At 64.4% G+C, this 41266-nt stretch carries 36 protein-coding genes; 15 read left to right on the forward strand and 21 right to left on the reverse strand.

Annotation, left to right across the window (positions count from 1 at the left end):
- Positions 1-186 precede the first annotated feature (186 nt).
- The 3 genes from EOA23_RS05340 (at position 187) to EOA23_RS05350 (ending at position 3428) form a co-directional block, all read left to right on the forward strand.
- Complete coding sequence (locus EOA23_RS05340; protein WP_189341508.1) at positions 187-1092, forward strand: ABC transporter permease; 906 nt, start codon at positions 187-189, stop codon at positions 1090-1092.
- Positions 1082-1897, forward strand: a complete 816-nt coding sequence (locus tag EOA23_RS05345; RefSeq protein WP_042645777.1) for an ABC transporter permease — start codon at positions 1082-1084, stop codon at positions 1895-1897. The genes EOA23_RS05340 and EOA23_RS05345 overlap by 11 nt, the downstream gene beginning before the upstream one ends.
- A 103-nt stretch (positions 1898-2000) precedes the next feature.
- Positions 2001-3428 carry a gamma-aminobutyraldehyde dehydrogenase gene (locus tag EOA23_RS05350; protein WP_127303139.1) on the forward strand — a complete coding sequence of 476 codons (1428 nt, stop codon included), beginning with the start codon at positions 2001-2003 and terminating at the stop codon, positions 3426-3428.
- 90 nt (positions 3429-3518) lie between these two features.
- Here the strand turns inward: EOA23_RS05350 and EOA23_RS05355 are convergent, their stop codons facing one another.
- The 10 genes from EOA23_RS05355 to EOA23_RS05400 form a co-directional block, all read right to left on the reverse strand.
- Entirely contained in the window at positions 3519-4928 is a 1410-nt protein-coding gene (locus EOA23_RS05355) for an FAD-binding oxidoreductase (RefSeq protein ID WP_127303140.1), read from the reverse strand.
- A gap of 328 nt (positions 4929-5256) precedes the next feature.
- Complete coding sequence (locus EOA23_RS05360) at positions 5257-5571, reverse strand: hypothetical protein (RefSeq protein ID WP_127303141.1); 315 nt, start codon at positions 5569-5571, stop codon at positions 5257-5259.
- Between the two features lie 43 nt (positions 5572-5614).
- On the reverse strand, positions 5615-5977 hold the full coding sequence (locus tag EOA23_RS05365) for a nuclear transport factor 2 family protein (protein WP_042645780.1): 363 nt from the start codon (positions 5975-5977) through the stop codon (positions 5615-5617).
- A gap of 103 nt (positions 5978-6080) precedes the next feature.
- Entirely contained in the window at positions 6081-7634 is a 1554-nt protein-coding gene (locus EOA23_RS05370) for an alpha/beta fold hydrolase (RefSeq protein WP_127303142.1), read from the reverse strand.
- Between the two features lie 114 nt (positions 7635-7748).
- On the reverse strand, positions 7749-8060 hold the full coding sequence (locus EOA23_RS05375; RefSeq protein ID WP_126062949.1) for a formate dehydrogenase subunit delta: 312 nt from the start codon (positions 8058-8060) through the stop codon (positions 7749-7751).
- Positions 8050-8880, reverse strand: coding sequence for a formate dehydrogenase accessory sulfurtransferase FdhD (gene fdhD, locus EOA23_RS05380; RefSeq protein WP_127303143.1), 831 nt, complete (start codon positions 8878-8880; stop codon positions 8050-8052). The genes EOA23_RS05375 and fdhD overlap by 11 nt, the downstream gene beginning before the upstream one ends.
- 3 nt (positions 8881-8883) lie before the next feature.
- Positions 8884-11796 (reverse strand): formate dehydrogenase subunit alpha, encoded by a 2913-nt coding sequence (fdhF, locus tag EOA23_RS05385; RefSeq protein WP_127303144.1) that lies wholly within the window; start codon positions 11794-11796, stop codon positions 8884-8886.
- Between the two features lie 10 nt (positions 11797-11806).
- Entirely contained in the window at positions 11807-13363 is a 1557-nt protein-coding gene (locus EOA23_RS05390) for an NADH-quinone oxidoreductase subunit NuoF (RefSeq protein WP_127303145.1), read from the reverse strand.
- On the reverse strand, positions 13360-13839 hold the full coding sequence (locus EOA23_RS05395) for a formate dehydrogenase subunit gamma (RefSeq protein ID WP_127303146.1): 480 nt from the start codon (positions 13837-13839) through the stop codon (positions 13360-13362). Before EOA23_RS05395 ends, EOA23_RS05390 begins: the two co-directional genes overlap by 4 nt.
- 193 nt (positions 13840-14032) lie before the next feature.
- Positions 14033-14932, reverse strand: a complete 900-nt coding sequence (locus tag EOA23_RS05400; RefSeq protein ID WP_042645767.1) for a LysR family transcriptional regulator — start codon at positions 14930-14932, stop codon at positions 14033-14035.
- A 159-nt stretch (positions 14933-15091) separates the two neighbouring features.
- On the opposite strand from EOA23_RS05400, the gene EOA23_RS05405 reads away from it, so the two are divergent.
- On the forward strand, positions 15092-15733 hold the full coding sequence (locus EOA23_RS05405) for a DUF47 domain-containing protein (RefSeq protein ID WP_127303163.1): 642 nt from the start codon (positions 15092-15094) through the stop codon (positions 15731-15733).
- A 3-nt stretch (positions 15734-15736) separates the two neighbouring features.
- A complete protein-coding gene (locus EOA23_RS05410) occupies positions 15737-16741 on the forward strand; it encodes an inorganic phosphate transporter (protein WP_127303147.1) in 1005 nt (334 codons plus the stop codon).
- A gap of 24 nt (positions 16742-16765) precedes the next feature.
- Here EOA23_RS05410 and EOA23_RS05415 read toward each other — a convergent pair whose 3' ends face one another.
- Complete coding sequence (locus tag EOA23_RS05415; protein ID WP_127303148.1) at positions 16766-17143, reverse strand: VOC family protein; 378 nt, start codon at positions 17141-17143, stop codon at positions 16766-16768.
- Positions 17144-17396: 253 nt separating this feature from the next.
- Between EOA23_RS05415 and EOA23_RS05420 the strand changes: the two genes are divergently transcribed.
- The gene (locus EOA23_RS05420) at positions 17397-18566 is read left to right on the forward strand and encodes an Mrp/NBP35 family ATP-binding protein (protein WP_127303149.1); all 1170 of its coding nucleotides are present in this window, start codon (positions 17397-17399) and stop codon (positions 18564-18566) included.
- Positions 18567-18581: 15 nt separating this feature from the next.
- Here the strand turns inward: EOA23_RS05420 and EOA23_RS05425 are convergent, their stop codons facing one another.
- The gene (locus EOA23_RS05425) at positions 18582-19031 is read right to left on the reverse strand and encodes a carbon monoxide dehydrogenase subunit G (RefSeq protein WP_042647051.1); all 450 of its coding nucleotides are present in this window, start codon (positions 19029-19031) and stop codon (positions 18582-18584) included.
- 150 nt (positions 19032-19181) lie between these two features.
- On the opposite strand from EOA23_RS05425, the gene EOA23_RS05430 reads away from it, so the two are divergent.
- Both EOA23_RS05430 and EOA23_RS05435 read left to right on the forward strand, forming a co-directional pair.
- On the forward strand, positions 19182-20987 hold the full coding sequence (locus EOA23_RS05430) for an IlvD/Edd family dehydratase (protein WP_127303150.1): 1806 nt from the start codon (positions 19182-19184) through the stop codon (positions 20985-20987).
- A 131-nt stretch (positions 20988-21118) separates the two neighbouring features.
- Positions 21119-21517, forward strand: coding sequence for a hypothetical protein (locus EOA23_RS05435; RefSeq protein ID WP_127303151.1), 399 nt, complete (start codon positions 21119-21121; stop codon positions 21515-21517).
- Positions 21518-21657: 140 nt separating this feature from the next.
- Here EOA23_RS05435 and EOA23_RS05440 read toward each other — a convergent pair whose 3' ends face one another.
- The gene (locus EOA23_RS05440; protein ID WP_127303152.1) at positions 21658-23247 is read right to left on the reverse strand and encodes a trimethylamine methyltransferase family protein; all 1590 of its coding nucleotides are present in this window, start codon (positions 23245-23247) and stop codon (positions 21658-21660) included.
- Between the two features lie 323 nt (positions 23248-23570).
- Positions 23571-25064 carry a PLP-dependent aminotransferase family protein gene (locus tag EOA23_RS05445; protein WP_040986066.1) on the reverse strand — a complete coding sequence of 498 codons (1494 nt, stop codon included), beginning with the start codon at positions 25062-25064 and terminating at the stop codon, positions 23571-23573.
- Positions 25065-25420: 356 nt separating this feature from the next.
- On the opposite strand from EOA23_RS05445, the gene pgi reads away from it, so the two are divergent.
- The gene (gene pgi, locus EOA23_RS05450) at positions 25421-27028 is read left to right on the forward strand and encodes a glucose-6-phosphate isomerase (RefSeq protein ID WP_245474000.1); all 1608 of its coding nucleotides are present in this window, start codon (positions 25421-25423) and stop codon (positions 27026-27028) included.
- A 5-nt stretch (positions 27029-27033) separates the two neighbouring features.
- Positions 27034-27759, forward strand: a complete 726-nt coding sequence (locus EOA23_RS05455) for an HAD family hydrolase (protein ID WP_127303154.1) — start codon at positions 27034-27036, stop codon at positions 27757-27759.
- Here the strand turns inward: EOA23_RS05455 and EOA23_RS05460 are convergent.
- Together EOA23_RS05460 and EOA23_RS05465 are read right to left on the reverse strand one after the other, a co-directional pair.
- Positions 27756-28388: a 50S ribosomal protein L11 methyltransferase gene (locus tag EOA23_RS05460; RefSeq protein ID WP_127303164.1), complete on the reverse strand. Its 633-nt coding sequence runs from the start codon at positions 28386-28388 to the stop codon at positions 27756-27758. The genes EOA23_RS05455 and EOA23_RS05460 overlap by 4 nt on opposite strands.
- 71 nt (positions 28389-28459) lie before the next feature.
- Positions 28460-30406, reverse strand: coding sequence for a long-chain fatty acid--CoA ligase (locus EOA23_RS05465; protein ID WP_127303155.1), 1947 nt, complete (start codon positions 30404-30406; stop codon positions 28460-28462).
- A 460-nt stretch (positions 30407-30866) separates the two neighbouring features.
- Between EOA23_RS05465 and EOA23_RS05470 the strand changes: the two genes are divergently transcribed.
- The 5 genes from EOA23_RS05470 to EOA23_RS05490 are packed head-to-tail and all read left to right on the forward strand — an operon-like array spanning position 30867 to position 36105.
- The gene (locus tag EOA23_RS05470) at positions 30867-32465 is read left to right on the forward strand and encodes an ABC transporter substrate-binding protein (protein ID WP_127303156.1); all 1599 of its coding nucleotides are present in this window, start codon (positions 30867-30869) and stop codon (positions 32463-32465) included.
- Between the two features lie 51 nt (positions 32466-32516).
- On the forward strand, positions 32517-33524 hold the full coding sequence (locus tag EOA23_RS05475) for an ABC transporter permease subunit (RefSeq protein ID WP_127303157.1): 1008 nt from the start codon (positions 32517-32519) through the stop codon (positions 33522-33524).
- The gene (locus EOA23_RS05480; RefSeq protein WP_108703060.1) at positions 33525-34433 is read left to right on the forward strand and encodes an ABC transporter permease subunit; all 909 of its coding nucleotides are present in this window, start codon (positions 33525-33527) and stop codon (positions 34431-34433) included.
- Entirely contained in the window at positions 34433-35284 is an 852-nt protein-coding gene (locus EOA23_RS05485) for an ABC transporter ATP-binding protein (RefSeq protein ID WP_126062930.1), read from the forward strand. The genes EOA23_RS05480 and EOA23_RS05485 overlap by 1 nt, the downstream gene beginning before the upstream one ends.
- Complete coding sequence (locus tag EOA23_RS05490; protein WP_127303158.1) at positions 35281-36105, forward strand: dipeptide ABC transporter ATP-binding protein; 825 nt, start codon at positions 35281-35283, stop codon at positions 36103-36105. The genes EOA23_RS05485 and EOA23_RS05490 overlap by 4 nt, the downstream gene beginning before the upstream one ends.
- A gap of 236 nt (positions 36106-36341) precedes the next feature.
- Here the strand turns inward: EOA23_RS05490 and EOA23_RS05495 are convergent, their stop codons facing one another.
- The 5 genes from EOA23_RS05495 to EOA23_RS05515 form a co-directional block, all read right to left on the reverse strand.
- Complete coding sequence (locus EOA23_RS05495) at positions 36342-37628, reverse strand: cysteine desulfurase-like protein (RefSeq protein ID WP_127303159.1); 1287 nt, start codon at positions 37626-37628, stop codon at positions 36342-36344.
- Between the two features lie 49 nt (positions 37629-37677).
- A complete protein-coding gene (locus EOA23_RS05500) occupies positions 37678-38352 on the reverse strand; it encodes an amino acid ABC transporter permease (RefSeq protein WP_127303160.1) in 675 nt (224 codons plus the stop codon).
- Between the two features lie 159 nt (positions 38353-38511).
- Complete coding sequence (locus tag EOA23_RS05505; RefSeq protein ID WP_042647023.1) at positions 38512-39309, reverse strand: ABC transporter substrate-binding protein; 798 nt, start codon at positions 39307-39309, stop codon at positions 38512-38514.
- A gap of 88 nt (positions 39310-39397) precedes the next feature.
- Positions 39398-40588, reverse strand: a complete 1191-nt coding sequence (locus EOA23_RS05510; RefSeq protein ID WP_245474002.1) for a pyridoxal phosphate-dependent aminotransferase — start codon at positions 40586-40588, stop codon at positions 39398-39400.
- Between the two features lie 177 nt (positions 40589-40765).
- The coding region (locus tag EOA23_RS05515; protein WP_127303162.1) for an aldolase/citrate lyase family protein at positions 40766-41266 on the reverse strand (501 nt) is incomplete at its 5' end.

The raw sequence follows: 41266 nt of genomic DNA on the forward strand, positions 1-41266 counted from the left end.
CTCTACGGCGCCCCCCTCTGTCCTGCCGGACATCTCCCCCCCAAGGGGGGAGATGTCCGGCAGGACAGAGGGGGGCGCGAAGGAACGCGGCGTTTCAGGTAATCCCCGCGAACCCGCGGTGGCGCCATGACCATCGCCGCTGTTCAATCCAACCCCACCCCCGCCATCCTGCCCGGAAGCGGCGGCATGCGCGGCGCGCTCTCGGACCTGTTTTGGCGGCGGCCGAAATTCCTGCTCACGCTGATGCTCGCCCCGCCGCTCCTGTGGCTCGGCATCGTCTATATCGGCTCGCTCTTCGCGCTGCTGGCGCAGAGCTTCTTCTCGATCGACGAATTCTCCGGCCTCATCAACCGCGAGTTCACGCTGAAGACCTATGGCGATCTGCTGCAGGCCGCCAATCTCGACATCATCCTGCGCACGGTGATGATGGCGGCGCTCGTCACGCTTGCCTCGGCGATCATCGCCTTCCCCATCGCCTATTACGCGGCGCGATACGCACGCGGCCGCTGGAAGGCGCTGTTCTATCTCGGCGTCATGCTGCCGCTGTGGTCGAGCTATCTGGTCAAGATCTACGCCTGGAAGCTGATCCTCGCCAAGGAAGGCATCCTCACCTGGCTGCTCGCCAAGCTGAACCTTTTGTGGCTGCTCGACGGCTGGCTGTCGCTGCCGATCGTCGGCGGCAACTCGCTGTCGGTCTCCTTCACCGGCACCTTCATCGTCTTCGTCTATGTCTGGCTGCCTTTCATGATCCTGCCCGTCCAGGCGGCGCTCGAGCGCGTGCCCGGCAACCTCGTCGAGGCTTCGTCCGATCTCGGCGCCTCGCCTTGGCAGACCTTCCGCAACGTGCTGTTCCCGCTGGCGCTGCCCGGCATCGTCGCCGGCTCGATCTTCACCTTCTCGCTGACCTTGGGCGACTACATCATCCCGCAGATCATCGGCACCTCGCGCCTTTTCATCGGCCAGGCCGTCTATTCGCAGCAGGGCACCGCCGGCAACATTCCGCTCGCGGCAGCCTTCACCGTGGTGCCCATCGTCATCATGGGCTTCTACCTCTGGGGCGCCAAGCGCATGGGGGCTTTCGATGCGCTCTGATCGTGGCCAACGTGCCCCGCTCGGCCTGAAGATCGCCGCCGCCTGCGGCCTGCTCTTCCTGCACCTGCCGATCCTGCTGATCTTCGTCTATGCCTTCACGACTGAAGAGAAGAGCTTCGTCTGGCCGCCGCCGGGCCTCACCACGCAATGGTTCGCCGTCACCTGGAACCGGCCCGACGTCTGGGATGCGCTGTCGCTGTCGGTGCGCGTCGCCGCCATCTCGACGGCGATCGCCCTGGTGCTCGGCACGCTCTGCGCCGCCGCCGTCTCACAGACGCGCTTCTTCGGCCGCGAGGCGATCTCGCTCTTGGTCATCCTGCCGATCGCGCTGCCCGGCATCATCACCGGCATCGCGCTGCGCTCGGCCTTTTCGCTGGCCGATATCCCTTTCTCGTTCTGGACGATTGTGCTCGGCCACGCGACCTTCTGCGTGGTCGTCGTCTACAACAATGCCGTCGCCCGTTTCCGCCGCACCTCAGGCTCGATGATCGAGGCCTCGATGGATCTCGGCGCCGATGGCTTTCAGACCTTCCGGCACGTCGTGCTGCCCAACATCGCGACCGCTCTGCTTGCCGGCGGCATGCTCGCCTTCGCGCTGTCCTTCGACGAGGTCATCGTCACCACCTTCACCGCCGGCCAGCAGCAGACCGTGCCGATCTGGATGCTGGAGGAACTGATCCGCCCGCGCCAGCGCCCGGTCACCAATGTCGTTGCCATGGTCGTCGTGCTGGTGACGCTGCTGCCGATCTTGCTTGCCTATTACCTGACCCGCGACGGCGACCAGATCGCGGGGAGTGGAAAATGAAAACAGCGAGTAGCGAATAGCGAGTAGCGAGTAGGGTTCGGCTGTCGATCTCCCTATTCGTTATTTGCTACTCCCTATTCGCTCCTAATCAGGGAGAAACCAAATGGAAACCCAGATGCTGATCGGCTCGAAATTCGAGAAGGGCACCGAAACCGAGGAGCCGATCCTCAATCCAAAGACCGGGGCAACCATCCTCAACCTGCCGGAAGCAAGCCCGGCGCAGATCGAAGCGGCCGTGGCAGCCGCCGAGCGATCCTTCGTCAGCTGGTCGCGCACGACGCCGGCGCAGCGTTCCAACTATCTGCTCAAGATCGCCGATCGCATCGAGGCCGAAGCCAAGGAGTTCGCGGCGCTCGAGGCGCTGAACTGCGGCAAGCCGATCAATGCCGTGCTCAATGACGAGATCCCGGCGATCGTCGACTGCTACCGCTTCTTCGCCGGCGCGGTGCGCTCAATGCCCGGTCAGGTGGCCGGCGAATATATTGCTGGCCACACCTCGATGGTGCGCCGCGACCCTATCGGCATCGTCGCTTCGATCGCGCCCTGGAACTATCCGCTGATGATGATGGCCTGGAAGCTGGCGCCGGCGATCGGCGGCGGCAACACGGTCGTCTTCAAGCCGTCCGAACAGACGCCGCTGACATCGCTGAAGCTGGCGAAGATCCTCGCCGAGATCCTGCCCGAGGGCGTGGTCAACGTCGTGCTCGGCCGCGGCGACAGCGTCGGCAACACGCTGATCAACCATCCGAAGGTCAACATGATCTCGATCACCGGCGACGTCGCCACCGGCAAGAAGGTGCTGCAGGCGGCCGCCAAATCGGTCAAGCGCACGCATCTTGAGCTCGGCGGCAAGGCGCCGGTCATCGTCTTCGACGACGCCGACCTCGGCGCCGTGGTCAACGGGTTGCGCGCCTTCGGCTATTACAATGCCGGTCAGGATTGCACCGCCGCCTGCCGCATCTATGCCGGCAAGAAGATCTACGACAAGCTGGTTGCCGACCTCTCTTCCGCCGTCTCGACCATCAAATACAACCAGCCTGACGACACCGAGAACGAGATCGGCCCGCTGATCTCGCGCCGCCAGCGCGACCGTGTGTCGAGCTTCGTCGAGCGCGCTTCCGAATTGAAGCACATCGAGATCACCACCGGGGGCAAGCCCGGCGAAGGCTCCGGCTTCTACTACCAGCCGACGGTCGTCGCCGGAGCGCTGCAGGAAGACGAGATCGTGCGCCGCGAGGTGTTCGGCCCGGTCGTCTCCATCACCCGCTTCTCGGATGTCGACGAGGCGGTGAATTGGGCGAACGACAGCGACTACGGCCTTGCTTCGTCGGTGTGGACCAAGGACGTCGCGCGCGCCATGGCGACCGCCGCCCGTCTGCAATATGGCTGCACCTGGATCAACACGCACTTCATGCTGACCAACGAGATGCCGCATGGCGGCTTGAAACAGTCCGGCTACGGCAAGGACATGTCGCTCTACGCGCTGGAGGATTACACCGCCGTCCGCCACGTCATGGTGGCGCACGGCTAGGCTCCTTGTGGAGAGGTCGGATTGCCCGATTTGCCCTCCGCAAAATCGGTTGGCAATCCGACCTCGATCCCTCAGTCCGTAAGATCTGCTTTATGCGGCCGTCCTTCCCTGCATCTCTGATGCCGCGGGCTTGATGTTCTGGTTGACCCTAAAGATGTTGAACGGGTCGTAGATGCGCTTCACCTGGCTAAGCCGCTCGTAGTTCGCGCCATAGCTCGCCTGCACGCGCGCTTCTCCTTCGTCCTCCATCATGAAATTCACGTAGCCGCCTTCGCCGTTATGGGGATGGATGCTCGCCCAGTAGTTCTTGGCCCATTTGGTGAGATCGGCGGCCTTGGCCGGATCGGGATCGATGGCGGCGATGACCATCGACCAGGTCGCGTCGCGCGCATTCCATGCCGTCTCGTTCTTGCCGACGCGGCGAACGGCGCCGTCGATCGGGTAAAGATGCATGAGAGACAATTCGCTCGGCGCTTCGGCGGCCTGCGCGATATGGGTGGCGATGGCTTCATCGGGAAGCGACCTGACGAAATCGCCCTTCCAGTACCATTGCAGGCCCTTCGGAAGCAGCGGGTCGAACATTGCCTGTAAGGCCGGGAACGGCATCACGCCCATCCAGTTGAAGATCGGCGGCGGCAGATTGTCCAGCAGCGGCGCCATGGCCTTGCGCCCGTCCTCCTCGGTGCCGTTGTAGCAGGAGATGATGGCGCAGGCGCGCTTGCCCCAATATTCGCGCGGGAAGGGATCGGTCGAAGGAACGGTCTTCAGACCGACAAAGGCGCCGAGATCCTCCGGCGCCTCCGGCAGATAGTCGCGATAGGTCTGCATGACGGCCATGGCATCCTTGGCTTCCCAGAACACCGGGCCGCCGAAGATCATGTTCACGGGATGGGCCTGGAACAGGAAGCTGGTCACGACGCCGAAATTGCCGCCGCCGCCGCGGAGCGCCCAGAACAAATCGGGGTTCTCGGCTTTGCTGGCGGTCACCACTTTGCCGTCGGCCAGCACCAGATCGGCCTCGACCAGATTGTCGATGGTGAGACCATATCTGCGCGTGAGATAGCCTGTCCCGCCGCCGAGGGTCAGACCGGCAACGCCGGTGGTCGAGACGATGCCGGCCGGAACGGCGAGCCCGAAAGGATGGGTGGCATGGTCCACGTCGCCTGAATTGCAGCCGGGCCCGACCCTGACGGTGCGTGTTTTTGGATCGACATGGACCCCCTTCATCATCGACAGGTCGATGACGAGGCCGTTGTCGCAAATTCCCAATCCGGCGCCGTTGTGGCCTCCGCCGCGCACGGCGATCAGCAGGTCGTTGTCGCGCGCGTATTTCACGGCGGTGATCACGTCGGCGACGTCGGCACAGCGCGCAATCAGCAACGGGCGCTTTTCGATCATGCCGTTGTAGACCTTGCGGGCCTCGTCATAGCCGGCATCGTCGCGCAGGATCACTTCCCCGCGCAGGCTTTCACGCAGTTTTGCATGGGCTTCGTCGGTCATTGGTTTGCTCCCTTGACTGCGCCAGCGCCATGGCGCGCCGACGCGACGCATGTGTTGCTTTGTTTGCTCGCCTCATCGGCGGATGCGTTGGATGGTGCAGGAAGCGCACATTGCACCAATCCGGGCTCCGCCGCTTCGCCCGAAAGGACCAGCGGGGCATGGCCCGGGAGAGCCATGGCACGGCAGCCAAAGCGGCTGCCGTGACTGACCGACGGGCCGGTTCCTGATTTGGGTCGATCCGGTGACGTCGAGTGGCCGCCTGCCTCGCAGCCACTCTTCCTGGCATGTTCGCCGCTGCCTCTTCGGCCCTCGGCTATTTCACAATCAACTATTCCACGATCCGGAAGATCTGCCACTGGCTGGTGCCCGACACCACATAGGGCTCCAGCTCCTTGCCCCACTTGGCGTGCGCTTCGATCTTCGCGATCTTGGCGAAGAACGCTTCCAGCTGGGCCAGGCTTTCGACCTCGTGGTGGGATTCGATCGTTGCTTCGCGGGCGCCGATCGAGCCCGTCATGAGCCGGAATTTCAAATCGGCGAGCCCGACCTGCGAGCCGATCTCGCGCTCCCATTTCCGCATCAGCTCAAGTGCGGTCTGCTTGTAGCCGAACCTGGCGTCGATCTGCCATCTGGCGCTGAACATCTCGGTACTCCCTCACGATTGTTTTGATTTGTTCCGCAGTCGACTATTCGTCCCAGGCCTGCACGACGGTTTGCCGCGCGATCAGGCCGTTCTTCAGCTCCAGCATCGCCGCGCAAACCACCTTCGTGCCGTCCGGATAGGCGCAGGCTTGCATGAAGGCGAGGTTGTCGCCCTCGGCGATGGTGGTGTCGACCTTGTGGGTCATCGCCCGGCTGCAGATATCGTCCCAGAAGATGCTGATCGCCGCGCGTCCGCGGATCTCGCGCGGCTTGCTCGGCGGGTTGTTGCGGTCGACCACGCGCACGAGCGCATCGTCGGTGTAGAAGCTCGACAGCAGCTTGCCGTCACGGCCCTCGATTGCCTTCTTGATCGCCGCGCCGTCCACCGTCTTTGTCTTGGTCAGCATCTTGTCTCTCCATGGCCCCGCAGTGCCTTCCTGGCTGCCTGCATGGGGATAATTGATACCTCTTACGGCGTCCCCACCGCTTCGCCCGAAAGCGCCATGGCTCTCATGGCCCGTCCGGGCCAGCATGTCTGGCCGAGAATGCCGCTGCCGCCGCCCGCGACGGCAGGTCGAGCTTGAGCAGTATGTTGGCGACATGGCGCTTGACCGTGTGCTCGCTGAGGTCGAGCTCGGCGGCGATCGCGGCATTGCTCTTGCCGTCGGCGATCAGGCTCACCACCTCGCTCTCGCGAGCCGTCAGCGTTGCCGGTTCGGCCGGCTTGGGCTTGGGACGGCAGGCCGGCTCCAGATGCTGTTCGGCCGTCACCTGCACCAGCGCCATAGGCTCGTCCAATTCGTCGAGGCTGATGCGGCCGGCATCGGTGAAATGCAGCCCCGAACCCGCGGCCAGGTCGGCGACCAGCCTTGAGCAGAGGATGTGGCCGCGCTCGGCATGGGCGGCAAGCTGGGTGGCCACACGCGCTGTCAGCCCCGTCGGCGGTCCGCGTACCTCGATCTCGCCGACATGCACCCCTTGCGCGCTTGCCACGCCGATTTCCTGGGCCGCCTCGCGCAGCAGCGCCGCGCAGCGCACGGCGCGCGCCGGGCCATCGAAGCGCGCGATCATCAGCTCGCCATGCGTGCCGGCGACGCGCCCGCCATGGCGCCCCACCAGCATGCGCCAGTTCTCCTGGAAGCGCAGGCTGCGTTCGCTCCACAACCGATCGCCAAGCCGCGCGGTGTCGTAGATACGCGTCACCAGAAGTGCCGCGAGCACGCGTTCCACATCGGCCACCGCCGGCTCCCCGGTCAGGAATTCCTCGATCAGGTCGGCCACGCGATCGACGTCGCCGGTCCAGATCGGGTGGTCGCGCCCCGAAATCTCGACCAGGCGCGCGCCGGGGATCTTCCTGGCCAGGAAGCGGCTGGCGTCGGGGTCGACACGGGCGTCGTTGCGGCGATGGATCAGGTAGGTCGGCACGCTGATCGTCCCGAGCATGTCGCGGACGTCGATGCCGGCATTCATGCGGGCAAGCGCTGCCGCGGCCGTCGGGCTGGCCGACAGCCGCTCGAACCGGGCCCACCACTGAGTGAAGTGGGTATCGTCGACCCGGCCCGGCGCGAAATTGGGCAAGGTGGCGCCGGTGCCCCAGGATGTTTCCGCGGTTTCGATGAAGGCTTCCAGGCATTCCGGCGGCATCACCCATTTGTGGAAATGCGCATAGCCGCCGTAGAGCACCAGCGCCCGCGTCCGCTCCGGATAGGTGGCGGCGAACAGCATCGCCATCGGCGCGCCTTCCGAGGCGCCGAGGATAGCGGCGCGGCCGCTGCCGGTGGCGTCCATCACCGCCCGGACATCGTCCATGCGGGTCTCGAGGCTGGGCAGGTGGTGGGTGTCGACGCGGTCGGAAAGCCCGGTGCCGCGCTTGTCGAACAGGATCAGCCGCGAGAAGGCGGAGAGCCGTTTCAAGAGGCGGCTGTAGCCCTCGTCTTCCCAATGCAGGTCGAGATTGGAGATGAAGCCCGGTACGAAGACGAGATCGAAAGAGCCCTGGCCGATCACCTGATAGGCGATCCGCACATCCCCGCTACGGGCGTATCTGGTCTCGATCGGCCTCACGCGAACTACCCCGCCCGGCCAGACGACTTCCTGCCGCCAACCATAGCAGAGCCGTGCCGATAGCGGCAGCTTAAACTTTAGCGGAAAGGAATATAGCGCCGTCCGGTCGCTACATCATTCCTGCGAAGCGGCGATATCGGCCGGAAAGGCTGTGACTCCAAGCTTCCTGTCGGCCTCCGCAGGGGAGATCGGCCGCTTGATCCTGGCCGAGGCCGCGATCACCAGCTCGTCGAAATCCTCAGCGTCGCCGTCGAGCAGCTCGAAAAGCTGCCGCCGCATCCGTGGCTCCCAGAACTTGTTGATGTGCTCCGCCAGCCCGGCAATGCCTTCCTCGCGCGGCTTCGAATGGAAGAAGGTGGCGATCTGGTTGGCCATGCGCACCAGCTTTTCCCTGGTGCTGGCGATGTGGTCTTCGTCATGCGACATGCTTGGCAACTCCGGAAGCCACCCGTTCGGGGTGGGTAAAAATATCGAAATCATCGCCGCGCACCAGCGCCACCAGCGTCATCCCGGCGGTATCCGCCGTGCGGATGGCAAGCGCCGTCGGCGCCGAAACCGCCATGATGATCGAAGCGCCGATGGCGGCCGTCTTCTGCACCATCTCGACCGAGACGCGCGAGGTCACCACGACAGCGCCGCTCGCGCCATCGATGCCGGCTTTGGCCAGCGCGCCGGCGAGCTTGTCCAGCGCATTGTGCCGGCCGACATCCTCGCGCGCCATCACGATGCCCTTGCCGGGGACGTAGAAGCCCGCGGCATGCACCGCGCCGGTCTCGGTGTGCAACGGCTGCTGCTTCGACAGCAGGCGGACGGCGCTCGTTATATCTTCCGCTTGAAGCGTAAGCCGCGACGCACCAACGGCGCCGACCGAGCGCATCGCTTCCTCGATGGACTCGATGCCGCACAAGCCGCAGCCGACCGGTCCGGCCAGCCGGCGCCGCCTCGCCTGGAAGCGCGTGTTGGCCTGGTCCTTCAGCCGGATCTGGATGTCGATGCCGGCGCCGAGATCCTCGACCTCGATCGCCTCGATTTCTTTCGGGTCGGCGATGATGCCCTCGGTCAGCGAGAAGCCGAGCGCGAAATCCTCGAAATCGGCGGGGCTCGCCATCATCACCGCATGCGTGGTGCCGGCAAAGGAGAACGCCACCGGCGTCTCTTCCGGCACCATGCGGTTCGCGGCAGCGGTGCCGCCGGCGCGATGCGCGAGCCGCGATATTTGCGTCGTCGCTTTGCGCCGCGCGCCCAAGGACTACTCCGCCGCCGCCAGTGGTGCGATGCGGCGGCTCTGCCGGGCCTGCTCGTTATAGTCCTTCTGCCAGTCGGTCGGCCCGTTGGAGGGCGCCACCTGCACGGCGGTGACCTTGTATTCCGGACAGTTGGTCGCCCAGTCCGAGAAGTCGGTGGTGATCACATTGGCCTGCGTGTCCGGGTGGTGGAAGGTCGTGTAGACGACGCCCGGCGAGACGCGGTCGGTGATCAGCGCGCGCAGCGTCGTTTCGCCGGAGCGGCTCGCCAGCCGTACCCAGTCGCCTTCGCGCACGCCGCGAACCTCGGCGTCATGCGGATGGATCTCCAGCCGGTCCTCCGCATGCCACGCAACGTTCTCGGTGCGCCTGGTCTGCGCGCCGACATTGTACTGCGACAGGATGCGGCCGGTGGTGAGCAGCAGCGGATAGCGCGGGCCGGTCCGCTCGTCCGTCGCGACATATTCGGTGCGGATGAACTTGCCCTTGCCGCGCACGAAGCCGTCGACATGCATGATCGGCGTGCCGAGCGGCGCCTTCTCGTTGCAGGGCCACTGCACCGAGCCGACACGGTCAAGCAGCTCGAACGAGACGCCGGCGAAGCTCGGCGTCGTCTTGGCGATCTCGTCCATGATCTCAGACGGATGCGTATAGTTCCAGTCGAGCCCGATGGCGCGGGCAAGCTCCTGCGTCGCCTCCCAGTCGGCGTAGCGCGCCTTCGGCTCGATGACCTTGCGCACCATGTTGATGCGGCGCTCGGCATTGGTGAAGGTGCCGTCCTTCTCGAGGAAGGTCGAGCCCGGCAGGAAGACATGCGCGTAGTTGGCCGTCTCGTTGAGGAAGAGGTCGTGCACGACGACGCATTCCATCGCGGCGAGGCCGCCGGCGACATGCTTGGTGTCGGGGTCGGACTGCAGGATGTCCTCGCCCTGGATGTAGATACCCTTGAACGAGCCGTCGACGGCGGCGTCCAGCATGTTGGGGATGCGCAGGCCCGGCTCGTCGTCCAGCTTTACGCCCCACAGGCTCTCATAGATGTCGCGCACCGCATCGCCCGAGATGTGGCGATAGCCGGGCAGCTCATGCGGGAAGGAGCCCATGTCGCAGGAGCCCTGCACATTGTTCTGGCCGCGCAGCGGGTTCACGCCGACACCCGGACGGCCGATATTGCCGGTCGCCATGGCAAGGTTGGCGATCGCCATCACCGTGGTCGAGCCCTGGCTGTGCTCGGTGACGCCGAGGCCGTAATAGATCGCGCCGTTGCCGCCCTTGGCATAGAGCCGCGCGGCACCCCGGATGGCTTCCGGGTCGACTCCGGACAGCTTGCCGACCGTCTCCGGGCTGTTCTCCGGGAGCGCAACGAAGGATGCCCAGTCCTGGAACTCGGCCCAGTCGCAGCGCTCGCGCACGAAGGTTTCGTTGTAGAGGCCCTCGGTGACGATCACATGCGCCAACGCCGTCAGCACCGCCACATTGGTGCCGGGCTTCAGCGGCAGGTGATAGTCGGCCTCGATATGCGCCGATTTCACCATCTCGGTGCGGCGCGGATCGAGCACGATCAGCTTGGCGCCCTGGCGCAGCCGCTTCTTCAGCCGCGAGGCGAACACCGGATGGGCGGACGCCGGATTGGCGCCTATGATGACGGCGACGTCGGTGAACTCGACCGAATCGAAATCCTGTGTGCCGGCCGAGGTGCCGTAGGTCTGGCCGAGACCGTAGCCGGTCGGCGAGTGGCAGACGCGCGCGCAGGTGTCGACATTGTTGTTGCGAAAGCCCTGCCGCACCAGCTTCTGGACGAGGTAGGTCTCCTCGTTGGTGCAGCGCGAGGAGGTGATGCCGCCGATCGCCGTGCGTCCATACTGATACTGGATGCGGCGGAATTCCTTCGCCGTGTGGGCGATCGCCTCTTCCCAGCTCACCTCGCGCCAGGGATCGGTGATCTTCTCGCGGATCATCGGCGACAGGATGCGGTCCTTGTGTGTGGCGTAGCCATAGGCGAAACGGCCCTTGACGCAGGAATGGCCGTGGTTCGCCTTGCCGTCCTTGTAGGGCATCATGCGGATGACCTCGTCATCCTTCACTTCGGCCTTGAACGAGCAGCCGACGCCGCAATAGGCGCAGGTGGTGACAGCCGAGCGCTCCGGCATGCCTTTTTCCAGCACCGTCTTCTCGCGCAGCGCGTCGGTCGGGCAGGCCTGCACGCAGGCACCGCAGGAGACGCATTCCGAAGCGATGAAATCCTCATGCATGCCGGCGACCATGCGCGATTCGAAGCCGCGGCCCTCGATGGTCAGCGCGAAGGTGCCCTGCACCTCTTCGCAGGCGCGCACGCAGCGCGAGCAGACGATGCACTGCGCCGGGTCATAGGTGAAATAGGGATTGGATTCGTCACGCGCGATATAGTCCACCGCCAGCGAGCCATGGCCGGGCGCCACGCCGCCATCTTCCTTGACGTGGTTGCGGCCTTCGGTGCCGTAACGGTTCTCGGTGAGACCCACGGACTTCGCCACCGCGTCGAACTCGCTGGCGCCGGTTCCCGCCTTCTCGTTCCAGCCCATCGGATGGTCGGAGACATAGAGTTCCATGACGCCGCGGCGGATGGCGGCGAGCCGGTCCGACTGCGTGCGCACCACCATGCCTTCGCCGACCGGCGTCGTGCAGGAGGCGGGCGTGCCGCCGCGCCCTTCGATCTCGACCAGGCAGACGCGGCAGGAGCCGAAGGAATCCAGCATGTCGGTGGCGCAGAGCTTCGGGATCTCGACCCCGCCTTCCATCGCCGCGCGCATGATCGAGGTGCCTTCCGGCACGGTGATGCTCTGCCCATCGACGGTCAGGGTGACCTGCTTCGTCGCTTTCGACTCCGGCGTTCCGTAGTCGATCTCCTGGATGAGTGTCGGGAAGTCGGCCTTGATGTTCATCTGCCAGCTCCTATTCAGCCGCCACGCGCGCCGGCGCGGGCTTGAAATCCTCGGGGAAATGCGAGATCGAGCTCATCACCGGATAGGGCGTGAAGCCGCCCAGCGCGCAGAGCGATCCGAACTTCATCGTGTTGCAGAGGTCGGTGACCAAAGCGAGGTTCTTCTCCGCCTCGATTCCGGCCGCGACCTTGTCCAGAACCTCCACGCCGCGCGTCGAGCCGATGCGGCAGGGCGTACACTTGCCGCAGCTTTCGATGGCGCAGAATTCCATGGCGAAGCGCGCCTGCTTCAGCATGTCGGCCGTGTCGTCGAAAACGGTGATACCGGCATGGCCGATCAGGCCGTCGCGCTTGGCGAATTCCTCATAGTCGAACGGCGTGTCGAACAAGGCGCGCGGGAAATAGGCGCCGAGCGGCCCGCCGACCTGCACCGCCTTCACGGGACGCCCGGAACCCGTGCCGCCTCCGATATCGTCGACGATTTCGCCGAGCGTCAGGCCGAAGGCCGTCTCGAACAGGCCACCATGCTTGACGTTGCCGGCGATCTGGATCGGGATCGTGCCGCGCGAGCGGCCCATGCCGAAATCCTTGTAGTAGGCGGCGCCCTTGTCCATGATTACAGGCACCGAGGCCAGGCTGATCACGTTGTTGATTACCGTCGGCTTGCCGAACAAGCCCTGGATGGCCGGCAGCGGCGGCTTGGCGCGCACCACGCCGCGCTTGCCTTCGAGGCTGTTGAGCAGCGAAGTTTCCTCGCCGCAGACATAGGCACCGGCGCCGACGCGGATCTCCATGTCGAAGGCGTTGGGCGAGCCCAGCACGTTGAGACCCAGCACGCCCGCCTTACGGGCGATCGCGACGGCCTTGTTCATCGTCCCCACCGCATGCGGATATTCCGAGCGGATATAGACGAAACCCTTGGTCGCGCCGGTGGCGATGCCGGCGATCGCCATGCCTTCGATCAGCACGAAGGGATCGCCTTCCATGATCATGCGGTCGGCGAAAGTGGCGCTGTCGCCTTCGTCGGCATTGCAGACGATGTATTTCTGGTCGCCGGCCGTATCCAGCACCGTCTTCCACTTGATGCCGGTCGGGAAGCCGGCGCCGCCTCGGCCGCGCAGGCCGGATTCGGTCACCTGCTTGACGACGTCGGCCGGCGCCATCGCGACGGCGTTCTGCAGGCCGCGCAAGCCGCCCAGCGACTTGTAGGCATCGAGCGACAGCGGGTCGTTGATGCCGCAGCGTGCGAAGGTCAGCCGAGTCTGCTTGGCGAAGAAGGGGATCTTGTCGGGCGCGCCCAGCCAGCGCTTGTGATGGCCGCCGGTGAGAAAGCCGCTGTCGAACAGGCTCTTGACGTCGGACGGCTTGACCGGCCCGTAAGCGACGCGGCCCTTGTCGGTCGCCACTTCGACCATTGGCTCGAGGAAATAGGCGCCGCGCGAACCGTTGCGCACGATCTTGGCCTCGACGCCGCGCTCCTTGAGCTCCTTCTCGATCGCCCTGGCGACCTTCTCGGCGCCGAGCGCCAGCGCGCCGGAATCTGCGGGGATATAGATGCGCGGGATCATGAACGCACCTCCGCGACGATCTCTCCGATCTTCTCGTCATCGAGCCGGCCGATGACTTCGCCGTCGAGCATCGCCGACGGCGAGCAGGCGCAAAGCCCGAGGCAGTAGACCGGCTCCAGTGTAACCGATCCGTCGCGCGTGGTCTCGTGGAAACCGATGCCGAGCAGCTGCTTGACCTTGGCCGCGACCACATCCGACCCCATCGACTGGCAGGCTTCCGCCTGGCAGAGCTTGAGCACATGCCGTCCGGCGGGCTTGGCGCGGAAATCGTGATAGAAGCTGACCACGCCATGCACTTCGGCGCGGGAAAGGTTCAGCCCGTCGGCGATCACCGGCAGCGCGTCCTTCGGAACGTATCCGAACTCTTCCTGTATGCTGTGCAGGATCGGCAGCAGGGGGCCTTCGAGGCCCTTCATCTCGTCAATGATCGCCGCCGTGCGCGACGCGATCTCGGTACTTGCGGCCTGCATGGTCACGCAGCGCCCTCCCTGGTCGTGGCGGCCAATGTATGTCACCCCAGGATATAGAGCGGTTTCGGGGCAACGACATGCATAGGGCGCAATATCGCTAAGTCCTTACGAAATCAGAGGAAACCTCCGAAATCAATAAAGCGCTCCCGTTGATCGATAGAAATTTTCTATCAAAAAGCGGCGGCTTGCATTCTCTAGCCTAGCGATGACGGCGGAAATCGTCTGCCAGCGCCATCGCCTCGTCCAGCAGCGCCTGCACCAGCGGCGTGTGCGGCTCGCGCGGCGCCGCCACCAGACCGACCGTGTGGCTGGCGTCCGGCTCGACGATTGGAATGGCCCGGATCGGCTCCGAAAAGCCGAACGTTTCCGCGAGGTTGAGTGGCATGATCGACGACCATTTGCCTGTACGGATATGCGAGAACAGGACGATCATCGAGTTGGATTCCAGCGTCGGCCTCACCTGCACGCCGGCTTCCGCCAGATGCTGGTCGATGATGCGCCGGTTCTGCATATCCGGCGTCAAAAGGCAGAGCGGCAGCTGGCTGATCTCGGCCCACGTCACTTTGTCGCGGTCGGAATAGGGGTTCCCGACCGCGGTGATCAACTGGTAGCGCTCGTCATAGAGCGGCACGCTGGTCACGCGACCGAGGGGCTCGTTGTCGAGATAGGTAATGCCGGCATCGACGTCGAAATTGCCGAGCAGCGTCAGAACCTCGATCGAGGTGCGCGACAGGATCGAGAAGGTGACACCAGGATGTTTTTCGCGGAACGGCGTCGTCAGCCGCGCCACCATGGCCAGCGCCGTGGGAACGGCGGCGATGCGGATGCGGCCGGAGAGGCCGCGCCGCGCCGCCCGCATCTCCTCGCGCATCGTCCTTGTGTCGCCGACGATGCGGCGCGCCCAGCCCAGCACCTGCGTCCCTTCCGGCGTCAGCCCCTGGAACCGCGAGCCGCGCAGCACCAGCATGACGCCGAGCTGCTCCTCGAGCTGCTTGATGCCGGCCGACAGCGTCGGCTGGGTGACGCCGCACACCTCCGCCGCCCGGCCGAAATGCTCTTCCTTGGCCAGCGCGAGGAAGAACTCCAGTTTGTCGATCATGCCATCCGATCCAACACAGTTTAGCTCAAGGTCGAGGAAATCGCCTTGGCACGCAAGACGCGCGCGCAATCGGATATCGTCCACATTTTTGAGCCGGCTATCTGTTTTCCCGCGCCGCGCATGGCGCTATGTGGGATAGGCGAAGGCAAGGAGGACGACATGCTGGGCTGGTTTCGCAAGCTGTTGCCGCGCGAGGATCGTTTCTTCGATCTGTTCGAGCGGCATTCGCGCACTGTGGTCGGCGGCGCCGAAGCCCTTCAGCACCTTCTCAGCGGCGAGGATATCGACCGCTGGTGCCAGACAATCGTCGATCTCGAAAACGAGGCCGACGGCATCACCGCCGAGGTCTTGCTTGCGGTCAGGCGCTCCTTCATCACCCCTTTCGATCGCGGCGACATCAAGGATTTGATCCAATCGATGGATGACGCCATCGACATGATGCACAAGACTGTCAAGACGGTGAAACTGTTCGAGGTGAAGGAGTTCGACCCGCTGATGCGGGAAATGGGCGGCGTCATCGTCCAGGCTGCCCGGCTCGTCGCGGAGGCGATCCCGCTGCTCGGCAAGGTCGGCGCTAACGCAGCGCGCCTCAACGCCATCGCCGAGGAGGTCATGCGCGTCGAAGGCCGCGCCGACGACCTGCACGAGCAGGGCCTCAAGGATCTGTTCAGGCATCACGGCGGCAGCGACCCGATGGCTTACCTGATCGGCTCGGAAATCTATAGCCAGCTGGAAAAGGTTGTCGACCGCTTCGAGGACGTCGCCAACGAGATCAGCGGCATCGTGATCGAGAACGTGTAGGCGATGGACGCCACGATCGCTTTTCCGCTGCTGATCGGCCTCGTCGCCGTGGCCCTGTTCTTCGATTTCCTCAACGGCCTGCACGATGCCGCGAATTCGATCGCGACCATCGTCTCCACCCGGGTGCTCAGGCCGCATTACGCGGTGTTCTGGGCGGCTTTCTTCAATTTCATCGCCTTCCTGTTCTTCGGCCTGCATGTCGCCGAGACGGTGGGAAAAGGCATTGTCGACGCCATCATCGTCACGCCATCGGTGATCTTCTCGGCACTTGTCGGCGCCATCGTCTGGAACATCGTCACCTGGGTCGCCGGCATTCCGTCGAGCAGCTCGCACGCGCTGATCGGCGGGCTGGTCGGCGCCGGCGTCGCCAAGGCCGGGACCGGCGCCATCGTCTGGTCCGGGCTCGGCAAGACGGTCGCGGCGATCGTGCTCTCGCCGGCGACCGGATTTGTGCTGGCGCTGGTTCTGGTTCTCATCGTCTCCTGGCTGTTCGTGCGCCAGACGCCATTCGCCGTCGACAACACGTTTCGCGTGCTGCAGTTCTTTTCCGCCTCGCTCTATTCGCTGGGACATGGCGGCAACGACGCGCAGAAGACCATGGGCATCATCGCCGTGCTGCTCTATTCGCAAGGCATGCTCGGCCAGAGCTTCTACGTGCCGCTGTGGGTGGTCCTCACCTGCCAGTCGGCGCTGGCGCTGGGCACGCTGCTCGGCGGCTGGCGCATCGTGCACACGATGGGATCGAAGATCACGCGGCTGAACCCGATGCAGGGCTTCTGCGCCGAGACCGGCGGCGCCATCACGCTTTTCGCCGCCACCTGGCTCGGTGTTCCGGTCTCGACCACCCACACCATCACCGGCGCCATCATCGGCGTGGGCGCCGCCCGCCGGGTCTCCGCCGTGCGCTGGGGCATTGCCGGCAACATCGTCGTCGCCTGGGTGATCACCCTGCCGGCGACGGCGGCGATCTCGGCGTTGACCTATCTCGCGACGCGACTGGCCGCATGATGCGGCCGGATCACGGCCGCCTCACTATTCGCCAACGAGGTTCAGGATGTTGCCGTCGGGGTCCTTGAACCAGGCGACCTTCATGCCTTGACCGACATGGATGTCGCCCTCGAGCGTCAGCCCCGGCATGTCGTAATGCTCGAAAGTGACGCCCTTCGATTTCAGGGATTCGACGATCGGCTCGATCTGGTCGCCGACTGCCCAGGTTACCGCCGTCGCCTTATTGGTGCCGGCGAATTGCGAATGGTAGACGTTGATGAGCGTGTCGCCGCATTTATAGACGACGAGTTCGCCGCCCATGTCGTCGACCTGTTTGAGGCCGAGCGTTCCCTCATAGAAAGCCTTGGCCCTCTCCAGGTCCTTCACCGCGAGATTAGCAGTGGCGTTGCTGTTTGCGAGCATGGATTTCTCCTTTCTCTGTCGGCTGCTCCGTTTTGGCCGCCGCGCCGGAAACCGGGAAGATAGGGTTGCGCCGTCTTCCGGCGACTGCAGCTCGTGCAGTCGGATGCATCTGTCCGGAAGACGAAAGCCGCCTGCGAAACCCGACAGGCGCGTGCAAGTTTTTTGAAGGCATGTCGCCGCACATGTCGTTCCGAAGCTTGGTTCTCGCCCGGAACTGCATTATCTGACCCGGCAAACGCTCGGGAAAAAGCTCATGTCCATTACCAAGGAATCCGTCATCGAGCGCCTGAAGACGGTGAACGGGCCGGACTTCACCGGCAACATCGTCGATCTCGGCATGGTCTCGGAGATATTCATCGCCGATTCCAAGGTGTTCTTCTCGATCACCGTTCCCGCCGCGCGCGCCCAGGAACTGGAGCCGCTGCGCGCCGCGGCCGAGCGCGCGGTGAAGGCCATGCCCGGCGTCGCCAGCGCCGTCGTCGCGCTGACGGCCGAGAAGAAGGGCGGCGGCATGGAAGCGCCGGTTCCGGCGCGCCCGGCTGCTCCGCGCCCCGCCGCACCGCAGCCAGCGCGTCCCGCGCCGCACGCGCCCGCCTCGCAAAGCCACGGCCGGCGCGGCGTGCCTGGCATCGACGCCATCATCGCGGTCGCTTCCGGCAAGGGCGGCGTCGGCAAGTCGACCACGGCCGTCAACCTGGCGCTCGGCCTTGCGGCCAACGGGCTGAAGGTCGGCGTGCTCGACGCCGACATCTACGGCCCGTCGATGCCGCGGCTGCTCAACATCCATGGCCGGCCCCAGACCGTCGACGGCAAGATCCTGAAGCCGATGCAGAATTACGGCCTGAAGGTCATGTCGATGGGCTTCCTCGTCGATGAGGAGACGCCGATGATCTGGCGCGGCCCGATGGTGATGTCGGCGCTGACGCAGATGCTGCGCGAGGTCGAATGGGGTCCGCTCGACGTGCTGGTGGTCGATATGCCGCCCGGCACCGGCGACGCCCAACTCACCATGGCGCAGCAGGTGCCGCTCGCCGGCGCCGTCATCGTCTCGACGCCGCAGGATCTGGCGCTGATAGACGCGCGCAAGGGCCTCAACATGTTCAAGAAGGTCGACGTGCCGTTGCTCGGCATCGTCGAGAACATGAGCTACTTCCTCGCGCCCGACACCGGCAAGCGCTACGACATCTTCGGCCATGGCGGCGCGCGGCGCGAGGCCGAGCGCCTCGGCGTCACCTTCCTTGGCGAGGTGCCGCTGGAAATGGGCATCCGCGAAAGCTCGGACGCCGGCGCTCCGGTCGTCGCCTCCAAGCCGGAGGGCGCCGAGGCGAAAATCTATCGCGACATCGCCTCGAAGGTTTGGGATCGGGTCCAGGAAGAGCGCGGCGCGGCCGAAGCCGCCGTGCCGAGCATCGTGTTCGAATAACCCTCGAAGGAAGGGTCAGGCGCCGACCTTCTCGCCGAACGTCGAGAAGAACTGCCCCGCGAGCTTCTTCGATGTCGACTGGATCAGCCGGCTGCCGAGCTGCGCGATCTTGCCGCCGACCTCGGCCTTGGCGGCGTATTTGAGCACCGTCGCATCCGGCCCGTCCTCGGTCAGCGTCACGTCGGCGCCGCCCTTGGCGAAACCGGCAATGCCACCCTTGCCTTCGCCCTGGATGGTGTAGGAATGCGGCGGCTTGAGGTTCTTCAGCGTCACTTCGCCGTTGAAGGTCGCCTTGATCGGCCCGATCTTCAGCACCACGGTCGCCGCCATCTCGGTGTCCGAATTCTTCTCGAGGCTCTGGCAGCCCGGAATGGCTTCTTTCAGGATCTCCGGGTCGTTGAGGGCTTCCCACACTTTTTTGACGGGTGCGGCGATCCGCTCCTCGCCTTCGATCACCAAAGCCATCAAACCCTCCCGGATTGCTGTTATCGATTGGTCGTAGCGCGCGGCCTCTAACAAGTCTATCGCACCAAAGTCCGGGTCCCGGCTGCGTCTGCCTCTTGCTTGCGCTCGCGCGTTGTCCTATCGATTTGTCATACAAATACGGAGACCACCATGGCAGGCGCCCCCACCAGGAAGAAGAAATTTCGCTCGCAGGAGTGGTTCGACAACCCCGACAATCCAGGCATGACGGCGCTCTATCTCGAGCGTTATCTGAACTATGGCCTGACGCGCGCCGAGCTGATGTCGGGCAAGCCGCTGATCGGCATCGCGCAGACCGGTTCCGATCTTTCGCCCTGCAACCGCCACCACCTGGAGCTTGCCAAGCGCGTGCGCGAAGGCATCGTCTCGATGGGCGGCATCCCCTTCGAGTTCCCGTGCCATCCGATCCAGGAGACCGGCAAGCGCCCGACCGCCGCGCTCGACCGCAACCTTGCCTATCTCAGCCTCGTCGAGGTGCTCTACGGTTATCCGCTCGACGGCGTCGTGCTCACCATCGGCTGCGACAAGACCACGCCCGCGTTGCTGATGGCGGCGGCCACCGTCAACATCCCGGCCATCGCGCTGTCGGTCGGTCCGATGCTCAATGGCTGGCACAAGGGCAAGCGCACCGGTTCCGGCACCATCGTCTGGGAATCGCGCCAGCGCCTGTCTGCCGGCGAGATCAACTATGACGAGTTCATGGACATCGTCGCTTCCTCGGCGCCGTCGACCGGCTATTGCAACACCATGGGCACCGCCACCACCATGAACTCGCTGGCCGAGGCGCTCGGCATGCAGCTCCCCGGTTCGGCCGCCATTCCGGCGCCCTATCGCGAGCGCGGCCAGATCGCCTACGAGACCGGCAAGCGCATCGTCGACATGGTGCATGAGGACCTGAAGCCGTCCGACATCATGACGCGCCAGGCCTTCGAGAATGCCATTGTCGTCAACTCGGCCATCGGCGGCTCCACCAATGCGCCGATCCACCTCAACGCCATCGCCCGCCATCTCGGCGTGCCGCTCGACAATGACGACTGGCAGAAGATCGGCCTCAACGTCCCGCTGCTCGTCAACCTGCAGCCGACCGGCGAATATCTTGGCGAGGACTATCACCATGCCGGCGGCGTGCCGGCGGTCGTCGCCGAACTGATGAAGGGCGGCCTGCTGCCGCATCCCGATGCGATCACCGCCAACGGCAAGTCGATGGGCGACAATTGCCGGGATGCCGTCAACGAGAACCACGAGGTCATCCGCAGCGCCGACAAGCCGCTCAAGGCCAATGCCGGCTTCATCAATCTCAAGGGCAACCTGTTCGATTCCGCCATCATGAAGACCAGCGGCATCTCGCCGGAATTCCGCGAGCGCTATCTCTCCAACCCGAACGACCCCGAGGCCTTCGAGGGCAACGCCATGGTCTTCGACGGGCCGGAGGACTACCACGCCCGCATCGATGATCCGGCGCAGGGCATCGACGAGCACACGATCCTGTTCATGCGCGGCGCCGGTCCGGTCGGCTATCCGGGCGGCGCCGAGGTGGTCAACATGCAGCCGCCGGCCTACCTCATCAAGAAGGGCATCCATTCGCTGGCCTGTATCGGTGACGGCCGCCAGTCCGGCACGTCCGGTTCGCCGTCGATCCTCAACGCCTCGCCGGAAGCCGCGATCGGCGGCGGCCTTGCGCTGCTGAAGACCGGCGACCGCGTCCGCATCGACCTGAAGAAGGGCACGGCCAACATTCTCGTCAGCGACGAGGAGATCGCCAAGCGGCGCGCCGCGCTGGAAGGCAATGGCGGCTATCACTATCCCAAGCATCAGACGCCGTGGCAGGAGATCCAGCGCGGCATGGTCGACCAGTTCTCGGCCGGCATGGTGCTGAAGCCGGCGGTGAAGTACCAGGACGTCGCCCACACCAGCGGCGTGCCGCGCGACAATCACTGAACATGTAGTCGGCTAAATCATGAGGGCGGCTTGTCCATGGCAGGTCGCCCTTTTCTATTTTTCCTTGTTTCATCTCAAGGGAGCCCACAGATAAGCTCGATCCAGGCAGCTTGCGAAGGGGAGAGATCATCGTGGTAAAACGGCGTTCTTCTCTTGGCTTCCTCGGCCTGTTCGGCCGCTCCGGCGATTTGCGCCAGCTCGACGACGCCTTGCGCAAGGCCGACCTGCATCCTGCCCTGGTTCCTGAAGGCGTAAAACTCACCATCGTCAATCTGATGAACGACCGCTGGCCGGACGAGCCGCCGGCCGACGCGTATAGCTCGGTGGCGCAGCTCTGCGGCTATTGCGTCGCCGGGCCGGACGTGTTCGAGCAGGCCAATGGTCGTGAGCCGACCTTGGCGGTCGAGCGCCGCATCGAGGCGGCGCTCGAGGCCGGCGACAGTTTCGATGCGCAGATCGTGCTGATGACGCTGCACGCCAAGCTGATCAACCCAGAAGTGGTTGAGCGATACGAGCTGAGCGCCGAGTAGGATGCGTTGAGATTCAGGTCAGGCCGAGTCGAAAACGGGATCTTTCGAGAATCGGAGCGCAGCGTACTCAAAGTATGTGAGCACCGGAAGCGCAGGAGACGGCCATTTGCAGGCCGGCCTCACCTGAATATCAATGTCTCCTAACCGCCCATGCCGCTGCGCGGCAGCTTGATCATCTCACCGAAGCGGGCGCGCAATTTGTCGTCGAGCAGGCGCGAGACATGGCGCGGGAAGCGTTCTGCAAGCACGCGCTTCTTCTCCGCGATCGCCCGCGACAGGATGTCGGGCCGTCCCTTTTCGTTCCATTCCTTGGGCGAGAAACGGTCGCCGACGGCGGGATAGAAATACTCGGTCTGCATCAGCTTCAGCGTCTGGTCGTTGCCGAGATAATGCCCGGGGCCCTTCAGGCAGACCTCGGCGATGGTGTCGATCGACAGCGCGTCGTCGGTCACCTCGATGCCGCGCACGCAGCGCAGGCAGTGGCCCAGCATGTCGTTGTCGATGATCAGGCTTTCGAGGCAGAAGCCGAGCAAAGAGGCATGCATGCCGGCCGATTCATAGACCAGGTTGAGGCCGGATAGCCCCGCCATGACATTGGTGATGCCCTTCTCGTAACCGGCCTGGATATCAGGCAGCTTGGAGTCCGACATGCCGGCGGCCGAGCCGCCGGGCAGGTCGTAATATTGCGCCATCTGCGCGCAGGCCGCGGTCAGCACCGCCTGCTCGGCCGAGCCGCCGGACATGGCGCCGGTCCTGAGGTCGGAGACGAACGGCCAGGTGCCGAAGATCGCCGGATGTCCAGGCTTGATCGCGTTGACATAGACCAGGCCCATCAGCACTTCCGCCACCGCCTGGACCACGGCGCCGGCAATCGCGGCGGGTGCCGTGGCGCCGGCCTGGCCGGCCGACAGAAGCAGGATCGGAATGCCGCCTTCGACGCAGGCTTCGAGCACGCCGCAGGCGTCCTCGGCGAACTTCATCGGCGGCACGACGAAGCAGTTCGAGTTGGACACGAAAGGCCGCGCCCGGAAATTCTCCTCGCCGCCGGCGATCGCATAGAGCATCTCCAGCGCCGGCTTGACGTTCTCGCGCACGGTGAACGAGGTGCCGACATGCTTGGACGTCCCCATCACGCAGGCATAGAGCGTGTTGAAATCCATATCGAGCGGGTCAGGAATATCGCGCGGCACCATGGTGCGCTGGAAGAAATGGATGTTGTCCAGCCCGTCGACGAGACGGGCAGCGTCATAGAGGTCCTGCAGCAGCGATTCGCGATATTCGCGCTTCTCGACATCGACCAGATGCACCGCCGCGCCCGCCGTGCCGTAATGCACGCGTTTGCCCTGGATCAGCATGTCGTGCTTCGGATCCTGGCCGTAGAGGGTGAAGTTGCGCGCCGCCCTTTTGATCGTGTCCAGCACCAGCGCGCGCGGCAGGCGGATGCGGCCATCGTCGCCATAAATGCCGCCAACCCTGGTCAGCGCTTCGATGCAGGACGGGATGGCATTGGCGAACCCGACCGTCTCCAGCAGCGTCAGCACCGCTTCGTGGATGCGTTCCTGGTCGTTCCGGCTCAACGGCCCGTAGCTGCCGCCTTCAAGCCCCGGCCGCACCGGGCGAATGTCGTCGGCCAAGGGCGCCGCCCGCATCGCGCGGCGCGCTTCGCGCCCGCCGGAACGTCGCGAACGCTGGTCCGACGACGCTTCCTGCTTCTCGAGAGCCACTGACATGGAAGCACTCCACCTTTGTCTTTATTGCGACGCGGTCCGCGGCGGTTGGTCCACCATCGGCCTGCCTCGTCCCCTTATGGCCCCGACTATGCCGCCGGCATTGGTACAGCCTATGAGCCAAGCAATCCCGTCGAATATGCCAGAGTGCTAAAGCGGCTAAAGCATGTCTCCCGAAAGTGGGAACCGGTTTCGGGATAAAGACATGCGTAAAATCAAAAACCTAAAGCGCATGGAGCGAATCTGAAAGATCGCGACGCGCTTTAGCATGCGCCCAAGCAAAAAGAGCCGGCGGCTGCCGGCTCTTTTTGGAAAGTCCGTGGGGATCAGGCCGCCGCGGGCCTGCGCCCGGCAGCGGTGGCGAGCTCGCGGATGCCGGGCTCGATATGCTGCAGGGAAATCGAGGAGATACCCAAGCGCATGAAACGAGAGGGCTTTTCGCTGCGGTCGAAGAACCGGTCGCCGGGCTCGATGATGACGCTGCGCGAAGCGGCGGCTTCGGCCAAGCCGCGCGAATCGGTGCCGCGGGGCCCTTCCAGCCAGAGCGATGTGCCGCCAGCCGAGTCAGTCGAGCGCCATTCTGGCAGGAAAGCGGAAATCGCATGGACCAGCCGCTTGCGCCGCTCGTCGAAGGCGGCGGAGAGCCTACGCACCAACGCCTCGTGATGGCCGAGCGACAGGAACAGCGCGACAGCGCGCTGGTTGTTCGCCGGCGGGTGCCTGAGCATGAAGCGGCGCAGCGCGCGAAGCTCGGCGATCAGCCCAGCCGAGGCTACGATGTAGCCAAGCCTGAGGCCTGGAGCCAGCGTCTTCGACATCGAGCCGACATAGATGACGCGGCCCGAGCGGTCGAGGCTCTTCAGCGCCTGCTGCGGCGCCTCGTCGAGCAGCTGGCTGTCATAGCCGTCCTCGATGATGATCTGGTTGTTGCGGTTGGCGCGCGCCAGAAGGTCCTGCCGGCGTTCCGCCGACAACGGCACCATGGTCGGGCAGTGGTGGCTCGGCGTGACGAAGACGAAGCCGGAATCGCTGGGAATCGACGAGGTGACGATGCCCGACTGGTCGACCGGAACCGGCTGGATATCGGCGCCGGCCAGCCGGAAAATCGAGCGGGCGTCGGGATAGCCTGGATCCTCCATCGCCACCTTCGAACCCTTGGTCATCAAGAGCGAGGCCAGCATATAGAGCGCGTTCTGCGCGCCCAGCGTCACGATGATCTCGTCCGGGTTGGCAAAGATGCCGCGGCGCGGCAGGAGCCTGGCCTGGATCTGCTCGATCAGCAGCGGATCGTCGCGGTCCACCATGTCGGACGCCCAGTTGCGGATCTCCAGCACGGCCAGCGCCATGCGGTTGCACTCGCGCCATTCGGCGGTCGGGAACAGCGCCGGATCGAACTGGCCGTAGACGAACGGATAGGAGGACTTGATCCAGTTGTCGTGCTTGGCGGGCGGCGGCATGTCGCTTGCGGCGATCTGCCGGCGCGCCTTCCAGTCGATCTCGTTCTGCTGGTCGGGCGCCTTTTGGTGCGGCTTGGCGGGAGTGGCCAGCACGTCAGGGTTGACGAAATGGCCGCGCCGCTCGCGCGCCACCAGGAAGCCCTGGTCGACCAGCTGCTGGAAGGCGAGCACCACAGTGCCGCGGGCAACCCCAAGTTTTTCCGCGAGAATCCGGCAAGACGGCAGAGGCATCGAAGCGGCGATCTGTCGGTCGAGAATGGCCGCGACGATCGCCTGGCGTATCTGTGCCTGGAGGGTTTGGCCGGATTCGGCCGAAATCCGGAACAGGCCGGACCATATGGCCGTGTCATTGCGCTGTGGCATGGGAAATCATCCTCGGATGGCCAGCTGTTTTCACTTGGCTGGACCAGTGGAGTGTATGGGTGGCATAAGGGGTTGCGCCAATCAATTTTTCTGATCGCTGGGATTTATGCCAGTGATCTATTGGCCGCGTAAGCGGTTCATTTAGCGATCGGTAAAAACAATGCTGCAGTGCATCATAAAAGCGTGATGCACTGCGGCAATGCCGCGCTTGAATGAAATGGAAATCGGCTCAATAGAATGATGCGAAAATCACGCGACGACATGAGCCGGAAACATCCGGCCTGCTAAGATAAATCTAAAAAACCGCCAGGAGCCCGCCAGTGGACCAGTCATCTTTCGACAAGCATCTTGCCGCCCTGCGTGATCAGCGCGCGGCGGCCAAGGGTACGATGCGTGAGGCTTTCGCTGCCGATCCCAAGCGCTTCGAGACGTTCTCGGCCACCGACGGCGACCTTCTCCTCGACTGGTCGAAATGCGCGGTCGACGCAAATACCATGACGATGCTGGAGAAGCTCGCCGGCGCCGCCGATCTTGCGGGACGCCGCGCGGCCATGTTCGAAGGCAAGAAGATCAACATCACCGAGAACCGCGCCGTTCTGCACACCGCGCTGCGCAACCTGACCGGAAAGAGCGTGATCGTCGACGGCCAGGACACCAAGGCCGATGTGATTGCCGTGCTCGACGCCATGGGCGCCTTCGCCGACGCCATCCGCTCCGGCAAGGCGCTAGGTGCCACCGGCAAGAAGATCACCGACATCGTCAACATCGGCATCGGCGGGTCGGACCTCGGCCCGGCGATGGTGACGCTGGCGCTGGCGCCCTACCATGATGGGCCGCGCGCGCATTATGTCTCCAATGTCGACGGCGCCCATATCCACGACACGCTGAAGGGCCTGTCCGCCGAGACGACTTTATTCATTGTCGCCTCCAAGACCTTCACCACGGTCGAGACGATGACGAATGCTGAGACGGCACGCGATTGGCTGCAGAAGGCGCTGGGCAAGGAAGCGGTCGGCAAGCATTTCGCCGCCGTGTCGACCGCCCTCGATCTGGTGGCGAAGTTCGGCATCGAGCAGGACCGCGTCTTCGGCTTTTGGGACTGGGTCGGCGGGCGCTACTCAGTGTGGAGCGCCATCGGCCTGCCGGTGATGATCGCCGTCGGCCCGCGCAACTTCCGCGCCTTCCTCGACGGCGCGCATGAGATGGACGAACATTTCCGCTCAGCACCCATGCAAAAGAACCTGCCGGTGCTGCTGGGGCTGATCGGCTGGTGGCACCGGGTCGTCTGCAAATATCCGGCCCGCGCCGTCATCCCTTACGACCAGCGCCTGTCGCGCCTGCCGGCCTATCTGCAGCAGCTCGACATGGAATCGAACGGCAAGAGCGTGACGCTGGACGGCACCGCGGTCGCCACGCCGACCGGCCCGTTGGTCTGGGGCGAGCCCGGCACCAACGGCCAGCACGCCTTCTTCCAGCTTCTGCATCAGGGCACCGACTTCATCCCCGTCGAATTCCTTGCCGCTGCCGTCGGCCATGAGCCCGAACTGAAGCACCAGCATGATCTCCTGCTCGCCAACTGCCTGGCGCAGTCGGAAGCCTTCATGAAGGGCCGCACGCTGGAAGAAGCGCGCGCGCAGATGCTGGCCAAGGGCATGAAACCGGCCGAAGTCGACAGGATCGTGCCGCATCGCGTCTTTTCGGGCAACCGCCCCTCTCTCACCATCCTCTACCGCAAGCTCGATCCGCGCACGTTGGGCCGGCTCATCGCGCTCTATGAGCATCGCGTCTTCGTCGAGGGCACGCTCTTCAACATCAATTCCTTCGACCAATGGGGCGTCGAGCTCGGCAAGGAACTGGCGACGGGCCTGCTGCCTGTCGTTGAGGGCAAGGAGACTGCCGCAAACCGCGACGCCTCGACTGCCGGACTGGTGGCTCATATCCACCAACTGCGCGGCAAGGAGTAAAAGGATTGGCGGATATCAAGGGAATATTGTTCGACAAGGACGGCACGCTTGTCGACTTCAATGCAACCTGGCTCGGTGTCGCGGACTTCATGGCGATGGATGCCGCCGAAGGCGATCGCTGGAAGGCCGATCGCCTGCTCGCCGCAGCGGGCTTCGACTTCGTCAGCAAGCGCTTCAAGCCCGACTCGATCTTTGCCTCCGGCTCGAACATGGACGTCGTCGAACTGTGGTTTCCGCGCCTGTCCGAAGAGGACCAGATGCATGCCGTTTCCCGCTTCAATGAGATCACCTCGGTGCAGGGCTCGTCGATGGCGGTGGCGCTTCCCGGCGTTCTCGATTCGCTGCGGGCGCTGCACACGCGATCCTACCGCATGGGCGTCGCCACCAATGATTCCACCAGCGGCGCCGAGAAGACACTCGCCACGCTCGGTATCGCGCAGCTCTTCGACGCCGCCTTCGGCTATGATGCCGTGGCCAACCCGAAGCCGGCGCCGGACACCGTCATTGCCTTCTGCGATCTGACCGGGCTGAGGCCGGGCGAGATCGCCATGGTCGGCGACAATCGCCATGACCTGGAGATGGCGCGCGCCGGCGGCTGCGGCCTGGCGGTGGGCGTGCTTTCCGGCACAGGCACGCGCGACTCGCTGGCGCCGATAGCCGATGTCATCCTGGACTCGGTCGCCGACCTGCCGGATTTCCTCGCCGCGCGGATGAGCGTGCCTGCGGGCTAACCGGGTTCGGCCACAAGCGCGAACACCGCGCTTGGCTTCAGCTCGCCGCCGCCGTTTCCGCCGACATCCGGCACCTGGTATTCGCCGAGCAGGCAAAGCCGCGGTCGGGGCAGCCAGGCGCGACCGGGGTCGCCGACCAGCACGTCGATGCCGGCGGCGAGGCAGCGGTCGAGGAACGGCATAATCCGCTGTCCTACGTCCTGCGCGTAGAAGACGTCGCCCGCCAGCACCAGATCTACCGCCGGCGGCGGGCCGCCGGTGACGTCCTCATCGCGTATCGCGATGGCGATGCCGTTGGCTTCCGCGTTGAGGCGGAGCGCCACCACGCCGTTGCGGTCGATCTCCGCCGCGAGCACCGCGCGCGCGCCGGCTTTCGCCGCCGCGATGCCGACCAGCCCCGAGCCGGCGCCGAGGTCGAGCACGCGCTTGCCGGCCACGATCGACGGGCGGTCCAGGACGTAGCGGGCCAGCACCGCGCCGCCGGCCCAGGCATAGGCCCAGTAGGGCGGCTGCGGCTCTGCCCCGCCTTCGTCACCGTCATCCGGTTCGAGCAGCCGCCGCAGGCCGCTGCCGGGATGCGCCTGATAGAGCCGGATCTCCGGCAGCGCCGATACCGGCGCCAGCCGCATATTCGCCTTGATGAACTCCGCCGGATCGAGCGCCTTCGCCGGCTCTCGCCTCAGGCTGGCCGTGCTATCGCTCAAGCCTGGTCCCGCAGCGCGCGACGCAGGATCTTGCCGACCGGCGTCTTCGGCAGTTCGGTGCGGAACTCGATGTATCTCGGCCGCTTGTAGCCGGTCAGGTTCTCGCGGCAATAAGCCATCAGCGCCTCGACGGTCAGCGCCGGATCCTTCTTGACCACGAACAATTTAGGCACTTCGCCGGAATGCTCGTCCGGCACGCCGATCGCGGCCGCTTCCAGCACGCCAGGGTGGTGCGCCACCACTTCTTCCAATTCGTTGGGGTAGACGTTGAAGCCGGAGACCAGGATCATGTCCTTCTTGCGGTCGACGATCTTGGTGTAGCCGCGTTCGTCCATGAAGCCCATGTCGCCAGATTTGAAGAAGTCGTCCTTGGTCATCACCTTGGCAGTCTCGTCGGGCCGGTTCCAGTAGCCGGCCATCACCTGCGGGCCGCGGATGCATATCTCGCCCACCTCGCCCAGCGGCACGTTGTTGCCGTCGTCGTCGCGGATGGCGATCTCGGTCGAAGGCAGCGGCAGGCCGATCGTGCCGGTGAAGTCGCTGGAGCTGAATTTGTTGGCGGTGGCCACCGGCGAGGTTTCGGACAGTCCGTAGCCTTCGCTCACCGGGCAGCCGGTCAGCGCCTTCCAGCGTTCGGCGACGCCCTTCTGCACCGCCATGCCGCCGCCCAGCGTCAGGATCAGCGGCTTGAAGTCCAGCTTGCGGAACTCCTCATTGTTGAGCAGCGCGTTGAACAGCGTGTTGAGGCCGGGGAAGATGTGCATCGGGTATTTCGCCAGTTCCTTGACGAAGCCCGGAATGTCGCGCGGGTTAGGGATCAGCACGTTCTGCGCGCCCTGCTGCATGCCCATCAGCGCGTTCACCGTCAGCGCGAAGATATGGTAGAGCGGCAGCGCGCAGATGAAGTTTTGATGCGCCGGCTTGGGCTTCACCGTATAGGCGTCCTCCACCCACAGCGAGTTCTGCGCGACGTTCGACAGCACGTTGCGATGCAGCAGCACGGCGCCCTTCGAGACGCCGGTGGTGCCGCCCGTATATTGCAGGAAGGCGACGTCGTCGCCGGAGACCGTGGGCGGCTTGAAGGCGATGGTCGCGCCGGTCTTGAGCACGGCGTTGAACTTGGCGTGGCCGGGCAGCGACCATGCCGGAACCATCTTCTTCACCCGCCGCACGACGAGGTTGACGATGGCGCCTTTCAGGCCGCCCAGCATGTCGCCCATCGACGCCACGATGACATGTTTCACAGGTGTTCTGGCGATGACCGCCTGCAGCGTGCCGGCGAAGTTTTCCAGGATGACGATCGCCTGCGCGCCGGAATCCTTCAACTGATGTTCCAGTTCGCGCGGCGTGTAGAGCGGGTTGATATTCACCACCGTGTAGCCGGCGCGGAGCACCGCCATCATCGCCACCGGATACTGCAGCACGTTCGGCATCATCAGCGCCACGCGCGCGCCCTTCTCCAGGCCTCTTGCCTGCAGGTAGGCGCCGAACGCGGCCGACAGCCGCTCGAGCTCCGCATAGGTGATCGACTTGCCCATGCACACGAAGGCGGGCCGACCCGCGAACTGCTTGCAGGCGCCGACAAGGAACTCGCCGATGGACTTGTAGGGCAGGGGGCCGATCTCTGCCGGCATGTTCTTTGGATAGCTTTTCAGCCACGGCTTTTCCGGCAGGCCGACCGTGAGTTCGGTGATCGCCTTCGGCAAGCCCTTCGAGGCAGATTTGGCGGTAGCCGGCTTCGTGTCCGCTGCTTTCGCGGCCGCCGCCTTGGCCTTTGGCGCTGCGGGTTTGGCGGCGGTTGGCTTTGCCGCTTTGGCGGGCGCGGCCTTCGCGGCCGTCTTCACCTTCGGCGCGGCGGCAGCCTTGGCAGCCTTGGGCGCATCGCTTTCAGCGGCCTTGGCTTTTGCTTTCGCCGGGCCTGTCGTCTTGGCTGCTTTTGCCACCTGTCTCTCCCTGTCGCCTTCGATATGGGCGCCCGCTTCCGCAAGAAGCGTCCTCCACGCCGGTTCGGATTTTCCGGGAAATCCCGCCCACCATCTATGTATTGCCTCTATCCGCGACCGTGCAAGCCTTGCCCCAGCGGCAGGGCGGGGAAAGATTTGCCGTCGAAATCCACTCCTCGACGGCCTCCCGCGTCATGCCTGGAGGGCAGGCGGACGTCCGGCGGCGCGGCCTCACCGGCTCGTTCCCCAAGACAGCCGATCAATAAAAAAATGCCGTCGTTAATAATGTTGTGAGCGGAAAAGAATGCTCATTTTTTCTATTGTTGGAGCATAATCTAGATTCTTTTCCTGCTTCCCATGGGGTACGCACACGAGGTGTTCCAAAGGCGAAGAAACGGTGCTTATATGCGCCCTTCGCGAGCCTGATAGAGGGGCTTGAGAGAACATCAGGGAGTGCTCAATGAAAAAGACAATGACTTTTGCAGCCGCGTTGCTGGCTGCAAGCGTCCTCAGCGGCATGGCCAGTGCCAAGACGCTCGTTTATTGCTCGGAGGCGTCGCCGGCCAATTTCGATCCCGGCACGACGACCGGCGGCAACGACTTCGACGCTTCGTCGCGCACGGTCTATTCGCGACTGGTCGAGTTCAAGCATGGCGGCACGGAGATCGAGCCGGGTCTTGCCGACAAATGGGAGATCTCCGACGACGGCCTTGTCTACACGTTCCATCTGCATCCGGGCGTGAAGTTCCAGACCACCGATTATTTCAAGCCGACGCGCGACCTCAACGCCGATGACGTCGTCTTCTCCTTCGATCGCCAGTTCAACAAGCAGAATCCGTGGAACGGCGACAAGTATCTGCCGAACCTCACCTGGGACTATTACACCGGCATGGACATGCCGAAATACGTCGCCAAGTGGGAGAAGGTCGACGACCTCACCGTCAAGCTGACGCTGACCGAGCCGAACGCGCCGATGCTGGCCAATCTCGGCATGGACTTCGCCTCGATCGTGTCGAAGGAATATGCCGACCAGCTCGAGAAGGACGGCAAGATGGCCGACTTCTCGACCAAGCCGATCGGCACCGGTCCGTTCCAGTTCGTCGACTACCAGCTCGACGCCGTCATCCGCTATGCGGCCAATCCGGACTATTTCAAGGGCAAGGAAAAGATCGACGATCTGGTCTTCGCCATCACGCCTGACGCGACCGCCCGTATCCAGAAGGTGCTGGCCGGCGAGTGCGACGTGGCTCCGTATCCGAACCCGGCCGACCTCGCCACCATCAAGGCCAACAAGGACGTCACCCTGCTCGACCAGGCCGGCCTCAACATCGGCTATATGAGCTACAACACCACGATCCCGCCGCTCGACAAGCCGGAAGTGCGCCACGCGCTCAACCAGGCGATCGACCGGGAGGCGCTCATCAAGTCGCTGTTCCAGGATGCTGGCGCTACGCCCGCGCAGAACCTGATCCCGCCGACGATGTGGTCGTGGAACAAGGATGTGAAGTTCGATTCCTATGATCCAGACGCCGCCAAGAAGGTGCTTGAGGCTGCCGGCTTGAAGGAAATCCAGCTTTGGGCTTCCGACCGCGTTCGTCCGTATAACCCGAACTTCCAGCGAGCCGCCGAGCTGATCCAGGCCGACTGGGCCAAGGTCGGCGTCAAGGCGACCATCGTCAACTACGAATGGACGAAGTATCGCGAGGAAGGCAAGAAGAAGGACCGTCCGGGCGCCTTCCAGATCGGCTGGACCGGCGACAATGGCGATCCGGACAACTTCTTCGCCACTCTCTTCGCCTGCTCCGCCATCGGCGTCTCGAACTACTCCAGCTGGTGCGACAAGGACTTCGAGGACCTGATCCAGAAGGCCAAGAAGACCAGCGACCAAGCCGAGCGCACCAAGCTCTATGAGCAGGCGCAGGTGATCTTCGCCAAGCAGGCTCCGGCTTTCCTGCTGGCTCACAGCCAGGTCTACGCGGTCGTTCGCAACAATGTCAGCGGCTTCAAGATGGACCCGCTCGGCATTCACCGCTTCGACGGCGTTGACAAGGCCGAATAATATTGCGAACGGGGCGGCGCTAATTCCAGCGCCGCCCCGCTCCATTTGACGATGCTCCGATATCTTCTCAACAAAATCGCCCTCCTGATCCCGACTTTGATCGGCATCACCATCTGCGCCTTCGCGTTCGTGCGCCTGCTGCCGGGCGACCCGATCCTGGCCATGGCCGGCGAGCATGGCGTCGCACCCGCCCGCTACGAAGAGCTCAAGCAGCAATTCGGCTACAATCTGCCGATCTGGGAGCAGTACGCGCGCTATGTCGGTGAGGTCGCCACCGGCGATTTCGGCGTCTCCATTTCGTCCAAGCGGCCGGTTCTCGAGGAGTTCAAGACCCTCTTCCCGGCGACGCTGGAACTATCCTTCTTCGCCATGATCTTCGCCATGGTGATCGGCATCCCCGCCGGCATCTTCGCCGCCGTCAAGCGCGGCTCATGGTTCGATCAGTCGCTGATGGGCACGGCCCTTGTCGGCTATTCGATGCCGATCTTCTGGTGGGGGCTTTTGCTGATCATCTTCTTTTCCGGCTATCTCGGCTGGACGCCGGTCTCGGGCCGCATCGGCCTGCAGTTCTTCTTCAAGCCGATCACCGGCTTCATGACCATCGACAGCCTGCTCCACGGCAAATGGGACGCTTTCCGTTCCGCGCTTAGCCATCTCGTCCTGCCTGCGATCGTGCTCGGCACCATTCCGCTGGCGGTGATCGCGCGCCAGACGCGCTCGGCGATGCTCGAGGTGCTGGGCGAGGACTATGTCCGCACCGCGCGCGCCAAAGGCCTGTCGGGGGCGCGCGTCATCGGCGTGCATGCGCTGCGCAACGCGTTGATCCCGGTCGTCACCACCATCGGCCTGCAGGTCGGCACGCTGCTCGCCGGCGCCATCCTCACCGAGACCATCTTCGCCTGGCCGGGCATCGGCAAATGGATGGTCGATTCCATCTTCAAGCGCGACTATGTCGTCGTGCAGTCGGGTCTGCTTTTGATCGCGCTCATCGTCATGGCGGTGAACCTCATCGTCGACGTGCTTTACGCCGTCATCAACCCGCGCATCAGGGCGGCATAAATGACCCAGACCGAAATCGCCCCTATGGCCGCCGGAAGTCCGGACCGCCTCACCGGCCTCAAGACCTTCTGGCACTATTTCTCGGTGAACCGCGGCGCGGTCATCGGCCTGTTCGTCTTCATCCTGCTGGTGCTGGCCGCGCTGTTCGCGCCGCTGCTCGCGCCCTACGCGCCAGACATCCAGGACAAGACCGCGTTCCTGCGGCCGCCGGCATGGCAGGAGGGCGGCTCGACGCAATATCTGCTCGGCACCGACCCGGTCGGCCGCGACATCCTCTCGCGCCTGCTCTATGGCGCACGCTTCTCGCTGCTGATCGGCGCGGTGGTGGTCACGCTGGCGCTCACCGGCGGCATTACGCTCGGCCTGCTGGCCGGCTATTTCCGCGGCTGGGTCGACGTCGCGATCATGCGCGTCATGGACCTGATCCTGGCCTTCCCGTCGCTGCTGCTGGCGCTGGTGCTGGTGACGATCCTCGGGCCCGGCCTGTTCAACGCAATGCTGGCGATCGCGCTTGTCCTGCAGCCGCATTTCGCTCGCCTGGTGCGCGCCGCCGTGATGGCCGAGAAGAGCCGAGAATATGTCGTGGCGGCGAAGGTCGCCGGCGCCGGCCATCTCAGGCTGATGCTCGCCACCATCCTGCCCAACTGCCTGGCGCCGCTGATCGTCCAGGGCACGCTATCCTTCTCCAACGCCATCCTTGAAGCGGCCGCGCTCGGCTTCCTCGGTCTGGGCGCCCAGCCGCCGACGCCGGAATGGGGCACCATGCTCGCCTCGGCACGCGAGTTCATCCTGCGCGCCTGGTGGGTGGTGACGTTCCCGGGTCTCGCCATCCTCATCACCGTGCTTGCCATCAACCTGATCGGCGACGGCCTGCGCGACGCCCTCGATCCCAAGCTCAGGAGGTCGTGATGGCGCTGCTCGACATCCAGAACCTCGTCGTCGAATTCCAGACCGCGTCCGGCCCGTTCCGTGCCGTCGACGGCGTCTCGCTCCATGTCGACGAGCGCGAGGTGCTCGCCATCGTCGGCGAATCCGGTTCCGGCAAGTCGGTGTCGATGCTGGCCGTGATGGGGCTCTTGCCATGGACGGCCGCCGTCACCGCCGACCGCATGACCTTCAACGGCCGCGACCTGTTGAAGATCAGCCCGGCCGACCGCCGCAAGATCATCGGCAAGGACATCGCCATGATCTTCCAGGAGCCAATCGCCAGCCTCAACCCCTGCTTCACCGTCGGCTTCCAGATCGAGGAAGTGCTGCGCTTCCATATGGGCATGGACAAGGCCCAGCGCCGCGCGCGCGCCATCGAGCTCTTCAAGCAGGTCGGCATTCCGGATCCCGCCGACCGGCTGAACTCCTTCCCGCATCAGATGTCGGGCGGCCAGTGCCAGCGCGTCATGATCGCGATGGCGATCGCCTGCAATCCGAAGCTCTTGATCGCCGACGAGCCGACCACCGCGCTCGACGTCACGATCCAGAAGCAGATCCTCGATCTGCTGGTCTCGCTGCAGGCCAAATACGGCATGGGCTTGATCATGATCACTCACAATATGGGCGTGGTGGCCGAGACCGCCGACCGCGTCATCGTCCAGTACAAGGGCCGCAAGATGGAAGAGGCCGACGTGCTGTCGCTGTTTGAATCGCCGAAGAGCAACTACACGCGCGCGCTGCTTTCGGCGCTGCCGGAAAACGCCGTCGGCGACCGGCTACCGACGGTCACGGACATGCTGTTCGAGGCCGCGCCTTCAGGAGCCGGCGCATGACCAAGGTCGTTGAAGGCAAGGACATCAAGCGCGACTATCATGTCGGCGGCGGCCTGTTCCGCGGCGCGCGCACCGTGCATGCGGTGAAGGGCGTGTCTTTCAGCGTCGAGAAAGGCAAGACGCTGGCGATCGTCGGCGAGTCCGGTTGCGGCAAGTCCACGCTCGCCCGCATCATCACCCTCATCGATCCGGCAACGTCAGGCGAGCTGTTCATCGACGGCAACAAGGTCGACATTGCCAGGGACGGGCTCACAAGGGAAATGCGCCGCAAGGTGCAGATCGTGTTCCAGAACCCTTACGGCTCCCTCAACCCGCGCCAGAAGATCGGCGACGTGCTCGGCGAGCCGCTCTTGATCAACACCGACAAGCCGGCCGAGGAACGCCGCGACCTCGCCATGAAGATGCTGAAGAAGGTCGGCCTGGGACCTGAGCATTACAACCGCTACCCGCACATGTTCTCGGGCGGCCAGCGCCAGCGCATTGCCATTGCCCGCGCGCTGATGCTGAACCCGAGCCTGCTGGTGCTCGACGAACCGGTCTCGGCTCTCGACCTTTCCGTGCAGGCGCAGGTGCTCAACCTGCTCGCCGACCTGCAGGACGAGTTCCAGCTGACCTACGTCTTCATCAGCCACGACCTCTCGGTGGTGCGCTACATCGCCGACGATGTGATGGTGATGTATTTCGGAGAAGCGGTCGAATACGGTCCGCGCGACGAGGTCTTCTCCAACCCCAGGCACGCCTACACCAAGACGCTGTTCGCCGCGACGCCGCGCGCCGACATCGCCAGCATCAAGGCGAGGCTTGCGAAGAAGGCGGCCTAGGCCACAGGTCGCTGTCCCAGAGGGCGGTGACCCCAGAGGTCGTCATCCTAGGGCGGAGCGACGCAAAGCGTCGCGTAGACCCTAGGATCCATGCCGTTACCTAAATGGTCAGCGCAGCGGGGCAGAATTTCTGCATCGTGAGCGGCGCTCTCACGTCACGGAACGGATCCTCGGGTCTGCGCGCGTCGCTTCGCTCCTTGCTTCGCCCGTGGATGACGACGCGGAGGTGGTCGGCATCACGACAGCTTCGCGATGATCGCCCGCAGCGCCTCGCCAAATTTGTGCACTTCCTCGACCGTGTTGTAGTGCACCAGCGAGGCGCGGATCGCGCCGCTGTCCATCGACAGGTTGAGCCGCTTCATCAGCCGCGGCGCATACATGTGGCCGTCGCGGATGCCGATCTGCAGGGCCGCCATCTCCTCGACGATCCGCTGCGGCGAAAGCTTGCCAATATTGAAGCAGAAGGTCGGCACGCGCTCGGTAATGCGTGCCTCGTCGGCGACGCCGTAGATGGTGGCGCCGCAATCCTTCAGCACCTTCATCATCTCGCTGGCCAGCATCAGCTCGTAGTCGCGGATGGCGCTCATGCCGGCGACGATGTTGTAGCGGCGTGAGCGGTTGTTCTCGGGCAGGAAATTGCGGCCCACCGATTCCAGGTAGCGCACCGCCGCGTCCATGCCCGAGACGTTCTCGTAGATGAAGGTGCCGGCCTCGACCTTGTAGGGCGGTTCGTCCGGAATGAAATCCTCGCGGAAGGTCGGCAGCCGCTTCAGCGTGTCGAAGCGGCCCCACAGGAAGCCCATATGCGGCGAGAAATTCTTGTAGCCGGAGCAGACGAGATAGTCGCAGTCCCAGGCCTGCACGTCAATCAGCCCGTGCGGGCCGTAATGCACGCAGTCCAGGAACACTTCGGCGCCTGCCGCATGTGCGATCCTGGCCACCGAGGCGACATCGACGATCGAGCCGATCGAATGCGCCGTCACCGTGCAGGCGACGAGACGGGTGCGCTCCGACACCAGCGGCTTGAGATCGTCGACATGGAGGTTGCCGTCCTCGCGCATGCGCCACCATTTCAACTTCGCGCCGGCCGGCTCCAGCGCCAGCCAGGTGGCGATATTGGCGTCGTGATCCATGTCGGTGACGATGATCTCGTCGCGTCCCCCATCCGCGTCCTTGGCGAGCATCTGGCCGATGCCGAGGCTGACCAGGCGGATGAACGAGGTCGCGTTCATGCCGAAGCAGATTTCGGACGGGCTGTAGGCGTTGATCAGGAGCGCGACGCTCTCGCGCGCCGTCGCGACCGACTGGTCGACGGTGACGCTGCGGCCATAGCGGCCGCCGCGCTGCACATTGTGCGCCACCAGATGGTTGGTCACCGCGTCGAGCACGCTTTGCGGGATCTGGGCGCCCGCGGCATTATCCATGAAGATGAAATCGCCGGCCCGCTGCAAGGCGGGAAACATGGCGCGGATCTTTTCGACCGGGAAGGCGGCGCTGGTGCTGTCGGTCTGATGCTTGTTCACGGGGCAGGCTCCTGCGAGGGACTTGGGCGGGGATGGGTATCGATGGCGGTCAGCGCGCTTTCTCGTCCTTGAAGCGGCGCTCAAGCAGGCTGACGAGGCGCACCATCGGCCAGAGGAAGATGAGGTAGACCAACGCGGCGCCGATCAGCGGCGAGGGATTGGCGTAGAGCGATTGCGCGTTGGTTGCTTCCTTCAGAAGTTCCGGCAGCGCCACCGTCGAGGCGAGCGAGGTATCCTTGAACATCGAGACGCAGTTGCTGGTCATCGGCGGGATGACGACACGGATCGCCTGCGGCAGCACCACCTTGCGTAGGGTGAGCATGAAGGGCAGGCCGAGCGCCTGCGCCGCCTCGAACTGGCCCTTCGGGATGCTCTCGATGCCGGAGCGGAAAACCTCGGCCGAATAGGCCGACATGATGATGGCGAATGCGGTCACCGCCGATGCCCAGGACGACAGACGGATGCCGAGGAAGGGCAGGGCGTAATAGATGAGGATCAGCACCACCAGCACCGGCAGGGCGCGGAAGACGTCGGTATAGCCGATGGCGAGCCACCGCAGCGGCTTCGGCGCATAGAGCCGCACCAGGCTGATCGCCAGCCCCACCGCGATGCCGATGACGATGCTCATGATCCCCAGCAGCAGCGTGTTGAGGAAGCCGCGCAGCAGCGCCGGCAAACTCGACGCAATGACGTCGGGATTGAAGAAAGTGTCGATCAGCGACATGGGAGCATTCCCGGACCGTGTTACGTCATGCGATGTCTGACAGGACCCGGGCTACCCAAATCGGATTAGCCGAAAGCATGGCGGTCCGGGGACGTCACGCGTCAAACAAGACGTGCCGGCCTTTGGAGCCGGCACGTCGCTCGTTTTGCCGCTGGCAGCTCAGGCCTTGGGCAGCGGCATTTCCTTGACGGTCGAGGAATCCGCCGGCGCGTCGGTGCCGAACCACTTCTTGTGGATCGCGGCCAGCGTGCCGTCCTTCTTCATCGCCGTCAGCGCGTCGTTGAGCTTGCCAAGCAGCGGATGGTCCTTGCTCATCATCAAGCCGTACTGCTCGCCAGTCTTGATACGTTCCTTGACGACGAGGTCCTTCATCTTCTGGAACGAATACTGCATGCCGGGGATGTCGCTGACGGCGGCATCGACGCGGCCGGCGCTGAGGTCGAGCAACAGGTTCTGCTGCGTGTCGTAACCCTTCACGTCGCTGAAGCCGTCGGCTGCCTGATGATCCTTGACCCAGGTCTCGCCGGTCGAGCCGGAGAGCACGCCGACGACCTTGCCCTTGAGGTCGGCTTCCTTGCTGATCGCGCTGTCGGTCTTGGTGGCGATGCCCATGTCGGAATCATAGTAGGGCTGGGTGAAGGAGAGCGTTTTCAACCGCTCCGGTGTGATAGTGATCGACGAGATTGCGACATCGATGCGGTTGGAACTGACAGCCGCGAACAGCGCCTGGAAGCCGAGATCGGCGATATCGGTGGTCATGCCGATACGCTTGGCCGCTTCGTTGACGATGTCGACCTCGAAGCCCTCGAAAGTGCCGCTCTCGTTCTTGTATTCGAAAGGCGGATTGGTCGGGTAGGCGCCTACATTGAGCACATCGGCGGCATAGGCGGTGGCGGGGCCGGCGGCGATGCCGATGGCGGCGGCCAGAACAAGCAGATTGCGACGCGTAAAGCTCATTGGTTTTCCCTCTGGGTCTTCCCTCTGTTGTCGATCGGGCGGGGCTCGCCCCGCACGGTTTGTTGCCGTCCCGCCTCCCAGCGGGGCGTCAATTCATGGCGGCGACCATGCGCTCGAGCGCCGTTTCTATCTGACCGCTGTCGCGGCACACACACATGCGCAGGAATGCCGCCGCCGAATTTCCAAACAGGTGACCGGGCGCCAGCCCGACGCGCGCCGTCTCCAGGATCCTGGCGCAGACCTGCCGCGCATCGGCTTCGCCTTCCATGGCGAAGAATGCGTACATGCCGCCGTGTGGCTTGGTCGGCAGGATGACGCCGGGGATCTGGGCCAGCCGGTCATAGGCGAGGTCGAGCCCGGTCCTGATCCGTTGCCTGATGTCTTCGACCAGCGGCTCGCCCTGGCGGATCGCCGCCACGGCGCCGGCCTGGATTGGCGCCGCGGTGCCGCTGTTGACGTACTGCGTCATGGCGCCGAGCTGGTCGGCAACGCCCGACGGATGCGTCAGCCAGCCTATGCGCCAGCCGGTCATCGCCCAGGCTTTCGAAAAACTGTTGACCGACAGCACCCGGTCGCCGTCTTCGGCGATCTGCAGGATCGAGGGCGCGACGTCGCCTTCGAAATAGAGCCGGCCATAGACCTCGTCCGAAATGATCCAGATGCCGGTGCGCCGGCTGAAGTCCAGCAGCGCCTGCATCTCCTCGCTCGACGCGGTCCAGCCGGTCGGATTCGATGGCGTCGACAGGAAGATCGCGCGGGTGCGCGCGTCGCAGGTCGAAAATAGCCGGTCGAGGTCGAGTTGCCAGTCGCCCTTGAAGTCGAGGGAGAACGGTCGCGGCTCGCCGCCGATCAGGTGGATGGCGTTGTGGATGTTGGGCCATTGCGGCGCGACATAGACGACATTGGTGCCGGTATCGACCAGCAGCTCCAGGGCAAGATAGAGCGCCTGCATGCCGCCCGGCGTGACCGTGGTGCGTGCGATCGGGATCGGGCGGCCATGGATGCGCGTCTGGTATTCCGACAGCGCTTCATTCAGCGGGCCATGCCCGCGCATGTTGGGGACGTAGAAGGTCAGGCCTTCGTCGAAGGCCGCCTTTGCCGCGTCGCGGATGAAGGCCGGCGTCACCACGTCGCCTTCGCCGTACCAGAGCGCGATGACATCGCCGAGTTCGCGCGCGCGGACCGCGAGGTTGGCGATGTTTTCCGTGTGCAGGTCGCGGATCTGGGCGCGCACGCCATCGAAGGCATAGCGCGCGCTGGACGACGACTGGGGCAACACAAACGACAAGGACTGAAACCCCTTCCACCCGGGCGACGACGGACCGACAGGAAAACCGCTCTGCCGCGGCAGCCGCCATCAGGATGCTATCCAAAGTGCCGCGCTTTTCAAGGTAAAAGTTTTAAGCTTAAAAAATTTGGCGCCCCTGCTGCCCAACGGATGCGGGTCGCGTCCGTTTTACGCCAGCTCGTCGCGCGCCGCGGCAAAATTGGCCGCCGCGCCGGCGCCAAGGAACATCGTGTCGCTGGCCAGCATGAAGAAGCTCGCGCCGAGGGCGCCCCATCGGCCGACATTCTGCGGGCTGGCGCAGAATATGCCGGCGGTCCTGCCATGAGCGAGCGCTGCGCCGATGATGCTCTTGATTGCCGTATTGAGCTTCTCCGTGCCGGCAGGCCCGATCGCGTCGATCGACACGGAGAGATCGCCTGGGCCGACGAAGATCAGGTCGACGCCGTCGACGGCGGCGATTGCCTCGATGTTGGCGAGACCTTCCGCCGTCTCAACCTGGACCGCGACGACGATCCGGTCATTGGCGGCGGCAAGATATTCGGGAATGCGATAGCCATAGCCGGCAGCGCGTCCGGGGCCGACGCCGCGCTCGCCCCGCGGCGGATAGCGCGAGGCCTTCACGGCAAATGCGGCCTGCTCTGCGGTCGAGACACGCGGCACGAGCACGCC

Source organism: Mesorhizobium sp. M2A.F.Ca.ET.042.01.1.1 (assembly GCF_003997405.1).
In the GTDB taxonomy this organism is placed as follows: Bacteria; Pseudomonadota; Alphaproteobacteria; order Rhizobiales; family Rhizobiaceae; genus Mesorhizobium.

Coding starts and splice junctions, on each gene's coding strand:
- EOA23_RS05440 (WP_127303152.1), bottom strand. CDS start 23,247: ATGTCAGTGGCTCTCGAGAAGCAGGAAGCGTCGTCGGACCAGCGTTCG.
- EOA23_RS05355 (WP_127303140.1), bottom strand. CDS start 4,928: ATGACCGACGAAGCCCATGCAAAACTGCGTGAAAGCCTGCGCGGGGAA.
- EOA23_RS05490 (WP_127303158.1), top strand. CDS start 35,281: ATGACCAAGGTCGTTGAAGGCAAGGACATCAAGCGCGACTATCATGTC.
- EOA23_RS05505 (WP_042647023.1), bottom strand. CDS start 39,309: ATGAGCTTTACGCGTCGCAATCTGCTTGTTCTGGCCGCCGCCATCGGC.
- EOA23_RS05420 (WP_127303149.1), top strand. CDS start 17,397: ATGTCCATTACCAAGGAATCCGTCATCGAGCGCCTGAAGACGGTGAAC.
- EOA23_RS05445 (WP_040986066.1), bottom strand. CDS start 25,064: ATGCCACAGCGCAATGACACGGCCATATGGTCCGGCCTGTTCCGGATT.
- EOA23_RS05410 (WP_127303147.1), top strand. CDS start 15,737: ATGGACGCCACGATCGCTTTTCCGCTGCTGATCGGCCTCGTCGCCGTG.
- EOA23_RS05470 (WP_127303156.1), top strand. CDS start 30,867: ATGAAAAAGACAATGACTTTTGCAGCCGCGTTGCTGGCTGCAAGCGTC.
- EOA23_RS05340 (WP_189341508.1), top strand. CDS start 187: ATGCGCGGCGCGCTCTCGGACCTGTTTTGGCGGCGGCCGAAATTCCTG.
- EOA23_RS05430 (WP_127303150.1), top strand. CDS start 19,182: ATGGCAGGCGCCCCCACCAGGAAGAAGAAATTTCGCTCGCAGGAGTGG.
- EOA23_RS05375 (WP_126062949.1), bottom strand. CDS start 8,060: ATGTCGCATGACGAAGACCACATCGCCAGCACCAGGGAAAAGCTGGTG.
- EOA23_RS05350 (WP_127303139.1), top strand. CDS start 2,001: ATGGAAACCCAGATGCTGATCGGCTCGAAATTCGAGAAGGGCACCGAA.
- EOA23_RS05500 (WP_127303160.1), bottom strand. CDS start 38,352: ATGTCGCTGATCGACACTTTCTTCAATCCCGACGTCATTGCGTCGAGT.
- EOA23_RS05475 (WP_127303157.1), top strand. CDS start 32,517: ATGCTCCGATATCTTCTCAACAAAATCGCCCTCCTGATCCCGACTTTG.
- EOA23_RS05415 (WP_127303148.1), bottom strand. CDS start 17,143: ATGCTCGCAAACAGCAACGCCACTGCTAATCTCGCGGTGAAGGACCTG.
- EOA23_RS05390 (WP_127303145.1), bottom strand. CDS start 13,363: ATGATCCCGCGCATCTATATCCCCGCAGATTCCGGCGCGCTGGCGCTC.
- EOA23_RS05405 (WP_127303163.1), top strand. CDS start 15,092: ATGCTGGGCTGGTTTCGCAAGCTGTTGCCGCGCGAGGATCGTTTCTTC.
- fdhF (WP_127303144.1), bottom strand. CDS start 11,796: ATGAACATCAAGGCCGACTTCCCGACACTCATCCAGGAGATCGACTAC.
- EOA23_RS05460 (WP_127303164.1), bottom strand. CDS start 28,388: ATGCGGCTGGCGCCGGTATCGGCGCTGCCGGAGATCCGGCTCTATCAG.
- EOA23_RS05425 (WP_042647051.1), bottom strand. CDS start 19,031: ATGGCTTTGGTGATCGAAGGCGAGGAGCGGATCGCCGCACCCGTCAAA.
- EOA23_RS05400 (WP_042645767.1), bottom strand. CDS start 14,932: ATGATCGACAAACTGGAGTTCTTCCTCGCGCTGGCCAAGGAAGAGCAT.
- EOA23_RS05360 (WP_127303141.1), bottom strand. CDS start 5,571: ATGTTCAGCGCCAGATGGCAGATCGACGCCAGGTTCGGCTACAAGCAG.
- EOA23_RS05365 (WP_042645780.1), bottom strand. CDS start 5,977: ATGCTGACCAAGACAAAGACGGTGGACGGCGCGGCGATCAAGAAGGCA.
- EOA23_RS05345 (WP_042645777.1), top strand. CDS start 1,082: ATGCGCTCTGATCGTGGCCAACGTGCCCCGCTCGGCCTGAAGATCGCC.
- EOA23_RS05480 (WP_108703060.1), top strand. CDS start 33,525: ATGACCCAGACCGAAATCGCCCCTATGGCCGCCGGAAGTCCGGACCGC.
- EOA23_RS05485 (WP_126062930.1), top strand. CDS start 34,433: ATGGCGCTGCTCGACATCCAGAACCTCGTCGTCGAATTCCAGACCGCG.